The organism is Pseudoclavibacter helvolus (genome assembly GCF_049707175.1).
Classification (GTDB): domain Bacteria; phylum Actinomycetota; class Actinomycetes; order Actinomycetales; family Microbacteriaceae; genus Pseudoclavibacter; species Pseudoclavibacter helvolus_A.
In genome coordinates this window covers 1-50,826 of the sequence record NZ_JBNAFM010000022.1, presented here as the reverse complement: position 1 = coordinate 50,826, position 50,826 = coordinate 1, and the positions used below count along the sequence as shown (strand labels likewise).

The 50,826-nt window shown below is 67.6% G+C and carries 51 protein-coding genes and 1 pseudogene; 36 read left to right on the top strand and 16 right to left on the bottom strand.

Going from position 1 to position 50,826, the window contains the following annotated elements; translation table 11 throughout:
- Positions 1–462 precede the first annotated feature (462 nt).
- Positions 463–1,461, top strand: coding sequence for a hypothetical protein (locus tag ACPYN9_RS15410; protein ID WP_424467448.1), 999 nt, complete (start codon positions 463–465; stop codon positions 1,459–1,461).
- 97 nt (positions 1,462–1,558) lie between these two features.
- On the opposite strand, the gene ACPYN9_RS15405 is transcribed toward ACPYN9_RS15410, so the two are convergent.
- Positions 1,559–2,125 carry a hypothetical protein gene (locus ACPYN9_RS15405; RefSeq protein ID WP_424467446.1) on the bottom strand — a complete coding sequence of 189 codons (567 nt, stop codon included), beginning with the start codon at positions 2,123–2,125 and terminating at the stop codon, positions 1,559–1,561.
- Positions 2,126–2,341: 216 nt separating this feature from the next.
- Here ACPYN9_RS15405 and ACPYN9_RS15400 point away from each other — a divergent pair, with 216 nt between their 5' ends.
- A complete protein-coding gene (locus ACPYN9_RS15400) occupies positions 2,342–2,758 on the top strand; it encodes a hypothetical protein (RefSeq protein ID WP_424467444.1) in 417 nt (138 codons plus the stop codon).
- A gap of 404 nt (positions 2,759–3,162) precedes the next feature.
- On the opposite strand, the gene ACPYN9_RS15395 is transcribed toward ACPYN9_RS15400, so the two are convergent.
- The 7 genes from ACPYN9_RS15395 to ACPYN9_RS15365 all read right to left on the bottom strand — a co-directional run bounded on the left by ACPYN9_RS15395 (position 3,163) and on the right by ACPYN9_RS15365 (position 8,106).
- Complete coding sequence (locus tag ACPYN9_RS15395; RefSeq protein WP_424467442.1) at positions 3,163–3,828, bottom strand: hypothetical protein; 666 nt, start codon at positions 3,826–3,828, stop codon at positions 3,163–3,165.
- A gap of 83 nt (positions 3,829–3,911) precedes the next feature.
- Entirely contained in the window at positions 3,912–4,829 is a 918-nt protein-coding gene (locus ACPYN9_RS15390; RefSeq protein ID WP_424467440.1) for an ABC transporter ATP-binding protein, read from the bottom strand.
- The gene (locus tag ACPYN9_RS15385; protein WP_424467438.1) at positions 4,826–5,053 is read right to left on the bottom strand and encodes a PLD nuclease N-terminal domain-containing protein; all 228 of its coding nucleotides are present in this window, start codon (positions 5,051–5,053) and stop codon (positions 4,826–4,828) included. Before ACPYN9_RS15385 ends, ACPYN9_RS15390 begins: the two co-directional genes overlap by 4 nt.
- A 26-nt stretch (positions 5,054–5,079) precedes the next feature.
- Positions 5,080–5,808, bottom strand: coding sequence for a hypothetical protein (locus ACPYN9_RS15380; protein ID WP_424467436.1), 729 nt, complete (start codon positions 5,806–5,808; stop codon positions 5,080–5,082).
- An 80-nt stretch (positions 5,809–5,888) separates the two neighbouring features.
- Positions 5,889–6,602: an ABC transporter ATP-binding protein gene (locus ACPYN9_RS15375; RefSeq protein ID WP_424467434.1), complete on the bottom strand. Its 714-nt coding sequence runs from the start codon at positions 6,600–6,602 to the stop codon at positions 5,889–5,891.
- Positions 6,602–7,141, bottom strand: coding sequence for a helix-turn-helix domain-containing protein (locus tag ACPYN9_RS15370; RefSeq protein WP_424467432.1), 540 nt, complete (start codon positions 7,139–7,141; stop codon positions 6,602–6,604). The genes ACPYN9_RS15375 and ACPYN9_RS15370 overlap by 1 nt, the downstream gene beginning before the upstream one ends.
- A gap of 212 nt (positions 7,142–7,353) precedes the next feature.
- Positions 7,354–8,106 (bottom strand): hypothetical protein, encoded by a 753-nt coding sequence (locus ACPYN9_RS15365; RefSeq protein ID WP_424467430.1) that lies wholly within the window; start codon positions 8,104–8,106, stop codon positions 7,354–7,356.
- Positions 8,107–8,572: 466 nt separating this feature from the next.
- On the opposite strand from ACPYN9_RS15365, the gene ACPYN9_RS15360 reads away from it, so the two are divergent.
- From ACPYN9_RS15360 to ACPYN9_RS15315, 10 genes are all read left to right on the top strand, one after another.
- Positions 8,573–9,814: a 4-hydroxybenzoate 3-monooxygenase gene (locus ACPYN9_RS15360; protein WP_424467428.1), complete on the top strand. Its 1,242-nt coding sequence runs from the start codon at positions 8,573–8,575 to the stop codon at positions 9,812–9,814.
- Positions 9,811–10,647, top strand: a complete 837-nt coding sequence (gene pcaH / locus ACPYN9_RS15355) for a protocatechuate 3,4-dioxygenase subunit beta (protein ID WP_424467426.1) — start codon at positions 9,811–9,813, stop codon at positions 10,645–10,647. The genes ACPYN9_RS15360 and pcaH overlap by 4 nt, the downstream gene beginning before the upstream one ends.
- Entirely contained in the window at positions 10,640–11,221 is a 582-nt protein-coding gene (gene pcaG, locus ACPYN9_RS15350; RefSeq protein WP_424467424.1) for a protocatechuate 3,4-dioxygenase subunit alpha, read from the top strand. Before pcaH ends, pcaG begins: the two co-directional genes overlap by 8 nt.
- Positions 11,218–12,522: a lyase family protein gene (locus ACPYN9_RS15345; protein ID WP_424467422.1), complete on the top strand. Its 1,305-nt coding sequence runs from the start codon at positions 11,218–11,220 to the stop codon at positions 12,520–12,522. The genes pcaG and ACPYN9_RS15345 overlap by 4 nt, the downstream gene beginning before the upstream one ends.
- Positions 12,519–13,799, top strand: coding sequence for a 4-carboxymuconolactone decarboxylase (gene pcaC / locus ACPYN9_RS15340; protein ID WP_424467420.1), 1,281 nt, complete (start codon positions 12,519–12,521; stop codon positions 13,797–13,799). Before ACPYN9_RS15345 ends, pcaC begins: the two co-directional genes overlap by 4 nt.
- Entirely contained in the window at positions 13,792–14,643 is an 852-nt protein-coding gene (locus ACPYN9_RS15335; protein ID WP_424467418.1) for a CoA transferase subunit A, read from the top strand. Before pcaC ends, ACPYN9_RS15335 begins: the two co-directional genes overlap by 8 nt.
- Positions 14,643–15,362 (top strand): CoA transferase subunit B, encoded by a 720-nt coding sequence (locus tag ACPYN9_RS15330; RefSeq protein ID WP_424467416.1) that lies wholly within the window; start codon positions 14,643–14,645, stop codon positions 15,360–15,362. Before ACPYN9_RS15335 ends, ACPYN9_RS15330 begins: the two co-directional genes overlap by 1 nt.
- On the top strand, positions 15,359–16,573 hold the full coding sequence (locus tag ACPYN9_RS15325; protein ID WP_424467414.1) for an acetyl-CoA C-acetyltransferase: 1,215 nt from the start codon (positions 15,359–15,361) through the stop codon (positions 16,571–16,573). The genes ACPYN9_RS15330 and ACPYN9_RS15325 overlap by 4 nt, the downstream gene beginning before the upstream one ends.
- 235 nt (positions 16,574–16,808) lie before the next feature.
- A complete protein-coding gene (locus ACPYN9_RS15320; protein WP_424467412.1) occupies positions 16,809–17,291 on the top strand; it encodes a GNAT family N-acetyltransferase in 483 nt (160 codons plus the stop codon).
- Between the two features lie 239 nt (positions 17,292–17,530).
- Positions 17,531–18,316 carry an SDR family NAD(P)-dependent oxidoreductase gene (locus tag ACPYN9_RS15315; RefSeq protein WP_424467410.1) on the top strand — a complete coding sequence of 262 codons (786 nt, stop codon included), beginning with the start codon at positions 17,531–17,533 and terminating at the stop codon, positions 18,314–18,316.
- A gap of 59 nt (positions 18,317–18,375) precedes the next feature.
- On the opposite strand, the gene ACPYN9_RS15310 is transcribed toward ACPYN9_RS15315, so the two are convergent.
- The 3 genes from ACPYN9_RS15310 to ACPYN9_RS15300 all read right to left on the bottom strand — a co-directional run bounded on the left by ACPYN9_RS15310 (position 18,376) and on the right by ACPYN9_RS15300 (position 20,253).
- Positions 18,376–19,356 (bottom strand): aldo/keto reductase, encoded by a 981-nt coding sequence (locus ACPYN9_RS15310; RefSeq protein ID WP_424467408.1) that lies wholly within the window; start codon positions 19,354–19,356, stop codon positions 18,376–18,378.
- A gap of 99 nt (positions 19,357–19,455) precedes the next feature.
- Positions 19,456–19,797 (bottom strand): hypothetical protein, encoded by a 342-nt coding sequence (locus ACPYN9_RS15305; RefSeq protein WP_424467407.1) that lies wholly within the window; start codon positions 19,795–19,797, stop codon positions 19,456–19,458.
- 3 nt (positions 19,798–19,800) lie between these two features.
- Positions 19,801–20,253, bottom strand: coding sequence for a prevent-host-death protein (locus ACPYN9_RS15300; RefSeq protein WP_424467406.1), 453 nt, complete (start codon positions 20,251–20,253; stop codon positions 19,801–19,803).
- Between the two features lie 197 nt (positions 20,254–20,450).
- Here ACPYN9_RS15300 and ACPYN9_RS15295 point away from each other — a divergent pair, with 197 nt between their 5' ends.
- From ACPYN9_RS15295 to ACPYN9_RS15270, 6 genes are all read left to right on the top strand, one after another.
- Entirely contained in the window at positions 20,451–21,458 is a 1,008-nt protein-coding gene (locus tag ACPYN9_RS15295; protein ID WP_424467405.1) for a fumarylacetoacetate hydrolase family protein, read from the top strand.
- Positions 21,455–22,519, top strand: coding sequence for a cyclase family protein (locus ACPYN9_RS15290; protein WP_424467404.1), 1,065 nt, complete (start codon positions 21,455–21,457; stop codon positions 22,517–22,519). Before ACPYN9_RS15295 ends, ACPYN9_RS15290 begins: the two co-directional genes overlap by 4 nt.
- 101 nt (positions 22,520–22,620) lie before the next feature.
- The gene (locus ACPYN9_RS15285; RefSeq protein WP_424467403.1) at positions 22,621–23,754 is read left to right on the top strand and encodes an FAD-dependent monooxygenase; all 1,134 of its coding nucleotides are present in this window, start codon (positions 22,621–22,623) and stop codon (positions 23,752–23,754) included.
- A complete protein-coding gene (locus tag ACPYN9_RS15280; protein ID WP_424467402.1) occupies positions 23,751–24,800 on the top strand; it encodes an amidohydrolase family protein in 1,050 nt (349 codons plus the stop codon). The genes ACPYN9_RS15285 and ACPYN9_RS15280 overlap by 4 nt, the downstream gene beginning before the upstream one ends.
- Positions 24,797–25,819 (top strand): fumarylacetoacetate hydrolase family protein, encoded by a 1,023-nt coding sequence (locus ACPYN9_RS15275; protein ID WP_424467401.1) that lies wholly within the window; start codon positions 24,797–24,799, stop codon positions 25,817–25,819. Before ACPYN9_RS15280 ends, ACPYN9_RS15275 begins: the two co-directional genes overlap by 4 nt.
- Positions 25,816–27,036: an acetyl-CoA C-acetyltransferase gene (locus ACPYN9_RS15270; RefSeq protein ID WP_424467400.1), complete on the top strand. Its 1,221-nt coding sequence runs from the start codon at positions 25,816–25,818 to the stop codon at positions 27,034–27,036. Before ACPYN9_RS15275 ends, ACPYN9_RS15270 begins: the two co-directional genes overlap by 4 nt.
- Before the next feature lie 303 nt (positions 27,037–27,339).
- Here the strand turns inward: ACPYN9_RS15270 and ACPYN9_RS15265 are convergent, their stop codons facing one another.
- Positions 27,340–28,278, bottom strand: a complete 939-nt coding sequence (locus tag ACPYN9_RS15265; protein WP_424467399.1) for a LysR family transcriptional regulator — start codon at positions 28,276–28,278, stop codon at positions 27,340–27,342.
- 193 nt (positions 28,279–28,471) lie between these two features.
- Here ACPYN9_RS15265 and ACPYN9_RS15260 point away from each other — a divergent pair, with 193 nt between their 5' ends.
- The 13 genes from ACPYN9_RS15260 (at position 28,472) to ACPYN9_RS15200 (ending at position 42,387) form a co-directional block, all read left to right on the top strand.
- Positions 28,472–29,764, top strand: a complete 1,293-nt coding sequence (locus ACPYN9_RS15260) for an ABC transporter substrate-binding protein (RefSeq protein WP_424467398.1) — start codon at positions 28,472–28,474, stop codon at positions 29,762–29,764.
- 53 nt (positions 29,765–29,817) lie between these two features.
- The gene (locus tag ACPYN9_RS15255; protein WP_424467397.1) at positions 29,818–30,786 is read left to right on the top strand and encodes a carbohydrate ABC transporter permease; all 969 of its coding nucleotides are present in this window, start codon (positions 29,818–29,820) and stop codon (positions 30,784–30,786) included.
- A gap of 1 nt (position 30,787) precedes the next feature.
- Positions 30,788–31,624: a carbohydrate ABC transporter permease gene (locus ACPYN9_RS15250; RefSeq protein WP_424467396.1), complete on the top strand. Its 837-nt coding sequence runs from the start codon at positions 30,788–30,790 to the stop codon at positions 31,622–31,624.
- A gap of 15 nt (positions 31,625–31,639) precedes the next feature.
- Positions 31,640–33,142, top strand: coding sequence for a C-glycoside deglycosidase beta subunit domain-containing protein (locus ACPYN9_RS15245; protein WP_424467395.1), 1,503 nt, complete (start codon positions 31,640–31,642; stop codon positions 33,140–33,142).
- Between the two features lie 233 nt (positions 33,143–33,375).
- Positions 33,376–34,683: a C-glycoside deglycosidase beta subunit domain-containing protein gene (locus ACPYN9_RS15240; RefSeq protein WP_424467394.1), complete on the top strand. Its 1,308-nt coding sequence runs from the start codon at positions 33,376–33,378 to the stop codon at positions 34,681–34,683.
- Between the two features lie 47 nt (positions 34,684–34,730).
- Positions 34,731–35,525, top strand: a complete 795-nt coding sequence (locus ACPYN9_RS15235; RefSeq protein WP_424467393.1) for a TIM barrel protein — start codon at positions 34,731–34,733, stop codon at positions 35,523–35,525.
- On the top strand, positions 35,522–37,132 hold the full coding sequence (locus ACPYN9_RS15230) for a GMC oxidoreductase (protein ID WP_424467392.1): 1,611 nt from the start codon (positions 35,522–35,524) through the stop codon (positions 37,130–37,132). The genes ACPYN9_RS15235 and ACPYN9_RS15230 overlap by 4 nt, the downstream gene beginning before the upstream one ends.
- A gap of 41 nt (positions 37,133–37,173) precedes the next feature.
- Entirely contained in the window at positions 37,174–37,569 is a 396-nt protein-coding gene (locus tag ACPYN9_RS15225; protein ID WP_424467391.1) for a C-glycoside deglycosidase beta subunit domain-containing protein, read from the top strand.
- A complete protein-coding gene (locus tag ACPYN9_RS15220; RefSeq protein WP_424467390.1) occupies positions 37,566–38,669 on the top strand; it encodes a sugar phosphate isomerase/epimerase family protein in 1,104 nt (367 codons plus the stop codon). Before ACPYN9_RS15225 ends, ACPYN9_RS15220 begins: the two co-directional genes overlap by 4 nt.
- Before the next feature lie 37 nt (positions 38,670–38,706).
- Positions 38,707–39,750: a sugar phosphate isomerase/epimerase family protein gene (locus ACPYN9_RS15215; RefSeq protein ID WP_424467389.1), complete on the top strand. Its 1,044-nt coding sequence runs from the start codon at positions 38,707–38,709 to the stop codon at positions 39,748–39,750.
- Positions 39,751–39,769: 19 nt separating this feature from the next.
- On the top strand, positions 39,770–40,168 hold the full coding sequence (locus ACPYN9_RS15210) for a C-glycoside deglycosidase beta subunit domain-containing protein (RefSeq protein WP_424467388.1): 399 nt from the start codon (positions 39,770–39,772) through the stop codon (positions 40,166–40,168).
- Between the two features lie 20 nt (positions 40,169–40,188).
- Entirely contained in the window at positions 40,189–41,325 is a 1,137-nt protein-coding gene (locus tag ACPYN9_RS15205) for a Gfo/Idh/MocA family protein (RefSeq protein WP_424467450.1), read from the top strand.
- A gap of 51 nt (positions 41,326–41,376) precedes the next feature.
- A complete protein-coding gene (locus ACPYN9_RS15200) occupies positions 41,377–42,387 on the top strand; it encodes a sugar phosphate isomerase/epimerase family protein (protein ID WP_424467387.1) in 1,011 nt (336 codons plus the stop codon).
- Positions 42,388–42,516: 129 nt separating this feature from the next.
- Here ACPYN9_RS15200 and ACPYN9_RS15195 read toward each other — a convergent pair whose 3' ends face one another.
- The 3 genes from ACPYN9_RS15195 to ACPYN9_RS15185 form a co-directional block, all read right to left on the bottom strand.
- On the bottom strand, positions 42,517–43,530 hold the full coding sequence (locus tag ACPYN9_RS15195) for a restriction endonuclease subunit R (protein ID WP_424467386.1): 1,014 nt from the start codon (positions 43,528–43,530) through the stop codon (positions 42,517–42,519).
- Positions 43,527–43,928: a hypothetical protein gene (locus ACPYN9_RS15190; protein WP_424467385.1), complete on the bottom strand. Its 402-nt coding sequence runs from the start codon at positions 43,926–43,928 to the stop codon at positions 43,527–43,529. The genes ACPYN9_RS15195 and ACPYN9_RS15190 overlap by 4 nt, the downstream gene beginning before the upstream one ends.
- A 151-nt stretch (positions 43,929–44,079) precedes the next feature.
- A complete protein-coding gene (locus ACPYN9_RS15185; protein ID WP_424467384.1) occupies positions 44,080–45,357 on the bottom strand; it encodes an ROK family protein in 1,278 nt (425 codons plus the stop codon).
- A 111-nt stretch (positions 45,358–45,468) separates the two neighbouring features.
- On the opposite strand from ACPYN9_RS15185, the gene ACPYN9_RS15180 reads away from it, so the two are divergent.
- The 5 genes from ACPYN9_RS15180 to ACPYN9_RS15160 all read left to right on the top strand — a co-directional run bounded on the left by ACPYN9_RS15180 (position 45,469) and on the right by ACPYN9_RS15160 (position 50,671).
- Positions 45,469–46,506 carry a Gfo/Idh/MocA family protein gene (locus ACPYN9_RS15180; RefSeq protein ID WP_424467383.1) on the top strand — a complete coding sequence of 346 codons (1,038 nt, stop codon included), beginning with the start codon at positions 45,469–45,471 and terminating at the stop codon, positions 46,504–46,506.
- Positions 46,503–46,859 (top strand): hypothetical protein, encoded by a 357-nt coding sequence (locus tag ACPYN9_RS15175; protein WP_424467382.1) that lies wholly within the window; start codon positions 46,503–46,505, stop codon positions 46,857–46,859. The genes ACPYN9_RS15180 and ACPYN9_RS15175 overlap by 4 nt, the downstream gene beginning before the upstream one ends.
- A complete protein-coding gene (locus ACPYN9_RS15170) occupies positions 46,856–47,410 on the top strand; it encodes a hypothetical protein (protein ID WP_424467381.1) in 555 nt (184 codons plus the stop codon). Before ACPYN9_RS15175 ends, ACPYN9_RS15170 begins: the two co-directional genes overlap by 4 nt.
- A gap of 130 nt (positions 47,411–47,540) precedes the next feature.
- Positions 47,541–49,043 (top strand): MFS transporter, encoded by a 1,503-nt coding sequence (locus tag ACPYN9_RS15165; RefSeq protein ID WP_424467380.1) that lies wholly within the window; start codon positions 47,541–47,543, stop codon positions 49,041–49,043.
- A 47-nt stretch (positions 49,044–49,090) separates the two neighbouring features.
- Positions 49,091–50,671 (top strand): GMC oxidoreductase, encoded by a 1,581-nt coding sequence (locus tag ACPYN9_RS15160; protein WP_424467379.1) that lies wholly within the window; start codon positions 49,091–49,093, stop codon positions 50,669–50,671.
- Positions 50,672–50,692: 21 nt separating this feature from the next.
- On the opposite strand, the pseudogene ACPYN9_RS15155 reads toward ACPYN9_RS15160, so the two are convergent.
- Positions 50,693–50,826, bottom strand: a pseudogene (locus tag ACPYN9_RS15155) (IS110 family transposase); the annotation flags it as partial.

Here is a 50,826-nt window from a genome sequence, read left to right as displayed (position 1 = left end):
ACCACAGACCCCACACCGGGATCGGCGGCCAACGCCCCTCAGACCGTGTTCACAACCTCACGGGTCAATACAGCTAGTGGCTACTGAGACGATTCTTGACGAGATGAGTTTTCGAGACAAGCTCACCCCCAGATTCTCGGGGGAGTGGTCGCGCTATGAACAAGCTGCCATGGTGTCTCGGAAACCTAATGGTTTACTACACGCCGACATTACCGCCGAGCCATCTAGCTACACCCGGCGCGGGATGCTCACGCTCGAGTTCCAGGAACCGGATCCAGTGTCTTGACAGAACCCGGAACGCGGTCAGCACGCCACCGGTATTTGAGGTGATCAGAATCGGAACCAGGACAAAACTACCTTCATCTTCGCTTCGTGCCGGCGAGGCACTGATGACACCCGCCGGGTCTCGGGTCCAGAGCGGGCCGCGCGACAGTACCGGGTAGTCATAGAGTCAGTCTCCCCATGACCAAAGATCCCGTCGCGACCATCACGCCTTCAGAGACCCCGGACCTCACCAACGACCCCGCCGGACCAACCCCGCAGCGGCCATCATTTGACCCAACTCCCGGCACCAGCGGACCCAGGGAGTTCTCAAAAGATGACTCTGCACGAGTCACCAAGGCGCTTCTCCTGCTCGTTCGCGCGCTCGAGCTCATAACGTTCGAAACGGCCTCAGACCCGCCACCTCAGGGCAGCACCGCAGACCGCCTCTGGCGAAGTGCAGAGAGGGGCTACGCACTTGATGGGTTCATCACCATGCAGTACGCCAACATGTCTGCACTCGACCATGTTCGCGGATTTGTCGCGCTCGTTCGTACCCCTACAGTCCGCTCCACAGCCCTAGCGACGGTCGCGCGTGGTGCCCATGAATCACTCGCCCGCACATGGCACCTTCTCTCACACAGCAGTGACGAGGACTTCATGTATCGGACGCTCTGCTTCCTGCGCTCAGACTTGCGCTACTCCGAGCTCTTGAACGGAACCGTGCACACACGAGACGGGGACCCTGTGGATCCAGCGGCCAAGCGAGCGTTCTACGCCGCCGAACTCACTCGGTTGCAGCTACCTCCACAAGTCCGTACGGACATATCGGTGATGGTTGCAGCCATGCTCGATGCTGAGTTCGGCGACGACGGGGGACGTGAGTACTACTCCGATCTGTCATCCATCGCCCATGCCCACCGTCCAGGCCTCAACACCTTCGTGACGACAGACGACGAGGGCAAAATCTCCGGTCTGAGCGCCCCGCGAGCAGTAGTCGTCGAGCTGGCAGTTCATCTGATCGGAGTCATTCACGGAGTCGGAAGACAGTTCATCGCTTTCTATGGCAACCAGATTCGACACGTGGAGCACATGGAAACAGCAGTACGACGAGCATTGCGCACCGTTGGTCCCGTCGCGGAGAGCGTCTGGCCAAGCACGGACCCAAACCCCAAACGCCGAGGCACCCCGGCCACCTGAATTTCCAGAACCAATGTGTTTTGAGATGTCTCGCGGTCGCTCCCCTGATGCACGCAGTGGGTCACTGCACGTGGGGCCATCGGACAGCTGACGCCAGCTAGGAGAGTCCCTGGATCTCTCGAACCTTCTGATCCGCGACGTCGAACTGCCGTTGAAGGTCCGCCATCGTGACGGCCATCTGGCTCTCACCGTCGACGAAGCCGACGTTGAAGGTCTCGCCTTCTTGCTCGCACCAGATGTCAGCGTCGTTGTCAACAACGAGCGTGTCAACGTAGGCAGCGAGCTCGGGGTCTGACGCGTAAGGATGCCCCGGGAGATAGTCGTAGTTTGCACTCTGGTTCTCGAACACGTACCGGTTTCCCTCGACCCGGACATCATCGAGGTTGAAGCGGTCGTTGAAAGTGCTGTCGAGGTAGAAGTAGTAGAGCGCATCTCCACAAACACTGATCGCCGCGGCGCTGCCAACCTCAGGTGGAGAGGATGCTTCCGGAGTCGCTGTTGCCTCCAGAGCACCTGACGATCCGCTGGACGGAGCGCTCTCAGCAGCTGCAGATGCTGAGGTGTCTTCAGGCTCATCTACCGAGCCGCCTTGAGTACAAGCCACCAGGGAACCAGTCAAGCCAAATAACACGAGGCCAGATGCGACCCTCAATCGGAAACTCATGGCCAACACTGTACGCACGGTAATGCCCTCCTGCGTACGAAGAGTGCAGCGGGTGTAGACGAAGCGAGCCAGCGTGACCGACCCCTGCGCTTTGGCACATAGCCCATAGGTTTCGCGGCGTCTCACTAGAACCTAGAGACCGAGGGAGTGACCGACCAGGCGCGGAACATGAACTCGACCAACCGAGCACGACCGGGAGTGGTGTTGAGTGGGGACATGTCACACCGCCTCCTGGACCCAGTGACCCAAGTTGAGCTCATCGTCCCCGACGGCATCTCAGACAGCGACGCCATCGAGCACGCCCGCCTCCGAAGAGCAGGCGAACTCCGCCACCTGCGCATCTTCCCGGAACGGGGCCTCGACTGCTTCCTATGGGCAGACAAGGGAGCCGTCGACCCCGAGCACTTCAACATCACACCGAAACTGGCTGACCGCCTCCGCGAATGGGCCGCCCATTGGGAAGAGCTAGGCAACCCCTTCACCGAGAGCACCGACCTCGACGCACTGGACACGTGGTGCCAGCGAGGCCTGAGCCTTGCGACCGATCTGCAACGAGAGCTCTACATGACAACTATGGTCATCCCGCAGTTCGGCGGCCGACGCAATCACCGTTGGGAGTTCTCACAACCCTAGAGTTTCGGCCGTTGCGCATGGCGGGGGAGCGAGCGATACTTTCCTAGCGTCTGCCCAAGGCGTCCTTCACTCCTCACGGGGGGCGTCCTGCCCGCAGCATGGCGAGAGTGGCAGCCCGTTTGAGCCGGGCCAGATGCGTGGAGTCTCGTGCTGCGGGCGCGAGGCTCCCACCTCCCTTCACCGCCGCCAGGAGTGTTGCGAAACCCATGGGTTTTGCGACAAGAAGGTTTTGAGACATGCCGGCTGCCGGAACCGCCCCCGGTGCCGATCTCGCAGACAAGAGTTCCTCGGGGACAGCTCGGCATCAACTGGCGGCCACCGTGTCTCGGACTGCCAATAGTTGTTGACACGCGGATAGCCGCGTCCCGCCCAAGGAGATTAGGGCGTCCTCCTTCGAAGGGTGTTTAGGCATCGCGACGGAGCGTCTGTTGTCTTGCGATCCTCTCTGCCACCAGTACGCAACCAATGATCACGGTTCCTGTAATGAGCAGGGGTGGCGTAGTGAGTTCTGTCTGCGCGAGAAGGGCCGTGGGTGTCCAGCTTGCTGTTCCGCCCACTTGGTTGAGGAGGGGCAGCGCGAGGAGCAGGACCACGGACACTGCGAGAGTTGCCGCGGTTCGGCGGAAGACGGTCATGAGCAGATAGCCGATGCTCATGGCCATCGCGAGATACAAGGATGAGGAAACCCAGACTGTTGCGATGAGCGTCGGGGACAGCGGCCCGATGACCGCAGTGGTGACGATGCCAGCACACGCGAGGCCAAGGGTGTAGCTCGCCACCGCCGCGAGCCCGTCGACCCCAAGGCGGGGCACGGTCAGGTATGACAGCGTTCGTACGCGAGTGCGGTAGAAGATTGACGAGCCGGGTCTCGTGTCCCACGTCAGCGATGTGATCGCGGTGGCAACGGACAGGATGAGGCCGAGTTGCATGGCACTCTGGTTGTAGAGCGCGATCCCGTCGGCTGGGGTGGCTGCTGAAGCGGTCATGCTGATCTGTTCGGTATTGGCAGCTGCGCTGAAGATCTCCTGCATATGGGTTGCGAGCACTGGTGCCGACAGGCCGAAGAACATGAACGCGACGATCAGACCCAGCAGGAGCCCCGACCGCGTGAGGCGGCGGATCTCAGTGTTTGCGGAGGCAAGAACGGTCTGTCTCATGAGCGGGTACCTCCGATGATCCGAGCGAATGCGGCGTCCAGATCTCGATCCTGGAGTGAAACCTCGAGGAGTGGCGCGGGCAGCTCGGCGATCAGTCGAGGGAGCTCGGTGTCCGCTTGTTCGAAGCTCGGGAACTGCACCCGACAGATCGCGTCGGTGAGGAACCGGATGTGTGCCGTCGGGAATCGTGAGAGGAGTGCCTCTTCCGATGTGCGCGTTTGCTCTGCGGTGAGCGCTGAGCTCAGCCGAATGTTCCAGGTGGGACTGGCGGCGCGTGTGAGCAGCTGCGCCGTCGTTCCGGACGAGACCAGGCGCCCCTCGTTCAGGACTACCACTTGGTCAGCGAGGTGTTCCACTTCGCTGAGTAGGTGGCTGGAGAGGAGTATGCACCGGTGCTTTCGTTGCTCCTCAAGCACAGCTCGGATGTCCGCACGGCCGATGGGGTCGAGCGCGCTGTTGGGTTCGTCGAGGATGAGCACGTCAGGATCCAGCACCAGCGCAGACGCCAGACCGAGGCGCTGGAGCATCCCTCGAGAGAAGTCCGCGACACGGCGTGCCTCAACCTTCTTCAACCCGCAGAGCCGCAGGGCTTCCCGCGGCGCGATGCTGCTGCGTGCACCGGACATCAACGCGGAGTTTTCGACCACTTCGCGGGCCGTGAGCCACGACTCGAACTCGGGGACATCGGGGCAGTACGCCGTTCGCGTACCGGGTGGCGACACGACTTGTCCGGAATCGGGGGAGGCGAGCCCCGCGATGATGGTGAAAAGGACAGTTTTGCCAGCCCCGTTCGGACCTATGACGGCGGTGACACCCTGACCGTTCGCCTGGAACGTGAGGTCGCGGATCCCCGTGCCGTTGGAGAAGATGCGCGTGATGCGATCGACCTGGAGCGCGACGTTGTTGGTGTTCATCGGAGGTCCTCGTCACTCAGAGGGGCTTCCGAAGTACGGCCGAGAATGAAGTAGGCGATGGCGCCAAACGGGATCACGACGATCGCGATCAGCGCCCAAACCGGTTTGGGCAGATATCGCACCTCGGGGCGCCGAATCAGATCGACGAGACACCAGCCAAGAAGCAGGATCAAGAGGACAAGAAGCGGGAGGAGCGGGACGACCAGGTCGAAGTCGAGATTCATGGGGTGTCCATTCTGGGGAGACGTGGTCAGCTGCCGAGGATGCGGGTACTTCGAAAGCCGCGCGCTATGAGGTGAACCGTGAGCAAGCTGGCTGCCAGGGCGCCGAGGAACATCGCCCCGAGGGCGGGGAGGGCCAGATCCGGGAGAAGCACTATGGTAGGGAGGCCAAGCAGGGAGGGGGCGATCGCAAGAAGTCGTATCGGGCCACCATTCATGCCAGCCCGCGATTCGAGACTGCGCGGGTGGAAGAGAGCGCCGAACAGGGTGACGGCCGAAGACCATAATCCCAACGAGAGCGGGAGGACAATGAGCGCAAGCACGAAGGGGAGCGTCACATCCACCACCGTCGAGGTGACAATCAGCGAAGCGGCGGTCGTCGCCGCGAATGCGAGCGTCGCTGCGAGCCACGACACGGCAGCAAGGACGCAGCCGGCAGCGAGGTAGGACAGGAACAGGTCCCGACGCGGCAAGGGCCCTGCCAGCAACACTTCGATCCCACCGCCCTGCACGTCGTCTGCGACGACACCGGGCAACGTCAACGTCGCGATGATCGAGACAAGGGAGCCCAGGAGAATGGGCGTCAGCGAGAACACGAAGGAAGCCACGGGAAGAACTGCCCCCGCGGAATCTCGCGCCGTCGCCAACTCGGCCAGTCCAGCAGGTATCAAGCCGTCCGCCCCGGACAACGCATTCGCTCCCGGCCCAACTAGGCACGTTAGAAAACCCACCCCAGCCCCGATACCGATCGAGAACAAGAGCAGCGCGGCTCCTTGCTGTATCCAAGCCCGCTGAGTGAACGCGCGGATCGCGAGCGAGCGACGCACCCTTCGCCCCGTCACGCGGCAACCTGCAGATGCCGCAGGATGGTCTGCTCGCTGACAGCGAATCCATCACCGCCGAGCTCCACGATCGAACGACCTCGCACGACCAGGAATCGATCGGCGAGCGCCAACGCCTCGGGCACGCTGTGCGTGGAGTACAGCACAGTTCGCGTCTCTCCCCAAGAACGAAGAAGTGAGCGGACCTGGGAAGCGAATAGAGGATCGAGCCCGGTCAGCGGTTCGTCGAGCACCACGAACTCTGGATCGCTCATGCTCATACGCGCAAGCTCGACACGCTGACGCTGTCCGCGGCTCAGGGACGCCACCCGCCGATGCAAGATCGGCCTCAACTCGAACTGAGCCACAATCTCATCAATCCCGCGCATCCTGGCACGTGCCGATGCACGTGAGATGTCGCGCCAGAACATGAGATTCTGCTGCACGGTCAAAGCGCGAGCCACCGCGAGCTCGTGGCCGAGGTACCCCACTCGCGTCCGTACCGCGGCCCCGTCTGCGATGATTTCGCCCAGCACGGAGATTGTGCCGGAAAGGGCGGGAATGATGCCGCAGATCGTGCGCATCAGCGTGGTTTTCCCTCCGCCGTTTCGCCCAAGAAGCGCCGTCACACCGACCCCGATACGGACGTCCACGGGGTCGAGCACCGGAGTCGTGCCGTACCCAACCACGAGCCCGTCCGCAATTGCGGTGAACTGCCCGATTGTCGACATCAGACACCGTCGATCTCGGGGCGGGGCAGCGTGATCGTCGTCAGCGCGCGACGGCGACGACCCGCACCCGGTTGATTCGCCAAAACCTTCCCAAGCGCTTCCATGACCGATGCGAAAAACGCATCCACTTCCTCATCAGTCGCCCAGAAATCCGCCTGCGCGAAGCTCACCCGATCGTCGATGAGATCCCGCGCCTCACCCTCCACGTACGTATCGAAATCACGAATGACCCCAGAGACGAAGACAGTGAACACCGTCATCAGCTCCTCAGACGACAGCGACCGCAACTCATCCGAACTTGGGTTCGCCAGACTCGCACTAACGCGGTACGAACGCTCACTCGCACCGCGCGCACGACGTTCGTCCGCGACCTCGATGAGCTCGTGCTCGAGCAGGTGCTTGATATGGCGATACAGGGTAGCGATCGGAACATCGCTCAACCGCCCATGCAGTTCGTGAGGCGTCAGCTCGTCACCCGCTAACAACGACTGGACGATACGAAGCCGGATGGGATGGAAGAGCGCAGACGAGGAGACCATATTCAAACAGTATCATTATCAATACTGATACGAACGCTGACCAGCAATGACGCGTCGACTCCAGCACGCAGAGCCCCGCGGTGTTAGCCGCCATCCAGCAACCCACACCCAGACCGACTGGCCCCCGTCCTCAGGTTCGCGAAACAGATGGGCTTCGCGACAGTGGAGTTATGGGACACCCCTGCATGGCGCCGTCTCGACGCAGTCGGTATCTAAGGAATCGGATTCTTCCCACGAAGCCGGCGGCCGAACCGATACCAGCGAACTCGCCAGGTGAGTTCCGGTTCTTTCACCCTGAGCTCCTCTGCGATCCCTTGCAACGCCTGCAGCTCCCGAGTCTTAGCTCGCTCGACCGCAGTCAGGCCCTCATTCTCAGGGTCCGCGTGGACGATCTCAATTGGTTCAGCACCGTAGCGCCGCCACCACTGACCACTAGCATCCCTGAAGATCACCGTGGTCCCAAGGGGCGCCTGAGCGGGATGAACCTCGTTGGTCCAGATGAACTCAACGATGTAGTCAGTTTCGGGCTCCACACTTGGCGCCGTAATGGAGAACTCATCCCAAGTGCGTTCAGAGTTCACCATCTGAACCCGCGCGGGACCAATCAGTTCCTTACTTCCGTTGTGGATCACTACGGTCGTCTGGATGAGTGGGGCAAGCGCAAGGCCTTCGTGCTTCACTGTTCCGTCGGTGCCGGTACTAGCGACGATCTCGACACCCGGGGTGAGGATGCCGACCTGAGCACCATTGGCGTTCAGTTCGAACGTGGCGCCCTTCTCGTGATGTTCGACGTGCGTGAATTTCGAGTAGACGAGTCTCGCTTGTTCCTCGCGCTTGATTTTGCCGTTACGGCGGTACGTGTTCGCCGCGATCAACAAGGCAACCAGACCACCGACGGTCGTCAACCACCCCCGCCAGGCGTCCCATTGATCAGGCGACAGAAGTCCCAAAATCGAGTCGATCATCGTAAGACCACAGTATCTAACCGGAAGTCGCGGGAGCGTCGCTGCAACAACTGCACCCTCGCTGCATCAGGACTTCACGCCCGTACGCACCTCACGTCTAGATTCCTCGGCCCACGGAAGGTCACACCGCGCAACCTCTCGCGTTGCAACTCAACCACCCCCTCCTGGGCGCGTCTCGAAACCCTAGGGTTTCGAGACGTCTCACCTCTGGAGTGACCCCCGGCCCAGTTCCCGCGCGGGGCCGCGCGGCTCGATTCTCATAACTATGTGTCAGAACTTCCCGGCCGGATTCGTGTAGTCGACATTGGTTTTGCGACAGTGCTGAGTGGGTGCGAAAGACACCTTGATCTCGCCATAAGCCTGCGTTCGTAACTTCTCGAACCTTCCACTCAGTGGAAAGCCTCACCCACCGCATCCGCCCGCCGCGCACACTCGTTGCATCCTTCCCAACGACGAGAGGCGTTCGATGACGAGCGACGAGAGCCCCGCCCAGGCCGCCGACACTGGCGCCCGGCAGTCCACGCAGGTGGCGATCATCGGAGCCGGGCCAGCTGGCCTACTGCTCGGCCACATCCTGGGCCAGGCGGGCATCGACTACCGCATCCTCGAGGCGCGCGGCAGGGAGTACGTGCTCGGCCGCATCCGCGCCGGCGTGCTCGAGCAAGACTCCGTCGACCTCCTCGCCAAGTTCGGCCTCGACGCCGACCTCAAGGCCAACGGCCTCACTCACCACGGCATCTACCTCCAGCACGAAGGCGAACGCCACCACATCGACTTCGCCGAACTCACCGGCCGCACCGTCACCATCTACGGCCAGCAGGCGCTCGTCCACCACCTCGTCGAAGAACACGAACGACTCGGCTCGCAACTCGTCTTCGAAGCCACCGACGTGCAGCCGATCGAGATCGACGGCGACCGCGCATCCGTCGCCTACACCGACCCGAACGGCGAGCGCAACACCCTCGACTGCGACTACATCATCGGCGCCGACGGCTACCACGGCGTGTGCCGCCGCAGCTTCCCCGAAGGCACCCTCGACGTCGCCGAACGCGTCTACGACTTCGCGTGGCTCGGCATCCTCGCCGACGTCGCCCCCTCCACCGACGACCTCATCTACGCCCTCCACCGCGACGGCTTTGCCATGCACTCCATGCGTTCCACCACCGTCTCCCGCCTCTACCTGCAGGTCAGCCCCGACGACGACCTCGCCAACTGGAGCGACGAACGCATCTGGGAAGCCCTCCAAACACGCCTCGGCACCGAAGGCTGGACCCTCAAAGAGGGGCCCATCACCGAGAAATCGATCCTGCCCATGCGCAGCTTCGTCGTCTCCACCCTCAACCACGGCCGCCTCTACCTCGTCGGCGACGCCGGCCACATCGTGCCCCCGACCGGCGCGAAAGGCCTCAACTCGGCCATCGCCGACGTCGCCCTCCTCGCCGAAGCCCTCCAAGCCCACTACGCGGGCGACGACACGGGCCTCGAGCAGTACAGCGACAAAGCCCTCGACCGGCAATGGAAAGTGCAGCACTTCTCGCAGTGGATGACCGACATGCTCCACGTGCACCCGGCCGACGGATCCGCCGAACAAAGCGCCTTCGACTTCCAACGCCAGCTCGGGCAGATCCGCTACGTCACCTCCTCGCACGCCGCCCAGGTCAGCCTCGCCGAGCAGTACGCCGGCCTTCCGTTTGTGGATGCACGATGAGCGGCCCGCAGGACGGCGCGAGCGTGCAGCGGGGCGGCGAGAAGCAGCGGCCCGAGCAGCTCGACGGCCCCGTTGACTCCCTCGTGACCCAGTCGTTCATCTCCCGGCAGATCGCCGACACCCACGCGGCGCACGCGGATGAGGCCCGCAGCCACCCGCTGCGCGACTTCGCCCCTTACCGCTCCGTCGCGTTGCGCCACCCCACGCATCAGCTCGTGCGCGCCGACCCCGAGGAGATCGAGCTCGTCTCGCCCGCCTTCGGGCATACCGACGTCGCCGCCGAGGAGTCCGACCTCACGATCCAGCACAACGGCGAACCCATCGGCGAGCGTATCATCGTCTCCGGCCGCATTCTCGATGGCGAAGGCCGCCCCGTGCGCGGCCAGCTCGTCGAGATCTGGCAGGCCAACGCGGCCGGACGCTACGTGCACAAGCGCGACCAGCATCCGGCGCCCCTCGACCCCAACTTCACGGGCGTCGGCCGCATCATTACGGGTGACAACGGCGAGTACCGCCTCACCACCATCAAGCCCGGCGCGTACCCGTGGAAGAACCACCGCAACGCGTGGCGGCCCGCGCACATCCACTTCTCGCTGTTCGGCACGCAGTTCACGCAGCGCCTCATCACGCAGATGTACTTCCCCGGCGACCCGCTCTTCGCGCTCGACCCGATCTACCAGTCCATCGTCGACCCAGCCGCGCGCGCCAGACTCGTCGCCAACTACGACCATGACGTCAGCGAGCACGAATGGGCGATCGGCTACAAGTGGGACATCGTGCTCACCGGCTCGAAGTCCACGTGGATGGAACCGGAGGACGACGACCATGCCTGAACCCACCACAGCTGCGCCGCTCGGCCAGACCCCCTCGCAGACCGTCGGCCCCTTCTACGGCTACGCACTCCCGTATGCGCGCGGCGGCGAGATCGCCGCGCCCTGGCGGGCCGACGCGATCCGCCTCCACGGCACCATCACCGATGGGGCTGGCGATGCGGTGCCGGATGCGATCCTCGAGCTCTGGGGCCTCGACGCCGAAGGCGCCCCGGTCGCGCAGCGCGGCAGCCTCGAGCGCGACGGCTACGCCTTCACGGGCTTCGGGCGCACGCCCGCCGACCGCGACGGGCACTACTCGTTCACGACCATCAAGCCGGGGCGACGGGATGCGGGCGCCGCGCCCTACCTGCTCGTCACGATCTTCGCGCGCGGCCTCCTCCACCACCTCTTTACGCGCGCTTACTTCGGCGACCAGCCCGACGAGAACGCCGCAGACCCGGTGCTCGCGGGCCTCGCACCCGAGCGCCGCGCGACCCTCATCGCGGCACCGGATGCGCCAGGCAGCTACCGCCTCGACATCCGCCTCCAGGGCGACGGCGAGACCGTCTTCTTCAACTTCGGGCAGGAGCTGTGAGCGTGGGCTGGGGTGCGAGCCGGGCGGCGTCCGGCGGCTCGAGCGACGGGGCAGGATTCGGCAGCGGTGACGGCCACGACGAGCTCGTGCGCGGGATGCTCGTGGTCGAGGCCGAACTGCTGCGCGCCTGGGCGGCGCTCGAGACGCGCGACGCGAGCACCGCGGCGGAGGCCGTCGAGTCCGCGGAGCTCGACGCCGACGCCCTCCGCGACGGCCTCGAGGACGACGGGGTCATGGTGCCGGAGCTTGTCCGCCAGCTGCGCGCATCCCTCGCCACCGCAGGCATCGAGGCGCCGCGCCTGCACGCCGGTGCGACCAGCCAGGACATCGTCGACTCCGCCAGCATGCTGCGCGCCCGCGACTCGCTCGCGGCGGTGCGCGCCGACCTCACCCTCGCCGGCACCCGCCTCCAGGGCCTCGCCGACGCCGAACGCCGCTCACCCCGCGTCGCCTACACGCTCGGCCGGCAAGCCGCCGCGAGCACGATCGGCGCGCAGTTCGCGGGCTGGCTCGACGGCGTCACATCCGCCATCGCCGCCATCGACGCGCTCAGCTTCCCCGTGCAGTTCGGGGGAGCGGTCGGCACCGGCGAAGCGGCCGACCGCCTCGGTTCCGGCGCGCAGACCACGAGTATCCTGCGCGCGCACCTCGCCTCGGGCCTCGGCCTCGACGACCCCCGCCGCGCCTGGCACGCCGAACGCACCCCGGTGCTCGCCGTCGCCAGCGCCGCCGCGGCCGTGCTGGTCGCGCTCGGACGCATCGGCCGCGACCTCATCACCGCCTCCGGTGAGCGCGTCGGCGAACTCTCGCTCGCGGGCGGCGGCGGCTCGTCGGCGATGCCCCACAAGCAGAACCCGGTCGCCCCGGTCGTCGTCGTCTCCAACGCCCTGCAGGCGCCCGGCCTCCTGGCCACCGTCGCGTCCGCCGCGATCTCACAAGACGAGCGGCCCGCCGGCGAATGGCACGCCGAATGGGATGCGCTCCGCCGGCTCGTCGAGCTCGCGCGCGTGTCTGCGCGCCGGCTCGCCGCATCCCTCGAAGGGGTGCGAGTCGAGCGCGAGACGGCCCGCCACCACCTGGCCGACTCGGCCATCGCGGGCGCCGACCAGGTCACGCTGCAAGCGTCGAACCGGGTCGTGAACGCGGCCATCAGCCGGTTCCTGTACCAGGACGCAGGCGGCGACGGCGAGACCGGCGACGGTGACCGTGCGTCTGACGCCGCCCCAGCCTCCGCCGCCCCAGCCTCCGCCGCCCCAGCCTCCGACACCGACTTCCGCTCGCGAAACGAGGAACACGCATGACGATTCCACGGCTCCGGGGCGCCTTCGCCCCCGGCACGAAACCAGCGGCGCAGAACGAGCTGCTCGTGCTGCTGCCGTCGCTCGGCACCACCATGGCGCTCTGGGACGGCACCGTCGAAGCCCTGCGCGCCTCGACGCCCGGCAGCTCGCTGCGCATCCTCCGCATCGATCTGCCCGGTCACGGCTCCAGCCCGGCAGCCAGAGAGCCGTTCACGATCGCCGAGCTCGCGGATGCGGTGCTGCAGGTCGTCGACGAAGCCGGCGGCGGCGCGTTCCACCTCGCCGGGCTCTCGCTCGGCGGGGCCATCGCCCTCGAGCTCGCCCTTGCGCACCCGGAGCGGGTGAAGACGCTCGCCCTGTTCTGCACCGACGCGAAGATCGGCACCGCCGAAGGCTGGGAGCAGCGGGCCGCAGCAGTCCGCGCATCCGGCACGGCGTCGCTCGTCACGGGGAGCGCCGAGCGCTGGTTCGCGCCGGGCTTCCTCGAGCAGCACCCCCTGTCTGCGGCGGCGCGCGCGCTCACCACGCTCATCGACATCGACGACGAATCGTACGCCCGCTGCAACGAGGCGCTCGCCGCCTTCGACCGCACCGCATCCGTCGGCGAGCTCCGCGCACCCACCCTCGTCGTCAGCGGCGAGCACGACGCCGTCACGACGCCCGAGGCCATGCAGGCGCTCACCGAGCGCATCCCCGGCGGCTACCACTCGACCATCGCGGGCACCGCCCACCTCGCCGCGCTCGAAGACCCCGACGCCGCCGCGCGCCTCCTCGCGACGCACCTGCGCGCATCCGCCGCGCACGGCCAATCGACGCACGCCGACGCGCACGAACGGGGGATGCGCGTGCGCCGCGAGGTGCTCGGCGACGCGCACGTCGACCGGGCCGTCGCCCGCACCACCGCAGAGACGGCGCCGTTCCAGGACTTCATCACCCGCTCCGCGTGGGGCGACATCTGGGCGCGCGACGAACTCTCACGCCGGGAGCGCTCGATCGCGACCCTCGCGAGCCTCGTCACCGGATCGCACGAAGCGGAGATCAGGATGCACGTGCGCGCCGCCCTCACGAACGGCCTGACCCGCGCCGAGATCGCCGAGGTCATGCTGCACACCGCCCTCTACGCGGGCCTTCCCCCCGCCAACGCGGCCCTCGGCATCGCCCGCGAGGTGTTCGCGGAGCTCGACGCGGACGCGGATGCCGGTTCCGGCGCCGCCGCCGGGACTGGCGCCGCCAACGATCAAGATTCCAGCCCCAACGAAGGAGCAGAACGTGGATAAGACCTACGCTTCCGCGGCGGACGCCGTCGCCGACATCCCGGCGGGCGCGTCGCTCGCGGTCGGAGGCTTCGGCCTCTCCGGCGTGCCGATCACCCTCATCCGCGCCATCCAGGCGCTCGGCGTCGACGGCCTGGAGGTCGTTTCTAACAACTGTGGAGTCGACGGCTGGGGGCTCGGCGAGTTGCTGTCCGAGGGCCGCATCCGTCGCGTCATCGCGAGCTACATCGGTGAGAACAAGGAGTTCGCGCGCCAGTACCTCTCCGGCGAGATCGAGGTTGAGCTCACCCCGCAGGGCACGCTCGCCGAGCGCCTGCGCGCCGGCGGCGTTGGCGTCCCCGCCTTCTACACGGCGACCGGGGCAGGCACGATGGTCTCCGAGGGCGGCATGCCCATCCGCTACAACGCCGACGGCACCGTCGGACTCGTGAGCGAGCCCAAAGAACAGCGACCCTTCGACGTCTTCGGCACCGCCAAAGAGTACGTGCTCGAGACCGCCATCAGCACCGACTTCGGGCTCGTGCGCGCCGCCGTCGGCGACCGGCACGGCAACCTGCGCTTCGAGAAGTCGACCCGCAACTTCAACCCCCTCGCAGGCATGGCCGGGCGCATCACGATCGCCGAGGTCGACCGACTCGTCGAACCCGGCGAGCTCGGGCCAGACGAGATCCACCTGCCCGGCATCTACGTCGACCGCGTCGTGGTGCTCACGCCCGAGCAAGCCGGCGAGCTGCCCATCGAGAAGACCACCGTGCGGCCGCGCACAGGAGGCGGCGCATCCGGCACCGCTGCAGCCGGCGCATCCGCCGCATCCGCTTCCTCCACTGACTCGAAGGGACACGCCTGATGCCGCTCACCAGGAACGAGATGGCCGCCCGCGCCGCGAAGGAACTCAAGGACGGCTCGTACGTGAACCTCGGCATCGGGCTGCCGACGCTCATCCCCAACTACATCGACGACGGCATCGAGGTGGTGCTGCACTCCGAGAACGGCATCCTCGGTGTTGGCCCGTACCCGTGGGAGGGTGAGGCCGACCCGAAGCTCATCAACGCCGGCAAGGAGACCGTCACCGTGCTGCCCGGTGCCTCGTTCTTCGACTCGGCGGCGAGCTTCGGGATGATCCGCGGCGGCCGCGTCACCAACGCGGTTCTCGGGGCCATGCAGGTCTCCGCGAGCGGCGACATCGCCAACTGGGCCGTGCCGGGCAAGATGGTGAAGGGCATGGGCGGGGCAATGGACCTCGTCAACGGCGCCGAACACGTGCTCGTCGTCATGGAGCACGTCGCGAAAGACGGGTCGCCGAAGATCGTCGAGCAGTGCACGCTGCCCCTCACCGGCAAGGGATGCATCGACCGCATCATCACCGACCTCGCCGTGCTCGACGTGACGGAATCGGGGCTTGTGCTCGTTGAGCTCGCGCCCGGCGTGACGGTCGACGAAGTTCGGGATGCGACCGGTGCCGCGTTCACGGTCGCCGAGTCGCTGTCGTCCGCCCTCGCCGGGACTGGGGCTGCAGACCCCGCAGCTTCAGCTCCCGCGACCTCGGCAACCGGCGGTGCCGCGTGACCGAACTCCGCGAAGTCGTCATCTGCTCGCCCCTGCGCACGCCGGTCGGGCGCCTCGGTGGATCGCTCGCACCGCTCTCGGCTCGCGCGCTCGGCGTCGCCGTGCTCGAAGCGCTCGTCTCGCGCACCGGCCTCGACGTTGACGCCGTCGACTCGGTCATCGCCGCGCAGGGCTACCCCTCGATGGAGTCGCCGGCCTTCGGGCGCGTTGCGGCGCTGGATGCGGGCTTCCCGATCACGACAACCGGGTACCAGCTCGACCGCCGCTGCGGTTCCGGACTGCAGGCCGTCATGAACGCGGCCATGGAGGTGCAGACGGGCGTCGCCGACGTGGTCGTCGCGCTCGGCGCCGAGTCGATGTCGAACGCTCCTCTCTATACAGAGCAGGGCCGCCGCGGCACCCCGCCCGCCGGCCTCATGCTGCACGACGCACTCGCCCGCGGACGCGAGACCGTCGGCGGCGTCAACTACCCGAGCCCAGACGGCAACGTCGGCAGCGCCGAGCTGCTGCGCGCCCAGTACGGCATCTCGCGCGACGCGCAGGACCGCTTCGCCCTGCAGTCCCACCAGCGCGCGGTCGCAGCCCAGGAATCCGGCGCGTTCGACGCCGAGCTGGTGCCCGTGACCGTGCCAGGACGCAAGGGTGACGTGCTTGTCGACCGCGACGAGCATCCGCGCGCCGACTCGACGCTCGAGGCCCTTGCCCGCCTGCGGCCGATCCTCGGGAAGAAGGACCCCGCATCCACCGTCACCGCCGGCAACTCGAGCGGGCAGAACGACGCGGCCGCCGCGTGCGTCGTGACGACGCCACAGCGTGCCGCTTCACTTGGGCTCACGCCGTCGGTTCGGCTGGTCTCGTGGGCCGTCGCGGGCAACGACCCGCGGCTGTTCGGGGTCGCGCCGGTGCCCGCGACCTCGCTCGCCCTGTCGCGGGCTGGCCTCGGGCTTGACGACCTCGACGTCATCGAACTCAACGAAGCCTTCGCCGTGCAGGTGCTCGCATGCCTCGCCGACTGGGGCATCGACGCCGAAGACTCGCGCCTCAACCCGCGCGGCTCCGGCATCTCCATCGGCCACCCCATCGGTGCCACGGGCATCCGCATGCTCGCGACCCTCGCCAACGAACTCCCCGCCCTCGACGCCACCCTCGCCCTCGAGACCATGTGCATCGGCGGCGGCCAAGCCCTCGCGGCGGTGTTCGAGCGCGTGTAGGGCGGCGCGGGGCCGGCATTCGCTCCACGCCTACACCCGCGCCCCGCCGCGCCTCGCCTCGACCCGACCCGACCCGACCCGACCCGCCAGTCTCGGGATGGCTTGCTCATCTCGGGATGGGTTGCAACCCATCTTGAGGTGAGGAACCCATCCCGAAACCACATGCCGCCGCCATGGTTCTCTGGCCTCGGGGAGCCCCTGGACGCGGCGCCCGAAAGCCCTGGAAACTACTGCCATGACAGTCACGATTCGTCGCGCCCGGCCTGAAGATGTTGCTGACGTGAGGTTCGTCGGCCTTGTGGCCTGGCCAGCAACCTACGGCCCGCTCGAGGGGCGCGCCTACGTGCTGGCAGGGCTGGACGAATATTGGAACGCCGAAGCGATCTCGGCAGCGATCCAGCGTGGGAATGTCGACGTCGCAGAAGTAGAAGGCGAGATCATCGGCATGACCCATGTGGAATCGCTCGGTGAGGATCTGGTGATGTGGAAGCTCTACGTCTTGCCGGACCAGCAGCACCGGGGCGTTGGGCGATCCCTGGTCGACGCGGCAAAGGCGCGAGCTCGCGCGCGCGGTGGCGATCTCGTCACCGAGTTCGAGCCGAGCAACGAAAGGGTTCGCGGCTTCTACCTGCGAGAGGGATTCGACGTGACCACGGCTCCGTGGCCCGGCACTGACGCCGTTTGGCTCCGGTGGCGAGGCAACTCGCGGCTAGGCTGACGCGGGTTCGAGTCTGGCCCGCGCTCGCCTCCACGCGCACGATTCGGGATGGGTTGCTCATCTCCGGATGGCTTGTAACCCATCCCGAAGTGAGGAAGCCATCCCGAGACTTCGGCCGCTGACCGAGTGACCGCATCACGCGCGGCGATGCTGCGGATCAGCGATCTCGCGTGTGCAGATCACGGCGCGCCTGCTTGGGTTGGGGTGGATGAGCAGAGCCGCGTGCCGAGAGGAGCCCCGTGACAGAGCAAAGGAGCACGGACAGCAGCCCCGGAGCATCCGTTGCACCGATTGTCGTGACGGGCGCCGCGTCGGGCATCGGGGCCGCGGTTGTCGAGCGGCTCCTCGCGGGCGGCATCTCCGTGATCGCGGCGGACCGGGCGTGGCCAGCGGATGCGCCAGACCAGCCAGGCCTGCAGCGCGTCGTCCTCGACGTGCGCGACCCGGTGGGCTGGACGGCCGTCGCCGAGCTCGCCGCTGCCTCGACCGCAGCCGCTGGCGCGCTCGCGGGGCTCGTGAACGCGGCAGGCATCACCCGCCGTGCGAGGCTCCCGAAGGTCACCACTGAGGACTTCGAGCTCGCCTTCGCGGTGAACGCAACGGGCCCGGCCCTCGGCATCCAGGCGCTCGCCCCGCTCATGGGGAGCGGCGCATCCATCGTCAATGTCGGCTCGGCCGCCGCGGTGACCGCGCACTACGCCGTCGCCTACGCCGCGAGCAAGTGGGCGCTGCGCGGCATCACGAAGACGGCGGCCATGGAACTCGGCCCGCGGGGGATCCGCGTGAACATCGTGCACCCCGGCTACATCGAGACGCCGATGACGGCAAGCGCGCCGGAGGCGTTCCGGGACATCAACACTGAGCTGACACCCCTCGGCCGCACCGGTTCGCCAGCGGAAGTCGCGGACGTCATTGCGAGCCTGCTCTCGTCAGCGACGTCGTTTATGACGGGTGCCGAGCTCGCCATCGACGGCGGCCTCACCTCGCACGGCGGCGGGCTGCCGATCGCGCGGGCGATCGGCTAACGGCTCACCTGGCTCCGGCGCCCTTCACCGCGCCTCATTCACTAGCGGTGGTGCACCATTTACCAGCGGTGGTGCACCGCACCCCGGAAGTACCGGTCGTAGATCTCGTGCACGCTCGAGTCGAGGCCCTCGGGGAGTTCCAGCGAGCCGGCGGCTGCGTTCGATTCTGCCTGCGCGCGGTTGCGCGCTCCGGGGATGACGCTGCTCACCCCGTCTTGAGCGGCGACCCACGCGATGGCGGCAGGGGCGGGCGAGACGCCTTCGGGAAGAGCTGCGGCGAAGGCCTGCGCGGCCTCCACGCCGGTCGCGAAATCAACGCCCGCGAACGTCTCGCCCACGTCGAAGGCGCTGCCGTCGCGGTTGTAGGTGCGGTGGTCGTCGGCCGAGAAGGTCGTGTCTTTCGCGTACTTCGCGCTCAGGAGGCCCGAGGCGAGCGGCACGCGAGCGATGATGCCGACCCCGGCCTCGCGGGCCGCGGGCAGCACGCGGTCGAGGGGCTTCAGGCGGAACGCGTTGAAGACGATCTGCACGGATGCGGTGCCCGGACGGGCGATGGCCGCGAGCGCTTCCGCTTCGGTCTCGACGCTCACGCCGTACGCCGCGATCGCTCCGTCCGCGACCAGCGTGTCGAGGGCGTCGTAGACCTCGTCGGTCGAGAAGACGGGCGTCGGCGGGCAGTGCAACTGCACCAGGTCGAGGGTGTCGACGCCGAGGTTCTTGCGCGACCGGTCGGTCCAGGCGCGGAAGTTGGCGAGTGTGAATTCGGCAGGATCCTGCGGGCCCCGCCGGCCCATCTTCGTGGCGACGAACACGTCAGCGTCCGGACGCTCGCGGAGGAACCTGCCGATAATCGCCTCGCTGCGACCATCCCCGTAGACGTCGGCGGTGTCGAAGAAGGTGACGCCAGCGTCGACGGATGCGCTGAGCACGTCGAGCGCGGCGCTCTCGTCGACATCGCCCCAGTCAGCGCCGAGCTGCCAGGTGCCGAGGCCGACGATGGACACGTTGCGGTCAGTGCGACCGAGGGTTCGCTGAAGCATCCCAGACTGTATCGCGCCCGACCTGACGGATGCCCGACGGGTCGGGTTCTGGCCGTGGCCATCGCCTGGTTTGCCCGGCACCTGACTGTCGTCGCTTCGCTACTTCGTCACATTCGGGTGGTGGGTGTGAACTTGTTCCAGGTAGACGACGTCACCGTCGACGTAGAACCAGATGCGGGCATCGCCGCGCAGTGTTGGCTTGTGTTGCCAGCGTGCGTAGACGCGACCATCACGCTGGAGGGTGCCGAGTTCGTCGCGAAGCCGGTAGTTGTTGGGCGTAGTCACTTGGGGTGTCGAGGTGAGGAAGTCCCAGGCATCGGCGAGAGGGTTCCGAATCGTGGCGGCTAAATCTACCCAGCCCTTCCTGGCCGAGTTCGTCGCGAACCGGATGCGGTACTCGCCCTTCTTTGTGGGACGCGGGACCGATGTGTCCTTCGACACCTCCTACGGTCGTTCCACGGTGATATCGGCTTCGAGCCAGTCGGCCTGCACGGGGGTCAATCCCGCTGCGAGCGCCGAAGCTGTTTCCTTCCACGCTGTGAGCTCGGCAATCGCGAGATGAGCTTGGCCAGTCGAGAAGGATGCACGTGATGCGTCGAGCAGATCCTGCGCGCACTTGCGCTGGCCGTCTGGGCTGAGTGCCAGCATCCATGGAAACATCTGCGACATCCGGTGCTCGAGGGAGCCGCGGTCATCGGTCGCCGCTGCGATGAGTTGTGCCGCGATCTCCAGAAGCTGATCTCGAGCGTGTGACTCGCGCTTCGACATGAGGACAAGATCCTCGCCATCACGCCGAGTGACGTCGACGGGATGGTCCTCGGCCGCGGCAAAGACCTTGGTTGCGTTACGGCTGAGATCGGACGAATTGAACGTTCTTGCCTGCGAGGAGATGGACACATGCGGATCATACTTCAGAACTACTTCTGAATTGCACCGCAGGGAAGATCTGTGGACAACTATGTTCCTGCGGTCAGGCGGCGCACCCATCACCAGCCCTGATGCCCGGAATAACGGATCCCGGCTTGGCTGATGCGCCCGGACGCGATTGACTTATGTTCAGAACGCACCGAAGCGTCGTGAATTGGAGACCACCCGTGACAACGCCGTCCGAAGGACTGACCGCCGACTTCGCCCTCGCCCGCTACCGCGTGGGGCACGGCAAGCCGCAGCTCGGACTCGTCGCGGCCGGCCGCATCCGCCCGCTCAGCGCGGCTGAGCTCGGTGCCGATTCGCTCAACGACTTCCTCGCCCAGGCCCCCGAATCGTGGGATCGCCTTGCCGCGCTGGTGGCCGATGGCGATGGCGACGTCGCTGGCGCTGGCGCCGCATGGCTCGACCTCGCCGACGTCACCCTCGAAGCTCCCGTCGAGCCCCGCCAGGTGCTGCAGACCGGCGCCAACTACCGCACGCACGTCATCGACCTCGTCGCCGCTGGCCGCGCGAAGAACGACCCGCGCCCCATCGAGGAGCTGCGCGAATGGGCGGCCGAGATGATGGATGCGCGTGCCAGGGACGGAGAGCCGTACTTCTTCATCGGCCTCCCGACGGCCGTCGCCGGCGTCGACGCGGAGCTCGAGCTGCCCGGCTACAGCGACCAGCACGACTGGGAGCTCGAACTCGCCGTCGTCATCGGCAAGCGCGCCCACCGAGTGTCTCGCGCCGACGCCCTCGACCACGTCGCCGGTTACACGATCGTCAACGACATCTCCACGCGCGACCTGATCTTCCGCACCGACATGAAGGAGATCGGCACCGACTGGTACCGCGGCAAGAACGCGCCGGGCTTCCTCCCGACCGGCCCGTTCCTCGTGCCCGCGCAGTTCGTGACCGACCCGCACTCGCTCACCCTGAAGCTCGCGCTCAACGGCGACACGATGCAGGACGCCGTCACCGACGACCTCCTCTTCGACATTCCCGCGCTCATCTCGGCCGCATCCGAGAACATGCCGCTCCTCCCGGGCGACCTTCTCCTCACCGGCAGCCCGGCGGGCAACGGCATCGTGCACGGCCGGCTCCTCCAGGACGGCGACGTCATGGTGAGCGTCATCGAGGGCCTCGGCACGCAGACCACGAAGGTGCGCGCGGAAACGGTCTCGGCATGACCTCGCTCACGCCGACCACGCCAGAGGCCGCGCCAGCGCCAGCGGTCTCGGAAGCCGGAGTCGCGCCTGCCGGCGCCCCGACCGACAACCCTGCCGACCTCGACCGCACCGACCCGACCACCGAGGTCGCCCGTGCAGCGCACGCCTACCGCAACTGGGGCCGCTGGGGCGACGACGACCGCATCGGCACGCTCAACTTCATCGACGACGCCAAGCGCGCCGAGGCTGCGAAGCTCGTCCGCACGGGCCGCAGCTTCTCGCTCTCGCAGCCGTTCGACATGAACGGCCCCCAGATGGGGTGGCGGCGCCGCACCAACCCCGTGCACACGATGCTCGACACGGGAACGGATGCGCAGCTCGCGAACCAGGGGTTCCCGCACGGGCTCGGCGGGGCCGACGACGTCGTCGCCATGCCGCTCCAGTGCTCCACGCAGTGGGATGGGCTCGGGCACATCTTCGACCACGGGTACGCCTGGAACGGGCGCCGCTCCGGCGAGGTTGTGACCAGCGACGGTGACCTCGTCACGGGCATCGAGCACACGGCCGCATCCATCGTCAGCCGCGGCGTGCTCCTCGACCTCGGCAGGCACCTCCGCGACAGCGGCGAGCTCGAGGACGGCTACGCGATCACGACCGCCGACCTCGAGTCGTGCATCCACGCCCAGGGCGCGACCGCGGCCGTCGGCCGCGGCGACATCGTACTCGTGCGCACCGGCCGCTACGCCCGCGCACTCCGCGAAGGCTGGAACGGCTACGCGGGCGGCCCGAGCGCCGGCCTCTCATTCACGACGGCCGGCTGGCTGCACCGCACCGAGATCGCCGCCATCGCCACCGACACGTGGGGCTTCGAAGTGCGCCCCAACGAGTTCGACGAGGCGTTCCAGCCGCTCCACCAGGTGGTCATCCCCAACATGGGACTCACCATCGGCGAGATGTGGGATCTTGAATCGCTGGCCGAGGCGAGCGCCGCCGACGGCACCTACGAGTTCCTCCTGGTCGCCCCGCCCCTCCCCATCACGGGCGCCGTCGGGTCGCCCGTCAACCCCATCGCTATCCGCTGAGCAGCCGCTCCTCCATCCGCTAGACAGCCCCGCCGCTGCAGGCATCAGACCCGACACCAGACCCTTCATCGTCAACGCAGACGCAGAAAGCAGGCCCCCAAATGAGTGCAGTTTCCAAGGTCGCCATCGTCGGAGGCGGAGTCGCGGGCATGGTCGCCGCGATCGTGCTGGCTGACGGCGGCGTCGAGGTCGACGTCTTCGAAGCCAAGTCCGAGGTCACCGCCCTCGGCTCCGGCATCACGCTGCAGGGCAACGCGCTCCGCGTCTTCGACCAGGTCGGCATCTGGGAGCGCATCCAGGAGCAGTCCTACTCGTTCGACGAGGTCAGCATGCGCGCCCCCGACCCGGCAGGCACCGTCATCGCGAGTCTCACCGAGACGCGCACCGGCGGCCCCGAGTACCCGGCGACGGCAGGCATGTACCGCCCCGACCTGGCCAAGATCCTCGCCGACCGCGCCCTCGAGGTCGGCGCGCGCATCCACTACGGCACCACCGTGACAGGGCTCGAGCAGGACGCCGACGGTGTGACCGTGGCGACGGATGCGGGCAGCACGCTGCGCGTCGACCTGGTCGTCGGCGCCGACGGCCTCAACTCGCCGACCCGCTCGCTCATCGGCATCGAGACGAAGCCCGAACGCACGGGCATGGGCATCTGGCGCGCCTTCGTGGAGCGGCCGGCCGAGGTCACCCACACCGACCTCTACTACGGCGGCCGCTGCTTCATCGCCGGCTACTGCCCGACTGGCGAGAACAGCATTTACGCGTACCTCGTCGAGAAGGCGCAGGACCGCGCCGGCCTGACCCCCGCCGAAAGCGTCGAGATCATGCGCGACCTCGCGGGCAGCTACGGCGGGCCGTGGCAGGAGATCCGCGACTCGCTCACCGAGTCGGCGCGCGTGCACTACACGCTCTTCACCTCGCACGTGGTGCCGGATGCGTGGAACCGCGGCCGGGTCGTCGTCATCGGCGACGCCGCCCATAGCTGCCCTCCGACCATCGCGCAGGGCGCCGCGCAGGCCGCCGAAGATGGCCTCGTGCTCGGCACGATGCTGCTCGAGCGGGCCGAACTCGACCAGCAGTTCTGGGACGACTTCCACGCCCGCCGCCTGCCCCGCGCATCCCACGTCGTCGAGGCATCCACGACCCTCGGCCAGTGGCAGCTCGAAGGCAAGCGCGACGGCAACGTGCCCGCCCTCATGGGCGGCGTCGCTCAGCTCGTGGCGGTGCCCGCATGAGCGAGACCTCCGGCGTGAACGCGGCCGGCCAGGTTGTCGACGTCCACGCGCATCTCCTCCTCCCCGCCCTGCAGGGCGCCGTGCAGGGCCGCGACCCCGAGGGCTTCGCGGCCGCAGGCGAACTCGAAGCCAAGCGCAACGGACCAGAGAGCCTCGCCGCATCCGGCGCCATGATCAAGGCGCGCTTCCCGAAGCTCATCTCGCTCGACGAGCGGCTCGCGGTAATGGATGCGCAGGGCGTGGATGTGCAGCTCGTGTCGCCCTCGCCCAGCCACTACTACCCGTGGGCCGGCGAGGAGCTCGCCGTGTGGGCGGCGAAGGAGGCCAACGCGGCGATCGCTGAGCACGTCGCCGGCGCCCCGGACCGCCTCCGCGGGCTTGGCCTCGTGCCGCTGCAGCATCCGCACCGCCTCGTCGAGCTGCTTGACGACGCCGTGCTCGTGCACGGCCTCGCCGGGGTCGAGCTGTCGTCATTCGCCGGAGACGTCGAGCTGAGCGACGAGCGACTCGACGACTTCTGGCGCCGCGCCGAGGAGCTCGAGGCCATCGTTTTCCTGCATCCGTTCGGCTGCAGCCTCGATGAGCGCCTCGACCGCTTCTACCTCTCCAACACCGTCGGCCAGCCCGCCGAGAACGCCGCCGCCATCTCGCACCTCATCTTCGCCGGCGTGCTCGACCGCTACCCGAACCTTGTGCTCATCGCCGCGCACGGCGGCGGCTACCTGCCCACGTTCATCGGTCGCTCCGACCACGCCTGGGAGGTGCGGCCCGAGGCGCGCACCTGCCGGCGCGCCCCATCCAGCTACCTGCGGCAGCTGCGCTTCGACTCCCTTGTGCACACGCCGCAGGCGTTGCGGAACCTCGTCGCGGCAGTCGGCGCCGACCGCGTGCTGCTCGGCTCCGACTACCCGTTCGACATGGGCGTCGAGAACCCCGTCGAACGGGTACACGACGCCGAGCTCGGGGCCGAGGCCGAGGCGCAGATCCTATTCGGCAACGCCGCGCGGCTGCCCCGCGTCTGGAACACGGTGGAAGCGGCCCGGTGAGATACGCCAGGTGGATGCACGCGGGCCGCACGCACGACGGTGTCGTCGTCGCGCACGACGGCGGCGACCGGGTGCTCGCGTTCGCCGACGGACTCACCGTGCTCGGGGCGACCAAGCTCGGCCTCGAGCGCGCCAACGCGCTCGCGGCGTCGCTCATCGAGAGCGCCTGGGCTGACGGCTCGCTCGGCCGCGCGCCCTTCCTCGCCGACGTCGAGCTGCTCGCGCCCATCGAAGCCCCCAGCGTGCGCGACTTCGTCGCCTTCGAGGAGCACGTCGAGGGCGTCGTGAAGTCCATCGACGGTGACTCCGGCGTCGTCGCCGAATGGTACGACGCACCCACCTTTTATTTCACCAACCCGCACTCGCTCGTGGGCAGCGGGGCGAGCATCCGCCCACCCGTCACCGAACGGCTCGACTTCGAGCTCGAAGTGGCCGTCGTCGTGGGCGCCGTCGACGGCAGCGACGGGGCGAACCTCGACGAAGCTGGCGCCGCCCGACACGTCTTCGGCTACAGCGTCTTCAACGACTGGTCAGCCCGCGACATCCAGTCACGCGAGATGAAGGTGCGCCTCGGCCCTTGCAAGGGCAAGGACTTCGCCGCGACCCTCGGCCCCTGGATCGTCACCGCCGACGAGCTCACCGACGCGCACGACGCCGACGGGTTCCTCGAGCTCGAGCTGCAGGTACTCGTCAACGGCGAGCTGATCGGCAGCGACCTGCTGTCGAACATGGGCTGGTCGTTCCCACAGCTCCTCGTGTACGCGTCTCGCAACTCGCGGGTTGTGGCGGGCGATGTGCTCGGCTCCGGAACCGCTGGCAACGGCGGATGCCTCGCCGAACTCTGGGGGCGCGCCGGATCACTCACGCCACCGCCGCTCACAGAAGGCGATGTCGTCGAGCTGCGCGTCGAGCGCATCGGCGAGATCATCAACGTCATCGGCGCCGCCGTCGAGGCCGTGCCCGTGCCGCGAGCCCGGGCCGCGTCGCGCGCACGAACGAGAGGACGAGTCAGCGCATGAGCGGCACGAGCAGCATCGCCGAGAAGACAAACGAAAACCCAAACGACGTGGTCATCGTCGCGGCCGCGCGGACCCCGCAGGGCAAGCTGGGCGGGCAGCTCTCAACGCTGACCGCGCCGCAGCTCGGCGCCGCCGCGATGAGCGGCGCTCTCGCACAGGGCGGCATCGATGCATCGCTCGTCGACGCGGTGCTTGTCGGCCACGTGCTCTCGGCTGGTGTCGGACAAAACGCCGGACGCCAGGCGGCGCTCGCCGCGGGCATCCCCGCCTCGGCGCACGTCGCATCCATCAACAAAGTCTGCCTTTCGGGCCTGACCGCCGTCATCGATGCCGCTCGCATGCTGAAGACCGGCGACGCGCAGCTCGTCGTCGCGGCCGGCATGGAGTCGATGAGCCAGGCCCCGCATCTCTTGGCGGGCTCGCGCAAAGGTTGGGCGTACGGCTCGGTCGAGGCGCTCGACCACATGGCCCACGACGGCTTGACGGATGCTGCTTCCGGGCAGAGCATGGGCCTGCTCACCGAGCAGCACAACGCGACCCTCGGGATCACCCGCGAGGCGCAGGATTCTGTTGCCGCTCGCTCGCACCAGCGTGCCGCCGCGGCAGTGGATGCGGGGCTCTTTGACGCCGAGATCGTCGCGGTCGACGTGCCGGTGCGCCGCGGCGACCCGATTCGAGTGACGCGCGACGAGGGCATCCGCCCTTCGACAACTGCTGAGTCACTCGCGGGGCTGCGCGCCGCGTTTGCCGCCGACGGCACGATCACGGCCGGCAACGCCTCGCCCATCTCCGACGGTGCCTCCGCTGTCGTGCTTACGACGAGGGCCTTCGCGGATGCGCACGGCTACGACGTGCTCGCCGTCGTCGGTGCCGCCGGGCAGGTCGCCGGACCCGACGCATCCCTGCAATCGCAGCCTTCCCGGGCGATCCTCCGGGCCTGCGAGAAGCAGGGCATTGCCGCTGCTGCGCTTGACCTCATCGAGATCAACGAGGCCTTCGCGGCCGTTGTCGTGCAGTCGCAAGCCGAACTCGGCGTTCCCGACGAGGTCGTCAACCCGCACGGCGGCGCGATCGCCCTCGGCCACCCGATCGGCGCATCCGGTGCGAGGGTCGTCGTGCACGCCGTACACGAGCTCGCCCGCCGAGGCCACGGCACCGCAGCCGTCGCCCTCTGCGGCGGAGGCGGCCAAGGCGACGCCCTCATCCTGACCCGCTGACGCTCAACCGACGTCTGTTTCGGGATGGGTTTCTCACTTCGGGATGGGTTGCAGGTCATCCGGAGATGAGGAACCCATCCCGAGACTTGGGTGGGCGTTTGTCGGTTCTGGTTTTGGGTTGGGTTTCGTGCTTCGTGGTGGCCGATGTTCCGCAACGAGGCGAGGAACCCATCCCGAGAGCTTGCGGCTGCACGTCGTCTGTTTCGGGATGGGTTTCTCACTTCGGGATGGGTTGGAAGTCATCCGGAGATGAGGAACCCATCCCGAGACGGCGCCGGCGCCCGAGACCGCCCGTCCCCGCGCCTACGCCGCGCCGGCCTCCGCCTGCATGTCGGCGCCGGCTTGCGCGAAGAGGCGGCGCATCCACGCGTGTTCTGGGTCGCTGTTGTGGGTGGGATGCCACCAGAGGGCAGCCGAGATGGGGGTCGCGTCGAAGGGTGTTTCGAGCACGCGGAATCCCTCGCTCGGGATGAGCACGTCGGTGAGTCGCTTCTGCATGAGCGCGAGGCGGTTGGTGCCGACGACGAAGTGGGGGAGCACGTGGAAGCCTTCGACGACGGCGGCGACGGTGGGTTCGATGCCGAGCTCTCGGATTTGTCTGCTCGCGGAGGTGAACGCAGAGCGCGACAGGTAGTTGAACACCCATGGCAGTTCGGCGATGTTGTCCATGGTGATGCGTTCGCCGACGTGCGGGTTGTCTTCGGTGCAGATGATGCGCCACTCGTCGGTGAAGAGGTCGGTGTAGGGCAGGTCGCTGAGGAAGCCGTGGGGGATCATCATGGCGTCGACGGAGCGGAGCTGGGCGATGGCGTCTTCGACGATGCTGGGGTTGTGCATCCGGAACCGGAACCGCACGCCGGGCGCCGATTCGGCTGCGAGCTTGGAGACTCGGGTGCCGATTGTGGCGAAGCCGTAGTCGGAGCCAAGCACCGTGAATTCGCGGGTCGATTGGGTGGGGTTCCAGTCGGCTTGGCTGTCGAACACGCGCCGCGCGGAGTCGAGGGCGGTGGCGGTGAGCTCGCTCAGGCGCACGGCGAGGGGGGTGAGTTCGTAGGTGTTGCCGGTGCGGGCGAGGATCTTGTCGTTGAAGTGGGTGCGGAGTCTGCCGAGGGATGCGCTGAGCGCGGGCTGGCTGAGGTGGAGACGCTCGGCGGCTCTGGTGACGCTGCGTTCGGTGAGGAGCGCGTCGAGGGAGACGAGGAGGTTCAGGTCGAGCCTGGAGAGCGGGGTGTCTGTGGTCACGTCGTTGTGCTTCCGGTTGAGGTCCGTCGGGTCAGCATATCCGTCTGAGTGATGCGTGCGGCTGGTCCCGCGCCCTGAGTTATGCGGAGCATCGCAACTACTTATGTGTGTTTTGAGCACAAGACTGGGAGACTGAAGCCAGCTCCGGTACAGCCGGAGGATCTTCGACAACGCTGTCAAGAAAGGCAATCTCATGTCTCACTCCCGTACCCAGCGGATGCGCCTCAGCGCAGCACTCGCCCTGCCGGTTGCCGGTGTCCTCGCTCTCTCCGGCTGCGCAAGCGGCGGCGGCGGCGGCACCGGAGAAGGCGGAGCGACTGAGTTCTCCCTCACGTACGCAACCTCGAACAACCTCGAGAACCCGTACGAGGCTCTCGCCAATGCGTACATGGAAGCGAACCCCGACGTCACGATCACGCTCAACCCGCAGCCGAACGACCGCTACGGCGAGACGCTCCGCACGCAGCTGCAGGCCGGAAACGCGCCGGATGTCATCCAGACGGCCCCCGGCGCAGGTCAGGGCCAGGCCGTGCTCAGCCTCGGCGAGGCGGGCTTCCTCGCGCCACTCGGCGAGAGCGCATCCGGTGTCATCCCCGAGGGTGGCGAGGCGCTGTACACCTACGACGGCCAGGTGCTCGCGCAGCCGGTCGACTTCACGGTCGCAGGCTTTGTCTACAGCAACTCGTCGGCTGAGGCGGCAGGCGTCGCCAGCTACCCCGCCGACTTCGACGAGCTCGTCGGCAAGTGCGCCGACCTCACCTCGCAGGGCAAGTCGATGATCGTCATCGCAGGCGCCGCCGGCCCCAACACGGGCATGACGGCCATGTCGATCTCGGCGACCCGCGTCTACGCGGAGACGCCGGACTGGAACGAGCAGCGCGCGGCCGGCGACGTCACCTTCGCCGACTCGCAGGGCTGGAAGGACACGCTCGAGACGATCATCGACCTCAAGGATGCGGGATGCTTCCAGCCAGGTGCCGAGGGCGCCGGCTTCGACGTGATCACGAACAACATCACGCAGGGCACCTCGCTCGGCGGCTTCCTCCCCGGCTCCTCCGCGAACGAGCTCGCCGAGGCCAACCCCGACCTCGACTTCTCGATCGAGCCGTTCCCGACGGCTGACGGCGGCAAGCCGTACGTGCTCGCGAGCTCGAACTACTCGCTCTCCATCAACGCGGCGAGTGAGAAGCAGGAAGCGGCCCAGGCGTTCCTGGACTGGGTGGCTGGCGACGAGGGCGCGAAGCTCTTCTCCGACGTGTCCGGCGCGCTCCCCGTCTCCGGCATCGACAACTACGAGTTCGAGGGATCGCCGTACGCGAGCGTCGAGCAGCTCCTCACGGATGGCTCCTACACGCCGCTGCCGAACAGCCTCTGGCCGAACCAGGCTGTCTACGACGAGCTGCAGAAGGGCGTCCAGGGCCTGTTCACCGGCCAGACCACGGTCGACAGCGTCCTTTCGGCGATGGATGCGGCGTGGGACAGCTGAGCTGACGGACCGGCCAGCCCCACCCCATCGACACGTAGCAAAGGAACCAGTTCATGACTGCGACACTGCACAGCGACGGCAAGACCGAGACTGCTGCTGAGGGTCAGTCGCCGGTGGGGACGAGCGAGACCGCTCGTCCCCGCCGGGGCCGCCCCCTTCTCCAATTCGGCCACTGGTGGTGGGTGCTGCCAGGCCTCGTGCTCGTGGCCTTCATCCACTACGCCGCCACGGCCGCCGGAGGCTTCTTCGCCTTCACGAACTGGTCGGGCATCGGCTCGTTCACCTTCGTCGGGTTCGACAACTTCGCTGAGATCTTCGCGGACCCCACCAAGATCGGGGCCGTCGGGAACACCCTGTTCCTCGCGTTCGGCTCGGTCATCCTCACCAACGTCGCGGGTCTCATCCTGGCCCTCGCCCTCAACCGCGGCCTCAAGAGCCGCTACATTCTCCGCACGCTGTTCTTCATGCCGGTCGTGCTCAGCCCCCTCGCGGTGGCGTACATCTGGAAGTTCATCTTCGAGTTTAACGGCCCCCTCAACGCGTTTCTCGGGATGCTCGGCCTGGCCGAGTACCAGAAGGCCTGGCTCGCAGACCCCAACTGGTCGATTTGGGCGGTGCTCATCGTCATCGTCTGGCAGAACACGGGCTTCACGATGGTCATCTACATCGCCGGCCTCGCTAGCGTGCCCGTCGAGATCGAGGAAGCGGCCGCCATCGACGGTGCGAGCCTCTTCCAGCGCTTCTGGTACATCACACTGCCGTCCATCCGCTCGGCCGTCGCGATCGCGACAACCCTGGGACTCGTGAACGGCCTCCGCATCTTCGACCAGGTGATGGCCCTCACCGGCGGCGGTCCTGCCGGAGCTACCGAGACGCTCGCGACCGAGGTCTACAAGCAGACCTTCTCGCTCGGCAACTTCGGCTACGGCGCGGCGCTCGCCCTCATCCTCACCGTCATCATCCTCATCTTCGCCGTCATGCAGCAGAAGCTGACGGCCGAACGCCCCGAGAAGGGACGCTGACATGTTCAGGTACACCAAGTTCACGCTGCTGCGGGAGATCGCGGTCTGGCTCGTCGCCATCGTCTTCCTGCTGCCGTTCTACTTCCTCGTGATCACGGCGTTCAAGAGCGACCAGGAGGTCTTCTCGACGCAGGCGACCGAGCTCCCGGCGACGTGGACGGTCGAGAACTTCGCCAACGTCATGACAGCGACCGGCCAGTCGAACGTACTGCTCGGCCTGCTGAACAGCATCATCATCACGGGCGGCACGATCCTCTGCATGGTCATCCTCGGGGCGCTCGCGGGCTACGTCATCACGCGCAGCACGCGCCGTTGGACGCAGGTGTCGTACTACATCTTCCTCATCGCGATCATCCTGCCGACGCAGCTCGGCACCGTCCCTCTCTACATGGGGGCCCGCGCCCTCGGCCTGACCGGTTCGCTGTGGGGCATGATCGTGCTCTACACGGGCATGCTGCTGCCGCTCGCGATCTTCCTCTACGCCAACTTCTTCCGTGGTCTCGGCACCGACTACGAGGAAGCAGCCGCCCTCGACGGGGCGAGCCCCACTCAGGTCTTCTTCCGCATCATCCTGCCGCTCATGGCCCCGGCCACAGGCACGGTCGCGATCCTCGCCGGCCTCATCGTGTGGAACGACTTCTTCACGTCGCTCATCTTCCTCGGCGGCTCCGACTTCCAGACGCTGCCCGTGGCCATGTACTACTACGTCGGCGCACTGGTCTCGCAGTGGAACCAGATTTTCTCGATCGTCATCATCTCGATGGTGCCGATCCTCATCTTCTACCTCGTCGCCCAGAAGCAGTTCATGCAGGGCTTCGCTGGCGGACTCAAGCACTAAGAATCGAGACCTCACATGGCAACGCAAGACACCCTGCTCAGCGAGCAGAGCCTTCTCCCGCATCCGGACGGCGCGGCCCTCAGCCTGCAGCTCCCCTGGTACCGCAGCGTCTGGCTGTCGTCGGTCACGGGCCTCGCGCTCGAGATCGGCGGCGTCCAGGTCGACCCGTCGAAGCTGCGCCTCGAGCTCCGCGGATCGAGCTACACCCTCGACGAGCTCGCCGAGCAGTCTGAGGTGCTGTGGTTCCTGCAGGACCGCCCCCGCCTCATCGTTCAGCTCGACGAGCCCATCGCCGACGGCAGCAAGCACGAGGTTCGCCTCGTCGCTGACCTGCGCCTGCCGTACATGCAGATCAAGCCGGGCAGCGAGACCGAGCCCGGCCTGTATGTGCCGAACCACGTCGACGTGACCCGCACGCTCGTCGCGAGCGACACGGTTGAAGCGGCGACCACGCCGTACTTCGAGGCGTCGGCGGCGGATGCGCTTGGCGAGTTCGCCGAGGCGCGTGACAGCGACCCGTTCAAGCTGGGCCTCACGCTCTACTCGGCGACCGCCGAGTTCGCGGCCGGCTGGTACGACTTCGACTCGCTCCTCGCCCGCGTCGCCGAGCTCGGCGTCGGCCCCGGCATCGAGATCGTCGCCTCGCAGATGGTGCCCACCTACCCGCACGTCTCCGACGAGTTCGTCACCAAGTGGCGCAGCGCGTTCGACAAGTACGGCTTCGACGCCAGCTCGTTCGGTGCGAACCTCGACATGGGCCGCAACCGTTCGCGCGACATGAGCCTCGACGAGGAGTTCGAGTTCACCGAGACGCTGCTGCAGTCGGCGAAGAAGCTCGACTTCCCGCTCGTGCGCATCCAGAGTGCGAAGCCCGAGCTGCTGCGGCGCATCCTGCCCATCGCTGAGCAGCTGGAGCTCAAGCTCGGCTACGAAATTCACGCACCCCTCGGGCCGAACGCCGAGCCGATCGTCAAGGTGCGCGAGGTCTTCGACGAGTTCGACTCCCCGCTGCTCGGCTTCGTCGCCGACTTCTCGTCGACGATGCACAGCATGGCGCCGACGCTTCTGCGCTCGGTGAAGAAGCGCGGCCTCGACGATGCCGCAGTCGAGAAGCTGCAGGAGATCTGGCGCACTGACGTGCCCATGCGCGAGCGTCAGCAGGCCTTCATCGCCTACCTCGAGGGCCGCGGCATCAACCCCGGCATCCTCGGCTCGCTCGCCCACCTGTCGTTCAACATGCAGGGGCGGGTGGATGTGCGCGAGTGGTCGGACATCATGCCCCAGATCCTGCACGTGCACGCGAAGTTCTACGACATCGACGAGCACGGCGACGAGCCAGCGATCGACTACCGCGCGATCGTCGAGGAGTTCGTACGCGGCGGGTTCTCCGGCTACATGTCGAGCGAGTGGGAGGGGCACGCGTTCGCCGACCTCGGCGAGGTCGACCCGCTTGTGCTCGTGCAGCGACAGCACGCCCTCATCCGTCGCAGCATGCGCGAGGTGCAGGCGCTCGCCTGACTTGTCCAAGCCGCCTCGGCCACCTGAGCCGGCGCAACCATTCGAAGAAAGCATGCTCATCACCCGATGAGCATGCTTTCTTCGTATGTCTGCGCCGAGGCGGCTTCGAGCCAGGCGCTGCTCGGAGTCTGCTTCGCGCATCCGCTGCACCTAAGGCGCACATCAGTCTTTCTTATGCCGAAAACCGACATAAGTGCGTAGAGTGGAGGCACAGACACAGAGAGTGAGCAACGATGCTTCTCGAGAGAGACCTGATTCAGTCCGTCGGCTTCCGCAACGTGCGCGACGCCGAAGGCGGCCGGATCACCGGATTCCAGTTCCAGCTCCGCATGCCGTCGTACCGCGGCATGGCCGCATCCCTCATCGACGGGGTCGGCGTGCGCATCCCGGGCATCCTCGACGTCGACCCGACCGTGCCGCTCTGGACCCTTCAGGGGAACAGCTACACGCTCGAGGAGCTTTGGGCGTCGAAGGATGTGCGCTGGCAGCTCGACGAACCCGCCACGGTCACCGTGCCGCTCGAGGGTGGCCTGCCCGACGGCGTGCACGAACTCTCGATCGACCTCCGCCTGCGCATGTCATACATCCCGCTCGAGCACCAGCCGAGCCGCTACCAGGTGACGAAGCACGTCACGCTCACCCCGGAGGCGGCGGGCGCGCAGTTCAAGTACGGGGTCTCCCTCTACAGCTACATGAGCGACTACGGCACCGTCATGGACCTCGAGACGGCGCTGCGATCGATCGCCGACCTCGGCGCGACCGGCGTCGAGATCCTCGGCGAGGGGCACATCCCGAACTACCCGAACCCGAGCGAAGAGTGGGTCGCCGAGTGGTTCGCGCTGCTCGACAAGTACTCGCTCGCGCCCACCAACTACGGCTCGTGGATCGACACCAGGCTGCACTCGAGTGGGCCCGCCGCACGTGACCTCACGGCCGCGGAGGGCGCCGACATCCTGCAACGCGACCTGCGCCTCGCGAAGCGGCTCGGCTTCAGGTTCGTGCGCCCCAAGATCGGTGTCGTCACGAGCGACCTCGTGCCGCACCACAGCTGGACGGAGGCGGTCGAGCTGAGCCTCCCGCTCGCCGAAGAGCTCGACGTCATCATCTGCCCCGAGATTCACTCGCCAACGCCCATCAAGCACGAGGTCGTCGACGACTACATCGCGCTCATCAAGCGCACCGGCACGAAGCACTTCGGACTACTGCTCGACACCGGTATCTTCCAGGACCGGCCGATTCCGCTGCGCCCCGGCGAGCTGCCGGGCAAGCGCCCGGACTTCCTCGACGGCATCGGCGTCGACCCGGCCGACATCGCCGACATCATCGACCACGTCGTCTTTATTCAGGCGAAGTTCCACGACATCGACGAGCACCTCGAAGACCAGCAGATCCCCTGGGAGCCCGTACTCCAGGCGCTCATGGACGCCGGCTACACGGGCTACCTCTCGAGCGAATACGAGGGCGAACGCGAACCGTGGCGCTCGATCGAGCAGGTCCGTCGTCAGCACTCCCTCATCCGCCAGCTCGCCGACCGCCTCTGAGCGCTCGTCACCCGACTCCCTCCGAACCCCGCAAAAAGGACCAAGCCATGTACCAACTCGCACCGAACATCGAACTGCTCTTCACTGAGGCCGGCGACTACCACGACCGTGTCCGCGCCGCCGCAGCAGCCGGCTTCGACGCCGTCGAGATGTGGGGCCCGACGGGGGTGGATGCGCCCGCGAAGCCCAAAGACCTCCCGGCGCTCAAGGCGGCGCTCGAGGAGACCGGCACGCAGCTGACCGCCCAGCTCTCCGAGCCGCGCACGCAGTTCATGATCCCGCCCCGCGACCACTCCGAGTTCTACCGCAAGCTCGACGAAGGCGTCACCATCGCCCACGACCTGGGCTGCCCGCGCATCGTCGTCGGCAGCGGCACGGGCTTCGGCGGCTCGAAGCGCCAGACGCAGCTCGACGACCTTGTCGCGATCTACGAGAAGGCGATCGCGCAGATCGACGGCTCCGGCATCACGCTCGTACTCGAGCCCGTGAATGTCCGCGTCGACCACCCGGGCTCGCTGCTCGACCGCACCTCGGAGGCCGTCTACGTCGCCCGCGGCGTCGACTCCCCGCACTTCGGCGTGCTCTACGACATCTACCACTCGGCGGTCGAGGGCGAGGACATGCAGGCAGAGCTCGCCAACGCCGGCGAGATCATCAAGTACGTACAGCTGGCGGATGCGCCCGGCCGCGGCGAGCCCGGCAGCGGCTCGCTCGACTGGGCCGAGAAGTTCTCGGTGCTGCGGGCCTCCGGCTACGACGGGCCCATCGGCCTCGAGTACAACCCCACGATCGAATCGGCGGCATCTGTGGCCTTCGTGCGTGAAACGGCAGCATCGGCATGAGTCGCTACCCAGCATCCGTCGACGTCGCCATCGTCGGCAGCGGTCCGGCGGGCGCCACCTACGCGCGCATCCTGAGCGAGCTCGCCCCCGAGCTGCACGTCGCGATGTTCGAGGTCGGCCCGACCGTCTCAAATCCACCCGGTGCGCACGTCAAGAACATCGAAGACCCCGAGAAGCGCAGCCTCGCGCAGCGTCGCTCGGAGGGACCGGGCGAGGCGGCGGCGAAGCTCAACAGTCCGGTCGCGCTGGCCCAGGGCAAGCGGCAGTCGCGACCAGGCACCTACCTGCTGCCGGACGGCGACTTCTCGGTCGACGGTGGCGACGGCCTACCCGTCGCAGCCATGTCGAGCAACGTGGGCGGCATGTCCGCGCACTGGACGGGCGCCTGCCCTCGCCCAGGCGAGAGCGAGCGCATCGCCTTCCTAGACAAGGAGTCGGGGACCGGCGAGCTCGACGAGCTGCTGAGCGAGGCCGAGCGGCTCCTCGGGGTGACCACCGACGCGTTCGAGGACGCACCGTTCAGCCAGCTCATCCGCGATCGCCTCGCCCCCGTCGTCGACCCCGGCCGGGTACCCGAGGCGCGGGTGCAGCGTATGCCGCTCGCCGTGCGCCGGCGCGACGACGGCCGGCTCGTGTGGTCGGGCTCCGACGTCGTTCTCGGTGACGTGGCGCGCAAAAACACGAACTTCGAGCTGTTCGACGAGTCCCTCGTCACGATGATTGTCACCGACGGCGGCGAAACCCGCGGCGTCGAGGTGCGCGACCTCTCCGAGGGCGGCGCCCAGCAGACGAGCGAGGTCTCGGCCAAGGTCGTCGTCGTCGCAGCGGACGCGCTGCGCACCCCGCAGGTGCTCTGGGCCTCGGGCATTCGCCCGGAGGCACTCGGCCGCTACCTCAACGACCAATCTCAGGTCGTCTTCGCAGCCCGAATCACCGGCATCGAAGCGCAGGAGCAGGCCGGCGGCAACACCAGTGGTGGCGACGCCCCGGCAGCCAAGGCCGCCGGCGCCATCAGCGAGACGAGTGGAGTCAGCTGGGTGCCCTACACCGACGAGAAGCCGTTCCACGGGCAGATCATGCAGCTCGACGCGTCCCCCGTGCCGGTTGCCTTCGACGACGCCGTCATCCCAGGCTCCATCGTCGGGCTCGGCATGTTCTGCGCGAAGGAACTGCAGCGCGACGACCGCGTGCTCTTCACCGACGGCCACCTCGACAGCTACGGCATGCCCGCCGTGCGCATCCACTACACCGTCACCGACCGGGACCGCGAGGTGATGGACGCTGCCGAGGCAGAGCTGCGCCGACTCGGCGACGCCGTCGGCGAACCCCTCGACGAGCGCGTCATGCGTCTGCCCTTCGGTGCCTCCTTGCACTACCAAGGCACCACACGAATGGGGCAGGTCGACGACGGCGAAAGCGTCTGCTCGCCCACCAGCGAGGTCTGGGGAGTCTCCGGGCTCTACGTCGCCGGCAACGGCGTCATCCCCACCTCCACGGCCTGCAACCCGACCCTCACGGGCGTCGCGCTCGCCGTGAAGGGTGCCCGCGACATCGCGGCCAAGCTCACGGCCGAGCCAGCCCTCGCGTCCACCACCCGCACCGTTTAACCCGCACTTCCCTCGCACTGACAACTGGCTAGGAGGCCACCATGATTCCTGATCGGATCATCGAGCAGGACACGCTCAAGACCAACGGCACACGGACCTCGGTGGAGGTGCGGCTGCCCTGGTACCGCTCGCTCCCCGCATCCTGCATCTCAGAGTTCGGCCTCTCGGTCGACGGCATCGCCGCCCCGCTCGAGTCGCTGCGCTGGACCATGAACGGCAAGACCTACGCACCCGATGAGCTCGCCGGTGATACCAGCGAGTGGTGGTTCCCGACCGACTCGGTGATCGTCGAAGGCGACATCCCCCTCGCGTCGGGCGACGCAGACCACACCGTCGAGGTCGACCTGAAGCTCTACATCCCCTACATCGTGACCGATCACGGTGTGCTCCGAATCGAAGAACACAACTCCAAGACGATGAAGGCGGTCTCCGCATGAGCAGCGAGCTCGGCACTCCCATCCAGGGAGTCACCCTCTACAGCTTCACCCGCGCATTCCACGGTCGCGAGTACGACCTCGAAGGCCTCATCCGCAAAGTCGCGGCCGAGGGCTTCGGGCCCGGCCTCGAGCTCATCGGGTTCTCGAGCATCCGCGGCTTCCCGAACATCACCGATGAGTTCGCCGGCTGGTTCTCCGACCTCGTCGACGAGCTCGACCTCGTGCGCACCTCGCTCGCGGTCAACGCCGACATCGGCATCCACCGCGACCGCCTGCTCTCGCAGGACGAGCTCGTCGAGTACATGACCCGCCAGATCGAGGCGGCCGCCAAGCTCGGCTTCCCCGTCGCCCGCGTGCAGATCTCCATCACGCCCGACTCGATGGAACTGCTCGCGCCCATCGCCGAGAAGCACGGCGTCACCCTCGCCCTCGAGGTGCACGCCGACCAGTACGCGTCGCACCCGCGCATCCTCGCGCTGCGCGACCGCTTCGAACAGGTCGGCTCGCCCTACCTCGGCTTCACCGCCGACTGGGGTGCCACGGTCAAGGGCTTCGCCCCGTCCGCTGTCGAGGCCTACCGCCGCCGCGGCGCCTCCGAGGAGCTGCTCTCCGAGCTCGTCGAGCTGTGGGACGGCTACTACGCGGAAGGGCCGCCCGCCGACCAGGGCGTGCACGGCAAGCGGTTCGGCTCATTCATCGGCCTCGCCGCGAAGCACGGCCGCCCTGACTTCGGCATCGACTTCGCCATCAACGGCACGGGCCTCTTCGGCCCTGCGCGAGTCGAGGACTGGCTCGAGATCATGCCGTGGGTCAAGCACGTGCACGGCAAGTTCTTCGGCATCGACGAGCACGGCGAAGAGCCCTCGGTGCCCGTGCGCGAGCTCATCGCGCTGCTCGTCGAGCAGGGCTACTCGGGCGCTGTCTCGAGCGAGTACGAGGGCTGGCACTGGAACCACTGGCAGAGCCCGTTCGACATCATCCGCGCCGAGCACGCCGTGCAGCGCTCAGCAGCAGCGGATGCGGGGTCGCGCATGATCACCGACCCCGCCGAGGCCCGACGCATCCTCGCCGCCCACCATGCGCTGCCCGTACGCAGCTGACCGCGGCGACGTCACGCAGAACATCAAGGAGAACACCATGGCAGACGGAATCGCAGGGACGGGCATCAAGCTCGGCATCACCCTCTACTCGCTCACGTCGGAGTTCGCGGCCGGCCTCTACACCCCCGAGACGCTCGTGGAGGCCGTGCACAAGGAAGGGCTCGGCACTGGAGTCGAGTTCAACATCGCGCAGCTGCTGCGCACCTACCCGGACACCGACCACGAGTTCGTGAAGTTCTGGCGCGACACGCTCGAGCGCGACGGCCTCGAGCCCAGCGCAGTCGGCACGAACCTCGACATGGGCCGCCGCAAGGACCGCGACATGACACCGGACGAGGAGTACGAGTTCTTCGCCCGTCAGCTCGCAACGGCCTACGACTTCGGCTTCCGCACGGTCGTCATCCGCTCGGCGGGCAAGGAGCTGCTCGCGCGCCTGCTGCCGCTCGCCGAGAAGTACGATCAGCGTCTCGGCTATGAGATCCACGCGCCGTCCGGCCCGAACGCCCCGCAGATCCTCGCGATCCGCGAGATGTACGAGGAGCTCGGGAGCGAGCGCCTCGGCTTCACGGCCGACTTCAGCTCGACGATGCACAGCCTCTCGCCGCGCCTGCTGCGCACGCTCAAGAACATGGGCATGCCCGAGGAGTACTTCCCGGTCATGGACGAGATCTGGCGCCGCCCTGAGCCGATGCACGTGCGCAACCAGGCCTTCGAGGACTTCCTCACCGCGGAGAAGTTCGACTTCGCCCGGCTCGGCCCGTTCACACGCCTCGCCTTCAACATGCACGGACTCGTGCCGGCCGAGGAGTGGCTCGACATCATGCCCCAGATGTTCCACGTCCACGCGAAGTTCTACGACATCGACGAGCACGGCCAGGAGCCGGCGATGGACACCGCGCGCATCGTGCGCCAGTTCGTTAGGGGCGGTTACCAGGGCTATCTCTCGAGCGAATGGGAGGGCCACGCGTTCGCCGACCTCGGCGAGAGCGACCCGGTCGAGCAGATTCGCCAACAGCACGCGCTCATGCGCCGTGCCATCGAGGAAACCGCGGCCGAGGCGAACAGCCTCACGGTCGCCTAAGTCGAGAAAGCGACACATCATGGCAACTCACAACTCTCTCTTCGCAGAGAACGACGTCACCAGGCGGGACGACGGCATCAGCGTCTCCGTGCAGATCCCCTGGTATCGGAGCCTCTGGCTGTCGGCCGTCGACAACGTCGAGGTCAACGTCAACGGGGTCTCCATCCCGAAGGACAAGCTGCGCTTCGTGCTGCAGGGCCGCTCGTACGAGATCGACGAGCTGCCCGAGCAGTCCGAGACGCTCTGGTTCCTCGCGGACAAGCCGGACATCGTCATTCCCCTGAATGAGGTGCCCGCCGCGGGCGACAAGCTCACGGTCGAGGTCGTGCTCACGATGCGCCTCCTCTACATGCAGATCGCCCCGGGCCGCTACGTCACCAACCGCGTGCCCGTCGAGCGTGAGGTCGTGTTCGCGTGACGCGGCCGTTGCGCGTGGCCATGATCGGCTACGGCTTCATGGGAGCCGCGCACTCGGTCGGCTGGCGGCAGGCGCCCCGCGTCTTCGGCCTACCCGCCGAGGTCGAGATGGCGGTTGTCGTCGGGCGCAACGGCGCGGCGGTCGCTGAGGCCGCCGCTCAGTGGGGCTGGCAGGAGTCGGCGACCGACTGGCGCGCGGTCATCGCGCGTGACGACATTGACATCGTCGACATCGTCACGCCCGGTGACTCGCACGCTGAAATCGCCGTCGCCGCGCTCAAAGCGGGCAAGCACGTGCTCGTCGAGAAGCCGCTCTCGAACACCGTGGCTGAGGGCGAGGCGATGGCGGATGCGGCAGCGCAGGCGGCAGCGCGCGGCGTCAAGTCGATGGTCGGCTTCACGTACCGCCGCGTGCCCGCTGTGACGCTGCTGCGCGACCTCATCGCCGAGGGCAAGATCGGGCGCATCCATCAGGTGCGCGCCTCCTACCAACAGGACTGGCTCGTCGACCCGGAGGCGCCGCTCTCGTGGCGCCTGCAGAAGGAGCTCGCTGGCTCGGGCGCGCTGGGCGATATCGGGGCGCACGCCATCGACTTGACCCAGTTCGTTACGGGGCAACGCGTCGAGCGCGTCTCGGGCACGATCGAGACGATCATCGCCGAGCGGCCGCTCGCCGACGGCTCGGGCACCGGTTCGGTGACCGTCGATGACATCGCGGTCTTCACGGGCCGCCTGTCGGGCGGGGCGCTCGCCTCGTTCGACGCGAGCCGGTTCGCGACGGGCCGCAAGAACGCGCTGAGCATCGAGGTGTCCGGCGAGTTCGGCGCCCTCGCCTGGAACTTCGAAGACCTGAACTCGCTGCAGTACTACGACCGCACTGCCGACAGCCGTGCGCAGGGCTTCGCGCAGATCCTTGTGACCGAGCCCGCGCATCCCTACGTCTCCGCTTGGTGGCCGGCCGGCCACATGCTCGGGTACGAGCACGGCTTCACCCACCAGGTCGTCGACCTCGTGGGCGCCATCGTCGACGGAACCCCGTTGCACTCGAGCTTCGACGAAGGGCTCAGTGTGCAGCGCGTGCTCGACGCCGTCGAGCGCAGCTCGGCCGCCGACGGCGCGTGGGTCGACACCCACGCTCGCAGCACCGTTGCTGTCTGAGCAGCGCGGGCACAGCAACAGCATTCGAGAACGCTAGTTAAGAGGAGAAACATGTCTCGTCCTGTCACGTTGTTCACCGGTCAGTGGGCTGATCTGCCGTTCGAGGAGGTCGCCAGGCTCGCGGGGGAGTGGGGGTATGACGGCCTCGAGATTGCCTGTTGGGGTGATCATCTGGATCCGTGGCGGTGGGATGACGCGGAGTACGTCCAAGGTCGGCTCGACATCCTTGAGCGCAACGGCTTGAAGGTGTGGACGATCTCGAACCACCTGAAGGGGCAGGTGGTGTGTGATGATCCGATCGATGAGCGCCACCGGGACATCGTGTCCGACCGGGTGTGGGGCGATGGTGATCCGGAGGGGGTGCGTCAGCGGGCTGCGGAGGAGCTGAAGAACACGGCCCGCCTGGCCGCAGCGCTGGGCGTGAAGACGGTGACGGGGTTCACGGGGTCGAGTATTTGGAAGTACGTGGCGATGTTCCCTCCGGCGACGGAGGCGATGGTGGATGCGGGCTATCGGGACTTCGCGGACCGGTGGAACCCGATCCTGGACGTGTTCGAGGAGGTCGGGGTCAGGTTCGCGCACGAGGTGCATCCCTCGGAGATCGCGTATGACTATTGGACCACGAAGCGGGCGTTGGAAGCGATCGGGCATCGGGAGTCGTTCGGGTTGAACTGGGATCCCTCGCACATGGTGTGGCAGGACATCGATCCGGTGGGGTTCTTGTGGGATTTCCAGGACCGCATCTTCCATGTGCATTGCAAGGACACGAAGAAGCGCCTCAGTAATGGCCGGAACGGGCGCTTGTCGTCGCATTTGCCGTGGGCGGATCCGCGGCGGGGTTGGGACTTCATCTCGACCGGGCACGGGGACGTGCCGTGGGAGGACTGCTTCCGCATGTTGAACGCGATCGGTTACGAGGGTCCTCTGTCGGTGGAGTGGGAGGACGCGGGCATGGACCGCCTCGTCGGCGCTCCCGAAGCGCTCGGCTTCGTGCGCAAGCTGTCCTCGTACCGGCCATCGGAGGCGGCGTTCGACTCCGCGTTCTCCACGAAACAGGACTAGCAGCCGCCGTGCCGCCAGCATCCACGCGAGATATGCAGGTTCCCGCCGGCGGGAACCTGCATATCTTGTGTGTTTGCCGCGGGTGTGGAGGTGGGGAGAGTTGGAGCGAGTGAGAGGCGATGCAGCGCCTCAGCCGATGGCGGCGGATGCACCCTCCGCGATCGCCGTGCGGGCGAGCGCCAGGTGCGCGCGTGTCGCCTGCTCGGGGGTCAGGTCTTCGATCCACTCGTGGCCGCCCCACTCGCTACAGAGTGTGCCAGTGAAACCGACCCGCGCGAGCTCGGCCGAGATGTCGCGGATGGGGTTCGAGATGCGCCCGTCGGTGTCGTCGAGATCCCAGAACTTGAGATGCACCCCGCCCACGAGCGGCAGCACCTCCCGCAGCTCACGCGCATCCGTACGCCCGAAGCGGATGACGAGGTTCATGAACATCGTATGCACCCGGGGTGGAACCGAGCCGTCGCGGAGCGCGCCCTGCACAGCCGCGAGCGTCGCGGGGTTCCGCCAGTCGCGCTCGAGCGCATCCACGAGCGTCGCTTGCACGCCGCCCGCCCGCAGTTTCGCGAGGTAGCTCGGCGGCAGCGACGGCATGAGCATGCTGATGTCGACGAGCAGACGGATGCGGGGATCGCCGATCGCGGCGACCGCTTCGACGGCGGCTGCGTGCTGCGGCTTGTCGGGCGACTGCTGCCCCTGGAGCTCCTCGTACAGGGTCAGGGAGTGCTCGTGCAGGTGGGGGAGGAGTCGCTCGAGCAGTGCCGGGCCGGCCTGGCCGATCGGCAGGCGGATGCCCTCTGCGCCCAGTCGCTGGGCGGCGCGGAGCTGGGGGAGTAGGAACTCGAAGCGCTCGTCTTCGGAGCGGCGTTCGGTCGCCGAGAGCCAGTCGTCGAGGCTCGCGCCGACGATGCTCACCGACGTGCCGGTGGCGTCGAGGGTCTCGCGGATGCGCGCCGTCTCGTCGTCGGTCGGCCGTGGGAAGGTGCGCCACGTCTGCGCGGCCTCGAGCTCGATGACGCTCGCGACGCCGGAGCCCCCGATGGAAGCGGCGATCTCGGGCGAGGTGCGGTCGGCGACCATGAGCTCGGGTGACCAGTTGAAGGCGGAGGCCGCGAGGGTCCAGCCCGTTGGCAGCTGCGCGCTCATGCGGCGCTTCCGACGGTCGCGAGGTGCACGTCGCGGGATGCTCGGGGCGCGGGGAGTGCGGCGTCGAGCTCGAGCCGCCGTGCCGCCGCGAAGGGGAGGATGAGCGGTTGTCCGGGGGCCGCGCCCATGTTCGGGATGAGGAGCTTGAAGGCGACGACGACGTTGTGCTCGCCCGGCGTGAGCTTTGCAGTGGAGCGCACCACGATGCGGTCCTGTACGAACCACCAGGTCGGGCTCGGTGCGCGTTCCGGCAGCTCGACCGCGACGTCGTCGACGGTGACGCGCAGTTCGTGCAGGCTCGACAGTGGCAGCGAGCGGATCCACGGCAGGGAGACGCGAAGCGAGAACCCGTCTTCCTCGCTGTGGAGGGCATCGTCGAGCAAGATCGCGAGACTCACGGGCGGGGTGCTTCCGACGCGCAGTTGCGTGGGACGTTTCTGGGCATGACACTCCTTTGTGACGGCCGCTTAACGGCTTTAGGGGGAAACCTACCCGCTTATGTCGAAAACCGGAAGAAGTGTGTGAGCCGGGCTCTTGTGCCCGTGCCTCCTAATGCGGCAGCTCGAGTCCCTTCAGCGTGGGGCGACCGTCGGCGAACCACCGCGGGAAGGTCTCCTCAAAGAGTTGTTCGCGAACCATCGCGGCGCCACCCCTGATGGGCTCGCGCACGTCGTTGGCCGAGACGACGATGTTGAGGTCCCGCGTGGCCAGTGGCAGCGAATGCTCGTAGACGCGCTGGCGCACCTCGGCGAGGAAGATTTCGCCGGCTCCGGCCAGGGCGCCGCCGACGATGATGACCTTCGGATTGAACATGTTGACCAGGGCCGAGATTGATTCGCCGATAATCTTGGCGGAGCCCTGTGCGAGTTGGATCGCGAGGGCGTCGCCGTCCTCGGCCGACATCGAGATGAGCTCCGGGTTGAGTTTGTCGCCGTCCCGCACCCGGGCCGCGAGCAGGCCTGTGGCGCCGTCGTCAATCGCGAGCTGCGCATCCCGAACCAGCGCCCATCCGCCCGCCACCGCCTCGAGGCAGCCGATCTTGCCGCAGCGGCACTGCACGGTGGCGCCGGGGACCTTGACGTGGCCGATGTCGCCGGCGGCCCCGTTGGCGCCACGGTGGATGCGGCCTCGCGAGACCAGGCCGGCGCCGATACCGGAGCCGACTTTGACGTAGATGAGGTCGATCGACGGCACCTGGCGATTTGTGCGCTCGTTCAGGGCGAGCAGGTTCACGTCGTTGTCGACCCAGACGGGGGCGTCGAAGCGCTGCTCGAATCGGCGTCGCACGTCGAACCCGTTCCACCCCGGCATGATCGGCGGCGCGACCGGCCGACCGGACTCGAAGTCGACGGGGCCGGGGACGCCGACGGCGATGCCCCACACCGGAATCTCGTGTTTCCGCGTCTTCCGGTCGGCCTCGAGCAGCTGGTCGACGAGTTCGAGTGCCGCGTCGAGGGTTGCGGCGGGTCCGCGCGAGATGTCCCAGTCGAGGTGGGCCTGGGCGATGACGTCGCCTTCGAGCTCGGTCAGGCCGACGTGGATGTGCAGGGCGCCCAGTGCGCAGACGACGATGAGGCCGTTCTCACCGCGGAAGCGCAGCGTGCGCGGGGCGCGCCCACCGGAGGATGGTCCAACGTCGCCCTCTTCGAGGTAGCCCATCTGGATGGCCTGCTCGACTCGCTGCGTGACCACGCCTCGGCCCAGTCCTGTGACCGTGCCGATTTGCGGTCGAGTGACCGCTTCGCCGAGGCGAACGAGGTTGACCACGCGCAGCAGGCTCGTGACTTCGTCGGTCTGTGCTCCAAAGCGCAACGTTGACTCTCTCATGCGCGAACCTTACCGAAGATGTCGACCTTGCGCCCGTGTCTCGGGCTAGATATGTTCATCTTCAGCATTCTTGTGCTGAGAAAATGCAAAAGAGCACGAAGGGGTGGTCGCATGTGGGCAGTCGGCGTCATTGGCGCGGGACCCGGGGTGTCCGCACTGCATCTGCCCACCCTGGCTCGCCTGCCTGACCACTTCCAGGTGGTCCACGTCGCGGACTCGGGCAGCGGACGTGCCGCCGAGCTGGCCGCGAGGGTGGATGCGCGCGCGAGCTCGAGCGTCGACGCGCTGTTCCGGGACGAGCGGGTGCAGGTCGCTCTCATTTGCTCGCCGCCCGAAGCGCATGCGGCGCACGTGCGGGCCGCGCTCGAGGCGGGCGTAGTCGGCATCCTCTGCGAGAAGCCCCTCGCGACGACTCTCGCCGAGTCGGAGGAGCTCGTCGCGGAGTGCCGGTCGCGCGGCGTCGCGCTCCTTGTGGGCACGAACCACCTCTTTGACCCCGGCTGGGCGCAGGCTCGCCGAGCGATCGCGGGTCTGCGGGCGCCGGTCGACGCGGTCACGGTCACGCTGTCGTTGCCGCCGAACGACCGGTATCACCGCCTGGTCACCGAGGTTGCCGCCGGGGGCGCGTCGCCGGCGCGCTTCCCGCCGCCGGGTCTCCCGCCGCAGGTCGAGGCTGGCATCGTGCGGCAGCTCGTGTCGGGTCTCGGTGTCCACGATCTTCCCGCGGTCCGTGACCTGCTTCCTGGCTTCGACGGCATGACCTTCGCGAGGTTCGTGGCTCCGCTCGGCTACGCGCTCGGCTATCGCGCCGGGCGGGCGCGGGTTCACCTCCTCGCGGTCATGCGCGAAGAGGGAGCGGATGCGCGGTGGCGGCTGACCGCGTCGGCCGGCGGCGCTCGCGTCGACGTCGAGTACCCGCCCGCGTTCGTGCACGATGGTGCCGCTCGCGTCGTGGTCCGCCACGTGGACGGGTCGGTGGCTGTGCCGGCGCGCGGGCCGCTCGATGGCTACGAGGCGGAGTGGTTGGCCCTCGCAGAGCTGCTCGCGGGCGAGGGTCCGCTCGAGTACGACGAGCTGCTCGAGGATGCTCGTTTTGCCGTCACGCTCGCCGATGCGGCGGAGGCTCACATCGCAGCGAGTGCCGCATGAGTCCGCGCGTCCCGATCTTCCTGTCGGCGCAGGGGCATCGGGCGTCCGAGGCCTACCGGGTCGCGGTCGCCGAGCTGCCGCTGACGGTCGAGCTCGCCGCGAGTCCGGTCGGTGCGGTCGTCGTGGTCGACGGTCGAGCCCCTGGCGGCTGGTCGGCAGAGGTCGACGCGGCGTTGGCTCGCGGAGCCTCGGGGGTCGTCGTTGACGGTGTCGGAGTCGTCGATGTGCCCGATGTGGACGACGTGCTGATGCGTGGCGCCGGGGGGGGGGTGGGCGCGGCGGGGTCGGTGCGCGCGTCACCGAGGATGCCGTCTCCGAGCGCGGCGCCGCCGGGGTCGCTGGTCTGCCGGTGAGCATCGTGCGTCGGTTCCAGCCGCGTGAGCTCATCGCAGCGGCCCGCGACGCTGTTACTGCCCAGGGGTCTCGGCCGCATATCGTGACGGTCGAGGCCGCCGGAGCGGTGTCGACCGGTGTGCTGCGCGACGCGCTCGGCTGGGCGCGAGAGCTTGCCAGCGCCGGTGGTCGCGAGCTCAAGCCCCGCTCGGGTTCGGTCCTGCTGGAGTCTCCCGACGGCGTGCCCGTGGTGGTCACCTGGCTGGGGGCGGCGCAGGTGCCGTGGCTGCGCGTCTGTGCCCTGGGGGCCGTCGAAGTCGAGGTCGAGGTCGATGAGGGCACTGGATGCGCGAGCGTCGTGACCAGGTCGGGTGCGGGCGAACACGTGGTGCGGGCGGGCTTCGAGGAGCCGGCTCGACGCGAGCTGCGCCGCGCGATTGACGCGGCGCGCGCATCCGTCTGGCCGGATGAGCTGACGCCGTTCCTCGCGGACCTCCGGCTCCAGGCATCCATTGTGGCGCCGGCAGGCGCATCCACGACCCCACATGCGCCAGTCACCGACAATCTTTAGTTGTTTTTCAACATAAGTATCGCTAGTCTAGTCGAGACGCAGGGGGTTCCACGAACCCCGTCACCGGCCGCGACGCAGCGACCGAGGGCACACCATGTCGCGTAGATCGCCCGATCGTTCGGGTCCATGTATGCCACTCTCACCGACGAGACTCCGTCTCCTTGTTGCATCCCTCCTCACCGTCTCCTTCCTCGGCGCCCTCGACCACACCGTCGTGTCGACCTCACTCGCAACCATCGCGGGCGACCTCGGCGCGCTCGAGCAGATGGGCTGGGTCGTCGTCAGCTACACGCTCGCCAGCACCGTGCTGCTGCCCGTGCTCGGCAAGCTCGGCGACATCGTCGGCCCACGCTCCGTGTTCCTCACCTCGCTTGCGCTCTTCCTTATCTCCTCGCTCGCTTGCGGATTCGCGCCGAACATGGGCCTGCTCATCGCGGCGCGCGTCTTCCAGGGCATAAGCTCAGCCGGCCTGCAGCTCATGTCGCAGACGATCATCGCCCAGGTCACCAGCCCCCGCGCTCGCCCCAAGTACATGGCGATCATCGGCGCCGCGTTCCCCATCGCCATCCTCATCGGACCACTCCTCGGCGGCCTCATCGCCGACAACTGGGGCTGGCAGTGGGTGTTCTGGGTGAACCTCCCCGTGGGCGTCGCAGCCCTCGCCCTCGCGCTCATCGCCATCCCGAGCATCCCCCGCACCTCCGCACCGCGCTTCGACGTGCTCGGATCCCTCTCCTTCACGCTCGCGCTCGTCGCCCTCGTGCTCGGCGTGACCTGGGTCTCCGACCCCGAGCAGCTCACACCCGCGCTGTCGGCCTTCGGCATCGCGCTCGCCTCCTTCGCGCTGTTCTTCTGGGCGGAGGTTCGGGCAGAGAACCCCGTCGTCCCCCTCTACCTCTTCAGGAACCGCACCGTCGCCGCAGGCACCGCGCTCTCCGCCATCATCGGCGTCGGCCTCTTCTCCATCACCGCCTACCTGCCCACGTACGTGCAGATGGCCTACGGCACCTCCGCGACGATCTCCGGTCTCGTGCCCATCGCAACCGTCATGGGCATGCTCGTCAGCAACCTCCTGACCGGATTCCTCGCCAGCCGCTCGGGCCGCTACCGCGTCTACCCGATCATCGGGACAGCCCTCGGCGCCGTCGGCCTCCTCATCATGTCGGCGCTGCCCGTCGGCCTCCCGCTCTGGGTGCCCATGGTCGTCATGTTCGGCGTCGGGCTCGGCACCGGCTCGTTCATGAGCCTCATCGTCACCGTCGTGCAGAGCGCCGCGCCCAAGGGGGCGACGGGAGCCGTCACCGCAAGCGTCAACATCGTCCGGCAAGTCGGCTCCACCGTCACCACCGCCATCATCGGCGGCGTGATCGGAGCAGGCGTCGCAGCCCTCCTCCCACTCGGGTTCGACGCCGCAGGCCTCACCCCGCAGCTCGTCCACAGCAGCCAACCGGCCTTCCAAGCCACCATCGCGCAGATCTACCGCGACGTGTTCGCGCCCATCTTCATCGGCCTCTCCATCGCCTACGCGGTCGGCTTCGTCGCGGCACTCCTGCTGCCGCCTGGACGCCTTTCCAACGACACCGGCAGCATCCCCGTCGTCGAGGCCCCGAACGTGCCGGCCTCGCGCAGCTGAGCGCATCCCACCACCACCACCACCACTCACTTCCAAGGAGGAAGCACATGACCAGCACCCCAGTCGTCGCGATCGTCGGCAGCGGACCGATCGGGGCCGCTTACGCGCGGATCCTCCTCGAAGCAAGCCCCGACGTGCGCGTCACCATGTTCGAAGCCGGCCCTCAGCTCACCGACATCCCAGGCGAGAGCGTGCGCAACATCGCAGACCCCGCCGAGAAGGAGCGCGCACGCGAGCGCTCGCAGGGGCCGCAGGCCGGTGACTTCCGCGAGTCCCTCGGCATCCCCGAAACGGCCGTCGTCGAAGGCATGTTCACGGCGAGACAGGGCACGCACCTCCTCGACTTTGGCGGCGACGGCTCTGCGCACACCGAGACGTTCCCCGCGGCGGCTGCGTCGACCAACGTCGGTGGCATGGGCGCGCACTGGACCTGCGCCACGCCAGCGCCCGAGTTCAGCGAGCGCGTCGACTTCATCGAGAGCGCCGAGTGGGACGAACTGCTCGCCAACGCCGAGCGCCTACTGCACGTGCAGTCCGCCGCCTTCGCCGACTCCGGGGTTGGTGCCGCCATCAGATCACTGCTCGCCGAGGAGTTCGCCGACGAGCTCCCCGACGGCTTCGGGCCCAGCACCCTACCCGTCGCCGGCGATGCCCAACCCGACGGAACCGTGCGCTGGGCAGGCGCCGACGTCGTCTTCGGCCCGCTCGTCGAGGCAGGCAACCCGCTTGCCGAGCGCTTCGAGCTGCGCGACCTCACCCTCGTCCGCCGTGTCGAACGAGACGGCTCGGGTGACGGGGCACGCGTCACCGGCGTCACCATCGAAGATCTCCGCACCGGCGAGACCAGCTTCTTCCCCGCCGACGCCGTGGTCGTCGCGGCCGACGCATTCCGCTCCCCGCAGCTCCTCTGGGCCTCCGGCATCCGCCCGGCCGCCCTCGGCCGTTACCTCACCGAACACCCCGTCGTCATCTCCACCGTCGCCCTCGACCCAGAAGGCATGGCCCGCTTCGCGTCGGACGCCGACCTCGAAGAGGAGCTGGCTCGCCGCGCGCTCAACCCCGCCGACCCGGTCGGCGCCGTCAACCGCATCCCCTTCTCCGAGCCAGACCACCCCTTCTCCCTGCAGGTCATGTACGCCGAAAACCCACCGTTCCCGCTCGACCCCGCGCATCCGCACGCCGGCAACCGCTGGGGCTACGTCAACATGGGCTACGGCATGCGCAAACACCCGCGAGTCGAAGACGGCATCACCTTCCACGACGACGAACTCGACTACCGCGGCTTCCCCAACATGACCGTCGAATACGCACTCACCGACGTCGAAAAGGCGGAGATCGCCGACGGTGAAGCGCACCTGCGCCGGGCCGGCGAAGCGCTCGGTACCTTCATTGCCGAACCCCGCCTGCTCCCCAACGGGTCGAGCCTCCACTACCAGGGCACGATGCGCGCCGGCGGTGCCGACGACGGCACCACCGTCGCCGACCCCTACTCGCGCGTCTGGGGCATCGACAACCTCTATGTCGGCGGCAACGGACTCATCCCCACCGCCACCACCATGAACCCCACGCTCATGAGCGTCGCCCTCGCCGTCCGCGGCGCGCGCAAGCTCGCGGAAGAGCTCGGGTAGGGGGGTGTCCCTATGGTCTTGTCAAGCGGCAAGGGCTAGGGGCGGTTGGTAGATGGTGCCGTCTCGGAGCATTGCGTAGAGAACGTCGCAGCGTCGTCTCGCGAGGGCGATGAGGGCTTGGTTGTGGCGCTTGCCCTGCGCGCGTTTCCGGTCGT

Excerpts from the sequence above, each read along its gene's own strand:
- ACPYN9_RS15160 (WP_424467379.1), top strand. The coding sequence starts at position 49,091 with ATGACCAGCACCCCAGTCGTCGCGATCGTCGGCAGCGGACCGATCGGG.
- ACPYN9_RS15400 (WP_424467444.1), top strand. The coding sequence starts at position 2,342 with ATGTCACACCGCCTCCTGGACCCAGTGACCCAAGTTGAGCTCATCGTC.
- ACPYN9_RS15370 (WP_424467432.1), bottom strand. The coding sequence starts at position 7,141 with ATGGTCTCCTCGTCTGCGCTCTTCCATCCCATCCGGCTTCGTATCGTC.
- ACPYN9_RS15410 (WP_424467448.1), top strand. The coding sequence starts at position 463 with ATGACCAAAGATCCCGTCGCGACCATCACGCCTTCAGAGACCCCGGAC.
- ACPYN9_RS15180 (WP_424467383.1), top strand. The coding sequence starts at position 45,469 with ATGTGGGCAGTCGGCGTCATTGGCGCGGGACCCGGGGTGTCCGCACTG.
- ACPYN9_RS15365 (WP_424467430.1), bottom strand. The coding sequence starts at position 8,106 with ATGATCGACTCGATTTTGGGACTTCTGTCGCCTGATCAATGGGACGCC.
- ACPYN9_RS15215 (WP_424467389.1), top strand. The coding sequence starts at position 38,707 with ATGGCAGACGGAATCGCAGGGACGGGCATCAAGCTCGGCATCACCCTC.
- ACPYN9_RS15310 (WP_424467408.1), bottom strand. The coding sequence starts at position 19,356 with ATGCTTCAGCGAACCCTCGGTCGCACTGACCGCAACGTGTCCATCGTC.
- ACPYN9_RS15255 (WP_424467397.1), top strand. The coding sequence starts at position 29,818 with ATGACTGCGACACTGCACAGCGACGGCAAGACCGAGACTGCTGCTGAG.
- ACPYN9_RS15285 (WP_424467403.1), top strand. The coding sequence starts at position 22,621 with ATGAGTGCAGTTTCCAAGGTCGCCATCGTCGGAGGCGGAGTCGCGGGC.
- ACPYN9_RS15330 (WP_424467416.1), top strand. The coding sequence starts at position 14,643 with ATGCCGCTCACCAGGAACGAGATGGCCGCCCGCGCCGCGAAGGAACTC.
- ACPYN9_RS15235 (WP_424467393.1), top strand. The coding sequence starts at position 34,731 with ATGTACCAACTCGCACCGAACATCGAACTGCTCTTCACTGAGGCCGGC.
- ACPYN9_RS15210 (WP_424467388.1), top strand. The coding sequence starts at position 39,770 with ATGGCAACTCACAACTCTCTCTTCGCAGAGAACGACGTCACCAGGCGG.
- ACPYN9_RS15165 (WP_424467380.1), top strand. The coding sequence starts at position 47,541 with ATGCCACTCTCACCGACGAGACTCCGTCTCCTTGTTGCATCCCTCCTC.
- ACPYN9_RS15200 (WP_424467387.1), top strand. The coding sequence starts at position 41,377 with ATGTCTCGTCCTGTCACGTTGTTCACCGGTCAGTGGGCTGATCTGCCG.
- ACPYN9_RS15270 (WP_424467400.1), top strand. The coding sequence starts at position 25,816 with ATGAGCGGCACGAGCAGCATCGCCGAGAAGACAAACGAAAACCCAAAC.
- ACPYN9_RS15390 (WP_424467440.1), bottom strand. The coding sequence starts at position 4,829 with ATGAACACCAACAACGTCGCGCTCCAGGTCGATCGCATCACGCGCATC.
- ACPYN9_RS15240 (WP_424467394.1), top strand. The coding sequence starts at position 33,376 with ATGCTTCTCGAGAGAGACCTGATTCAGTCCGTCGGCTTCCGCAACGTG.
- ACPYN9_RS15405 (WP_424467446.1), bottom strand. The coding sequence starts at position 2,125 with ATGAGTTTCCGATTGAGGGTCGCATCTGGCCTCGTGTTATTTGGCTTG.
- pcaH (WP_424467426.1), top strand. The coding sequence starts at position 9,811 with ATGAGCGGCCCGCAGGACGGCGCGAGCGTGCAGCGGGGCGGCGAGAAG.
- ACPYN9_RS15395 (WP_424467442.1), bottom strand. The coding sequence starts at position 3,828 with ATGTTCTTCGGCCTGTCGGCACCAGTGCTCGCAACCCATATGCAGGAG.
- pcaC (WP_424467420.1), top strand. The coding sequence starts at position 12,519 with ATGACGATTCCACGGCTCCGGGGCGCCTTCGCCCCCGGCACGAAACCA.
- ACPYN9_RS15185 (WP_424467384.1), bottom strand. The coding sequence starts at position 45,357 with ATGAGAGAGTCAACGTTGCGCTTTGGAGCACAGACCGACGAAGTCACG.
- ACPYN9_RS15385 (WP_424467438.1), bottom strand. The coding sequence starts at position 5,053 with ATGAATCTCGACTTCGACCTGGTCGTCCCGCTCCTCCCGCTTCTTGTC.
- ACPYN9_RS15245 (WP_424467395.1), top strand. The coding sequence starts at position 31,640 with ATGGCAACGCAAGACACCCTGCTCAGCGAGCAGAGCCTTCTCCCGCAT.
- ACPYN9_RS15175 (WP_424467382.1), top strand. The coding sequence starts at position 46,503 with ATGAGTCCGCGCGTCCCGATCTTCCTGTCGGCGCAGGGGCATCGGGCG.
- ACPYN9_RS15250 (WP_424467396.1), top strand. The coding sequence starts at position 30,788 with ATGTTCAGGTACACCAAGTTCACGCTGCTGCGGGAGATCGCGGTCTGG.
- ACPYN9_RS15220 (WP_424467390.1), top strand. The coding sequence starts at position 37,566 with ATGAGCAGCGAGCTCGGCACTCCCATCCAGGGAGTCACCCTCTACAGC.
- ACPYN9_RS15230 (WP_424467392.1), top strand. The coding sequence starts at position 35,522 with ATGAGTCGCTACCCAGCATCCGTCGACGTCGCCATCGTCGGCAGCGGT.
- ACPYN9_RS15320 (WP_424467412.1), top strand. The coding sequence starts at position 16,809 with ATGACAGTCACGATTCGTCGCGCCCGGCCTGAAGATGTTGCTGACGTG.
- ACPYN9_RS15225 (WP_424467391.1), top strand. The coding sequence starts at position 37,174 with ATGATTCCTGATCGGATCATCGAGCAGGACACGCTCAAGACCAACGGC.
- ACPYN9_RS15205 (WP_424467450.1), top strand. The coding sequence starts at position 40,189 with ATGATCGGCTACGGCTTCATGGGAGCCGCGCACTCGGTCGGCTGGCGG.
- ACPYN9_RS15195 (WP_424467386.1), bottom strand. The coding sequence starts at position 43,530 with ATGAGCGCGCAGCTGCCAACGGGCTGGACCCTCGCGGCCTCCGCCTTC.
- ACPYN9_RS15260 (WP_424467398.1), top strand. The coding sequence starts at position 28,472 with ATGTCTCACTCCCGTACCCAGCGGATGCGCCTCAGCGCAGCACTCGCC.
- ACPYN9_RS15360 (WP_424467428.1), top strand. The coding sequence starts at position 8,573 with ATGACGAGCGACGAGAGCCCCGCCCAGGCCGCCGACACTGGCGCCCGG.
- ACPYN9_RS15375 (WP_424467434.1), bottom strand. The coding sequence starts at position 6,602 with ATGTCGACAATCGGGCAGTTCACCGCAATTGCGGACGGGCTCGTGGTT.
- ACPYN9_RS15290 (WP_424467404.1), top strand. The coding sequence starts at position 21,455 with ATGACCTCGCTCACGCCGACCACGCCAGAGGCCGCGCCAGCGCCAGCG.
- pcaG (WP_424467424.1), top strand. The coding sequence starts at position 10,640 with ATGCCTGAACCCACCACAGCTGCGCCGCTCGGCCAGACCCCCTCGCAG.
- ACPYN9_RS15280 (WP_424467402.1), top strand. The coding sequence starts at position 23,751 with ATGAGCGAGACCTCCGGCGTGAACGCGGCCGGCCAGGTTGTCGACGTC.